Consider the following 57,671-nt stretch of genomic DNA (forward strand, 5'->3'; position numbering starts at 1 on the left):
TGATTTTTGAAAAAGGCTTCGGCAATAGACCATCTCGACTGATCGCATAAAATAAACGAGTTTGTCCATACATCATAACGAGTAATACCGTTGTAATACCAACAATTGCACCTAATGAAATAAATCCTGCTACCCAGTCTTGGTTAATGTAGCTTAAAGCAAATGCTACAGGGTTTTTAACATTTAATTCTGTATAAGGTACGATTCCTGTTAAGATAAGCGATACGACGATATAAAGAACTGTACAAATCGCAAGAGATGCAATGATTCCGATTGGCATATCTCGCTGAGGCTTGCGTACTTCCTCGGCCGCTGTTGCTACAGCATCAAACCCAATGTAGGCGAAGAATACAGTTGCTGCTCCTGTTGCTACTCCCGAGAAACCAAACGGCATAAACGGCGTCCAGTTTTCTGGCTTAACATAGCTCACTCCTACTACAATAAATAGAAGCACGACAGCAAGTTTGATAATAACCATAATAGCATTAAAACGTGAAGATTTTTTTACTCCTTGTGTTAAAAGCAAGGTAATTAAGAAAACGATCATAATTGCTGGAACATCAATATACGTGCCGTTTGCAGGATTGTATGCACTTGTTAAAGCTTTTGGAAAATGTATGCCAAACCCGGCTAACAACCCTTGAAAATACCCCGACCATCCACTGGCTACAGCAGATGAAGCAAGACCGTATTCCAAGATAAGGTCCCACCCTAAAATCCAAGCGATTAATTCACCGAATGTTGCATAACTGTAAGTGTATGCGCTTCCTGAAACAGGAACTGTCGAAGCAAACTCTGCATAACAAAGAGCTGCAAACACACACGCAAGTCCTGACATAATGAAGGAAATAACTAAAGCTGGACCGGCATGTTCGGCTGCTGCTACCCCTGTTAACACAAAAATTCCGGTTCCTATAATTGCCCCAATTCCTAACATTGTTAAATCAAAAGCGCCTAAATCCTTTTTTAATTTAACACCTTTAGAATTGGTTTCACCAATTAGTGTTTCAATCGATTTTTTACGAAATACGCTCATAGTAAACCCCCAAAATACTTATCTGATATAACTAAATTTTCTGAAAATTAATGCATTAATTTCTTTAAACTTACTATACACTGCGCATTCGACAAAAAGCAATATATTTTTTTGTTTTTATAAGAATTTTCTTAAAATAGCAAAAATAAAAAAACTAGGAAGAACTTCTTCCTAGTTACTCATCGTCTCCTAATATAAAATCAGGATCTAAATCTTCAAATTCATCATCATCTACGTCTAAATCAAACTCGTCTTCATCATCGCAGCCTTTCGGGTTCACTGCAACACAAACCTTCGTTTCACCAATCACTTCTGCTAATAATTCTCTCTCTACTTGAACAATCGTTTTATTGCCATTTGGTGAAATTGTGCACTCTAGGCAATTTGGCTGCTGCAGTACCCGAACAATTACTTCGTAATCGTCTCCAATCGAATCTTCGTCTTTATAGCGCAGCTTAATATTATCTTTGTATGATACGGTTTCCGTCCAAACTTCGGTTTTTGTATTATTATTGTACGAATACCAAATATTAATATCATATCTGCCGTCAACTTCTACATTGCTGCCGCTTTTCTTTGCTTTGTACTCATGGTTAATCACCCAGCACCCTAAGATGCTTGTTGGTCGATTTTTCGGTGCAAGCGTATGAGACGATTGTGTAAACTTGCGACCTTTACCTACGACTGCTTTTGTAATAATTTCTCTATAGTGTTGTGACATGTGAGCATACCCTCCTCAAACTATCTTCATTTCATCCTATGCAGGCTCATTCACTTGTTTGCACATTATTTTTAAGAAACTAGGTTTAAGGCATAAAAAACCTATGTTCCATTGTATGCAAGGGTATAGAAAAACGTGACAATTATTAGAGAGAAAATCTGCCCAATTTTCATGCCACATGATGCACAAAAAAATGCCTCAGCAAATTGCTGAGGCATTTTTTCTTTATGAGCAGCTAGATCCAGGGCTGTTTCGCACCTGTGAACCTGTTTCACCGCGCAGTAAATCACCATCTGTTGACACAATAATTTCATCCGTTACTGTGTTTGAAATAGTGTTAGCCACAAGTTGAAGCAAATCATTCACGTTTATTTGAGACTCTTGAAACTGCTGAATAATCGGCAGTTCATCCAGCTCTTCCTGTAAACGATCAATTTTTGCCTCCACTTGTTTTAACGCTTCTGTTTTACCATAGTGTTGGAAATTAACAGCTTGTTTTTGCAAGCTTTTAATGCTTGCAATGCTTTCACGCACTTTTTGGTTTTCGTTAAGCTGAGCTTCGGCACGCTTGAAGAAATCTACTTCTTCCGTTTCAGCAATCATTTTTGCCAGCTCTTGAGCACGTTTAATTACGTCACTCTTGTTATACTGCGCCATATTACTTCACCTCTGCTGTTTCTTCTACCATTTCCCCGTTTAATGTCCATGTTTTGGCTTTTGTAATTTTTACTTTTACAAGTTGCCCAATCACTGACTTAGGTGCTTTGAAGTTTACAAGCTTACTTTTTTCCGTGTAGCCTGCTAATACTTCCGGATTATTTTTACTTTCACCTTCTACTAATACTTCGACAACTTTACCTTCATATTCCTTCAATTTCTTTGCAGAAATTTCATTTACAAGAGCATTTAAGCGCTGAAGACGCTCTTTTTTCACTTCCATTGGTACGTTGTCTTGCATCTTAGCAGCTGGCGTACCTTCACGAGGTGAATAAATAAACGTATAAGCACTATCGAATTCAACCTCACGATATAGCGACATTGTTTCTTCAAACTGCTCATCCGTTTCATTTGGGAAACCAACAATAATATCAGTTGTTAATGATGCTGTTGGAATGGCTTCTTTAATTTTACGAACAAGCTCTAAATAATGTTCACGAGAATATTTTCGTGCCATAATTTTTAAGATATCGCTGCTTCCTGATTGAACAGGCAAGTGAATGTGGTCGACAAGATTTCCGCCTTTAGCAAGAACTTCAATTAAACGGTCATCAAAGTCTCGAGGATGACTTGTTGTAAAACGGATACGAGCAACGTCAATTTTACGGATTTCATCCATTAAGTCGCCTAAGCCGTACGTTATGTCTTCAAAATCTTTTCCGTATGCATTAACATTTTGGCCTAGAAGCGTAATTTCTTTGTAGCCTTGAGCAGCTAAATGACGTACTTCTTGGATAATATCTTCTGGACGGCGGCTTCGTTCTTTTCCTCGCGTATACGGAACGATACAGTACGTACAGAACTTGTCACAGCCGTACATGATGTTAACCCATGCTTTGACGCTGCCTTTACGTGCTCTTGGAAGATTTTCAATAACATCCCCTTCCTTAGACCATACTTCAATCACCATTTCTTTTGCTAAGTATGCTTCGTTTAAAATGTGAGGCAAACGGTGAATGTTATGTGTACCAAAAATCATATCCACGTGCTGATGTTTTTGTAAAATTTTATTTACAACTGACTCTTCTTGAGACATACATCCGCAGACGCCGATTAATAGCTCAGGGCGCTCGCGCTTTAAGGCCTTCAAGTGTCCTAATTCACCAAACACTTTATTTTCTGCATTTTCACGGATCGCACACGTATTCAATAAAATAACATGAGCATCTTCAACAGAGTCAGTTGGCTCGTAGCCAAGGCCTAGAAAAATACCAGCCATTACTTCTGTATCGTGCTCATTCATTTGACAGCCGTACGTACGGATATAAAACTTACGTCCCTGTCCCATTCCATGAAACTGTTCATCGATTGCAAAATCATTGTGATAGGAAACTTCTTCTTTTCCTCGTTTTTTCGCATCTTTTAAAGAAGGTGGCATGTATACTGTTTGAAAATATTTGCTGTAATCCTTTTCGGATTTTTTGTCCGCTGGATTAACTTGGTTGCTTTCTAAACGTTGTTTTTCGTTCATAAAAAAATCTCCTTTCGCCATGACAATTGTCACGTTGCACCTGTAAATCGCAAAAAAATGTGACAGCCTTATGCTTATGCATAAAACTCATCACATTAACATAGTATATAACTTTCAAGTAACGAACACAATCATATACCTATTTTCTATACCTGTTTCGTTAAAAATCCATTCGATTTTCGAAACATTTATTAAATTACAAAAAGAGATTGATACATAACTAAATTAATCTATTTTAGAGACGAACAAATGGGATAAAAGAGCTCATGTAAATCGCTTATTCGAACGCTGTTGATTTCCGTGCAAGACTTCGCTTTTCGCGGGCGGCCGATGAGCCTCCTCGTCGCTTACGCTTCTGCGGGGTCTCACCTATTCCGCTTTTCCCGCAGGAGTCTTCACCTTACTCTCACTCAACAGCCAGAAGCCACTACCTACATGAAACCTACGTTCGCTATCACTATGAAAAAATCCGAACGAGTTGGATTCTCCATTAAGAATCTCAATTCATCGTTCGGATCTTCCCTCTACTAAACTACTTTTATTGCAGCCTCTTTTACATAAATTCAGCTACTAGCTCATCAAATTTTTCCTCAGTCATACCTAAGTCTGCTTTTGACAGCGGCTCTTCACTATAACCGTGAACAAGCTGCTGATACGACGGCTGATGCGCATTTTGATAAATAAGCCCTGTTACCAAGCCGTTATGCTCCATTAACGTCTGCATAGCTTGCATGCGATTGTTCGCATCATAACCTTCAATTGTGCTAAGACTAGTTAGGTTTTCTTTAAACCAATCATACGTGTTCACTTTGTTATACGTTACGCACGGGCTAAATACGTTAATTAAAGAAAAACCTTTATGCTGAATGCCTTGTTCAATTAAGCTTGTTAACTCTTTTAAATTCGTTGAAAAGCTTTGAGCCACAAACGTTGCCCCAGAAGTTAACGCAAGCTCCATGACAGATAAAGACGACTCGATTGATCCTTCAGGCGTACTTTTTGTCTTGAATCCTACTTCACTACGAGGAGATGTTTGTCCTTTTGTTAAACCATAGATTTGGTTATCCATTACGATATACGTCACATCGATGTTTCGGCGAATCGCATGTACCGTATGTCCCATACCGATAGCAAACCCATCTCCATCACCGCCAGATGCGATAACGGTTAAGTCACGATTAGCCATTTTTACACCTTGAGCGATTGGAAGCGCACGTCCGTGAATACCGTGAAAACCATATGAATTAATATAACCAGAGATACGTCCAGAACATCCAATACCTGAAATAACAGCAAGCTCATGAGGTTCTAAACCTACGTTAGCAGATGCGCGTTGAATGGCTGCTTGTACGGAGAAATCTCCACACCCCGGACACCAGTTAGGTTTTACACTGTTACGAAAATCTTTAAACGTTGCCATTTAACACAAACATCTCCTTACTTTTTGCGTATACTTCTTGCGGAAGAAATGGATTTCCATCATACTTCAATACGCTTTGAATTTTATCATGACTTGCAATATTCATTTTTAAAATATTAGCAAGCTGTCCAGTAGCATTGTTTTCAACGACGACTACTTTTTTAGCTCCTTGCACGTAAGGAAGCAGTTCGTCGGCTGGGAAAGGATGAATCAAACGAATGTGAGCATGATTGACTTTTATACCGTCCTGTTCCAAACGTTCCATTGCCTCTTCAATGACTCCACGCGTCGAATTAAATCCAACAAATAAAATATCAGACTCTTTTTCATGGGAGTGGACATGAATTGGCGTATTAAAACGAATTCCTTTTGTTTTACGAAGACGCTTATTCATTTGATCATCGCGGTTCACCGGAGATTCAGATGGCTTTCCTGTCTCATCATGTTCTACTCCCGTCACGTGATGAATGCCATGCTTCATTCCTGGAATGACGCGTGGTGATACGCCGTCTTCTGTTACGCGGTAGCGCTTGTAATATTGTTTTTCTTCTAGCTCTTCTAGCTCTCCTTGCTGAAGCTTACCGCGGCGGATTTCAACGCGGTTATAGTCAAGCGGTTCTACTGATTGCTTCCCAAGTGAAAGCTGTAAATCCGTTAGCATAATAACTGGGCACTGATATTCTTCTGCTAAGTTAAACGCTTCAATTGTATCGTAGAATGCTTCTTCAACCGTACTTGGCGCCATGACGATCTTCGGAATTTCACCGTGCGTACCGTAAATCATTGCCATTAAATCAGACTGTTCTTGCTTAGTTGGAAGTCCTGTACTTGGACCGCCGCGCTGCGTATCTATAATAACAACAGGCTGCTCAGTGATGCCCGCTAATCCAATCGACTCCATCATTAATGATAGACCAGGTCCAGCTGATGCTGTCAGCGCACGTACGCCTGCATAGTTAGCTCCGATAGCCATCGTACATGCTGCGATTTCATCTTCTGTTTGAATAACTGTTCCACCAAATTGAGGAAGCTTTTTAATTAAGTATTCCATGATTTCTGAAGCAGGGGTAATTGGATATGCTGGCATAAAACGAGCGCCACCGGCTAAAGCACCTAACGCAATCGCATCGTTTCCAATCATAAACATACGCTTTTTGCCATCCGCTGGATCTAGTTTCATTGTTTCTAATTGTTCGCCTAGCTGTTCACGAATGTAATCTGCACCTTTTTTAATAGCTTCCATGTTTTTTTGTACAACTTTTTGGCCCTTTTTACCGAAGATTTCAAGCACTACTTCTTCAAATACTTCTGTGTCAATATGAAGCACAGCACTTGAAGCGCCTACAGCAACCATGTTCTTCATTAGCGACGTTCCTAATTCCGTTGCAATTTCCGTAAACGGAACAGCATATAGCGTAGCAGTTGTACATGTTTCGGGCAGACTTGGGTTGAATTTCGCATCTGCAATTACAACGCCCCCTACGCGCAGCTCATGGACGTTTACATCGATTGTTTCCTGATCGAACGCAACTAAAATATCTAAATCATCTGACACAGATCGAACCTGAGTTGTACTCACTCGAATCTTATTATTTGTATGTCCACCTTTGATACGAGAAGAAAAATGACGATAGCCGTATAAGTAATAACCTAATCGATTTAAAGCGGTTGAAAAGATTTCTCCCGTACTTTCGATTCCCTCACCCTGCTGTCCGCCAACTTTCCACGAAAGTTGCTGTACCATAAATCAACGCCACTCCTTTAATTGCTCTTAATATAGAAATCTATTTTATTGATAAAAACTGAAAAAAGTAAATTAGCAAACGATTTCATTTGCTTCTGCATTTCACGAACCGAAATCATCCGCAAAACTCCCACAGCACCTTGCCGCTGTGCAGGATACGTTTCTGCTTGAGCAGCTCCATAATCCGTTTTCAATTTTATTCCGATTGCCAGAAAAATGCAACCCTTTCCATTGAATTCTCAATCGTTTTAATTATATTTATATTTAATGAATAAGATGAAGTTTTTTAATGATATTTTCTGCCTTCACATGAGGCATTAGTATATAAATAACTTCTATAAAAAAGAGCTTTTCCAAGAAGAAAAAGCTCTTTTTTTATTAGCTGCATACACGATCAGCAAAGTTTTGAAACAGAAAACGTTTTACCTGCTCCTCAGTGTAATGCTTAAGGAGTTCTTCGATTAAATTTGTATACTGTTCATATCTTCCGAGACGATGAACCGTTTTGTCAATGCCGTCAAAGTCAGAGCCAAAACCAACGGCGTATTCGCCTCCTCTTTCACACATGTAATCAAGATGACGGATCACATCCGCTATTTGCGCTTTGGCAGAACTCGTTAAAAATTCAGGGACAAACGTAATGCCAATCACGCCGTTTCGCTTTATTAAAGCATGAATTTGATCGTCTCTCAAATTCCGGGGATGAGAACACAATACGTGTGAATTGGAATGAGTAGCCACTACATATTGTGCTAGCTCAATCACATCCCAAAAACCTCTTACCGATAAATGAGATACATCCGTCCACACTTTATGTTCATTATTCAATTCAACAACTTCTCTTCCAAAAGAAGATAACCCCGCGCCTCGAGGTTCTAAAATACCGTCACACACGGCATTGCAGTAATTCCATGTCAAACCTACTGAACGTACACCCAGTGAAAAAAGTGTCTTTAAGCGAACTAAACTTGTATCAATGGCATCGCACCCTTCAAGCGTCAGCATTGCTCCTATTTCACCTTTTTTCAAGCTATCTATATCGCGTTTTGAACGAACCCATTTCACACCGGGAAGCGATAAAATATGACTCTGAAACAGCTGGATCATTTCTAACGCAACATCAAAACGCTGAGCTGCCGGAACCGCTTCTGGAATATAAATAGCGAATAGCTGAACTTTCCCTTTTGCTTTTTTTATTCCTTCTAACGTCACATGCAGCGCTGAATCATATGTAAAAGATAAACGTTTATTTAACCAGAGCTTCATCAATACATCACAATGAGCATCAAATATCACAACCCACACCCCTTTAACTCTATACAAAAAGGACCTGTTTGGCTTCTATGCTTTACAGGTCCGTGGTTTTTATAATTATCGCGGCTCTACAATTAATTTAATGGCTGTTCGCTCTTCTCCATCAATTTGAATATCTGTAAAAGCTGGGATGCAGATTAAATCAACCCCACTTGGTGCAACGAACCCTCTTGCGATTGCTACAGCTTTTACTGCTTGATTAAGCGCCCCGGCCCCAATGGCTTGAATTTCTGCTGCGCCGCGTTCGCGCAGCACGCCTGCTAAGGCACCAGCAACTGAATTTGGATTAGACTTTGCTGAAACTTTTAATATTTCCATATCTAGCTCCTCCTTATTCTTTACAATGTATGATGAGAGATCATTAGACCAATGACTTAATTGATTTCAATGTTACTATATTCACGATATGTCAAACGTATTCCTGCTTGTTTTTCCTAAATATTCAAAAACTTATATTTCTACACCTTTCTTTTTTCTTTTTACGTTTTTGACAAAATAAAAAAGCCAACGTATCGTCTTTCGACACATTGACTTTTTCCCTTTATTCAAAAAACGGATGGTCTTCGTTAATTAAAATTCGCTCTGTTTTTGTTGCTTTCCCCGTCTTTTGATCAATATCAATAACGATTCCACTAAGCTGCGTTCTTCCTTCTTTTGGCACTTCAAATCGAACAGGAAGAGACGTTAAAAAACGCTTAATAACAGCTTCTCGCTCCATCCCTAAAATGCCGTCATAAGGTCCCGTCATTCCTACGTCAGAGATGTAAGCTGTTCCTTTTGGCAATATACGATTGTCAGCTGTTTGAACGTGCGTATGAGTGCCGACAACAGCGCTGACACGACCGTCCACATACCAGCTCATCGCTTGCTTTTCACTTGTTGTTTCAGCATGAAAATCAATAAAAATAAGCGGAGTGCGCTGACGTGCTTCTTCAATCAGTTCATCTGCTTTTTGAAATGGACAATCAAGCGGAGCCATAAACGTGCGCCCTTGTAAATTAATCACGGCTACCTCAAGCTGATTGTACGTAAAATACGTCATTCCCTTGCCCGGTGTACCTTCAGGAAAATTAGCTGGACGAACAAGATTTTTTGCATCGTCAATAAAATCAAAAATTTCACGTTTGTCCCACGCATGGTTACCAAGGGTAATAATGTTAGCCCCTGCTTGTAAGAACTGACGATAAATCTTTTCGGTAATGCCTTTTCCCGAAGCTGCATTTTCTCCATTCACAATTGTAAGTCCCGGAGAGTATTTTCTTTTTAATCTTGGTAAATATTCTTCAACCATTTCACGGCCTGGAGAACCAACTACGTCTCCAATAAATAAAATTCTCATGTAAAAGCTCCTATACTTCATTCTTAATCTGCATCTTCATCTCTACGAAAAAAAATAAAGTGGCGAAACGCCACTTCATTTTTATTTTGCATACTCTACTGCTCTTGTTTCACGAATAACGGTTACTTTGATGTGGCCAGGATAATCCAGCTCATCTTCAATTCGTTTTCGGATATCTCGAGCAAGTCGATGCGCTTCTAGATCACCAATCGTATCTGGTTTCACCATAATACGAACTTCACGCCCTGCTTGAATCGCAAATGATTTTTCAACGCCTTCATAAGACTCTGAAATTTCTTCTAACTTTTCAAGACGACGAATGTAGTTTTCTAACGTCTCACTACGAGCACCTGGTCTTGCAGCAGATAATGCATCCGCTGCTGCAACTAGTACAGCAATGATTGATGTTGGTTCTGTATCTCCATGGTGAGAAGCAATCGCGTTAATAACAACCGGATGTTCTTTATACTTTGTAGCCAATTCAACACCGATTTCTACGTGACTTCCTTCTACCTCATGATCAATTGCTTTACCAATATCATGTAACAATCCTGCTCGTTTGGCTAACGTTTCATCTTCACCTAATTCAGCAGCCATAAGTCCTGATAAATGCGCTACTTCCATTGAATGTTTCAGCACATTTTGACCATAGCTTGTTCTGAATTTTAAGCGACCAAGAATTTTCATCAAGTCTGGGTGCAACCCGTGAACACCGACTTCAAACGTCGTTTGTTCACCAACTTCACGAATATATTCGTCCACTTCACGGCGAGATTTTTCAACCATTTCTTCAATACGTGCGGGATGGATACGACCATCTTGAACGAGTTTATCAAGTGCAATTCTTGCTGTCTCACGACGAATTGGGTCAAATCCTGATAAAATAACTGCTTCTGGCGTATCATCAATAATAAGATCAATTCCTGTCAAAGTTTCAAGCGTACGGATGTTTCGACCTTCTCGACCGATAATTCGGCCTTTCATTTCGTCATTTGGCAAGTTAACAACTGAGACAGTCGTTTCAGCAACATGATCTGCTGCGCAACGCTGAATAGCAAGTGAAAGAATTTCTTTCGCCTTTTTATCGGCGTCTTCTTTTGCACGGTTTTCTGTTTCTTTTACCATTATTGCAATGTCGTGGGAAAGTTCATTTTCAACACGATCTAAAATAATCGCTCTTGCATCTTCTCTGGTTAAGCTTGAAATGCGCTCTAGCTCTGTTTGCTGTGCACGTACTACTTCTTCAACTTTGCTTTCCATCTCTTCAATATGCTGTTGTTTAACAGTAAGAGAATCATCTTTCTTTTCAAGTAACGCTTCACGTTTATCAAGTGATTCGTCTTTACGATCAAGATTTTCCTCTTTTTGCATTAATCGATTTTCTTGTTTTTGAAGTTCTGCTCGACGATCACGAATATCTTGTTCTGCCTCTGTACGAAGCTGATGGATTTCATCCTTCGCTTCTAGTAAAGCTTCTTTTTTCAAAGCTTCCGCCTCGCGGGTTCCTTCATCAATAATTTGTTCTGCACTAGACTTTGCTCCCGCAATTTTAGCTTCAGCAATCGATTTACAAACAAAAAAGCCAACAACTGCACCGACGATTAGGCCAAGCAAAGCGAAGATGATTGTATTAGTATCCATCATTTCACCTCCCCTTGCTATAAACTTGTAAGTTTTAAATTTCATGTCGGCATGTACATCGTATTCACCTTTCAATATACACACAAAGGCTTTTAAACGCTAAAATGTTTTAAAAAGGGAAAATATACATCTTAATTGTAAATCTGTGCATTTTTATTGTCAAGCCTGCCTCTACAGTATATATTGAAATTTCGTATGTTACTTTTCTAGCATTAACAATTTTTACAAAAAAAAGACCCCTTCTTTGAAATAGAGGAGTCTTTTTTTATCTCGCAGCAAATTAAATATTTAAATCGCCTTGATCGTTATCCTCAGGAGCTGGCTCTCCATCTTGGTCTAAACCATGATGTTCACGCACTTGTCCCGCAATTTCCTGACGAATATCAGTATTTTCTTTTAAGAATTGTTTTGCATTTTCACGACCTTGACCTAGACGCTCATCATTATATGAATACCAAGATCCACTTTTTTGAACAATATCTAGTTCAGAAGCGATATCCAAAATTTCACCCTCTTTGGAAATACCTTCTCCGTACATAATATCTACTTCAGCAGCACGGAAAGGCGGAGCTACTTTGTTTTTCACAACTTTAATTCTTGTTTTGTTACCTACAATATCGTTTCCTTGCTTTAACTGCTCTGCACGACGCACTTCTAGACGCACTGAAGAATAGAATTTAAGCGCACGTCCACCAGGAGTTGTTTCAGGGTTACCAAACATAACGCCGACTTTTTCACGAATTTGGTTAATAAAGATAGCGATTGTTTTAGACTTGTTGATAGCTCCAGATAGTTTACGCAATGCTTGAGACATTAAACGAGCTTGTAGACCCACGTGAGAGTCTCCCATTTCTCCTTCAATTTCCGCTTTTGGCACTAACGCTGCTACTGAGTCGACAACGATAATATCTACTGCGCCGCTTCGAACTAAGGCTTCAGCAATTTCTAAAGCTTGTTCTCCCGTATCAGGCTGAGATAATAATAGCTCATCAATATTCACACCTAATTTTTGAGCATATACAGGATCTAACGCGTGCTCCGCATCGATAAATGCAGCTTGTCCGCCCTGCTGTTGAACTTCTGCAATCGCATGAAGAGCAACTGTTGTTTTACCTGAGCTTTCTGGGCCATATACTTCCACTACACGTCCACGTGGATATCCGCCTACACCTAAAGCTACATCTAATGCTAATGAACCACTTGGAATTGTAGAAATTCTTTTTTCCGTTTGTTCACCTAATTTCATAATTGAACCTTTACCAAATTGCTTTTCAATTTGTTTTAAAGCCATATCAAGGGCTGCTTGACGATCGTTCACTCAATTTCCTCCTCTATCTCTTTGAAATCATCTATAAACTGCAAACTTACTACGATGTAGTAGCAATGTCGAATTAACAACTTTCTATAACTTACTATACTAGTTTTTGAGTCATTTGACAAGCAAAAAGCGAATAAATGTTCGTTTTTTGCAAAATAAAAAAAAGGCTGCTTTGGTAAAACCAAGCAGCCTTTTTTCTTTATTTCTTTATCGTCTTTAATACGTAATGACAGCCGTAATTAACCGTTCGTGAACGAATCCCCTGGCGGCTTCCAGATAGCTGTAAGCTGTAAACTTGAGGAGTTTGATCCTTATAAGCGACCCCTATATGCACTGTTCCTACAGGATGTCCTTCTTGCTTTGAGGGTCCAGCTACACCTGTAAAACCGATGCCAATATCCGTTTTGTATAACTGTTGAATACGCTGAGCCATTTCAGCCGCGCATTGCTCGCTAACGGCTCCGTACTGATTCAGCGTGTGTTCGCTCACTCCGAGAATATTTTGCTTGATTTCATAATGATAGGCGACCAGGCTGCCTTTTACAGCTTCTCCAGCACCTGAAACAGTTGTTAGACGTTCGCTGAATAAACCGCCGGTTAAACTTTCAGCCGAAGCAATCGTTAATCCTTGTGCCTTCAATTCTTTCACCAATTCATTATGTAAAGAAGTTGTTTCATAGCCATACAAATACTCGCCTACGCGCTCTGAAATGGTTTTTTCCACTTCGTCTAACATGCGCTGTGCTTCAGCGGCATCAGCATGCTTGGCAGTTAAGCGGAGCGTTACTTCTCCATCCCCTGCAAGCGGCGCAATCGTCGGGTTTGTTTGCGCATCAAGCAAATCTTCAATCTCAGTTTCAAGCTGTGATTCCCCTATTCCGAAAAAGCGAAGAACGCGTGATTCAATACTTTCTTTTAATTCAAGCTTTTGAGCTAAAAATTCTTGACCATATGATTCATACATTGGATAGAGCTCTTTTGGCGGCCCCGGAAATAGCATATAGTGTTTTCCCTCTACCGTAAGCCCCATACCTGGAGCCATTCCGTAATCGTTAGGGAGCACTGCCGAACCTTCCAGCACAATTGCCTGTTTTTTATTGTTAGGTGTCATGATACGATTTGACTGTTTGAAATAGGCTTCAATGCTTTCAAGTGCTTCTGCATTTGTTGTCAGCTCTACTCCTAGCACACTCGCAATTGTTTCTTTTGTTAAATCATCTTTTGTAGGACCAAGCCCGCCTGTGAAAATAATTAACTCTGCACGCGTTTGAGCTGTAGCAATCACTTCTTTTAAGCGCTGTGCATTATCTCCTACTACCGTATGATAGTAAACATTAATTCCAAGTTCGGCTAATTTTTTCGATAAATACTGAGCGTTTGTATTGGCAATTTGTCCAAGCAGCAGCTCAGAACCGACTCCAATAATTTCAGCGTTCATCCTATCATCTCCATCTTACTTATTTTGAATTAACAAAAGCCTGTTTGTTTTTAGCAAAGTAGTCCCAGCCTGAAATAACCGTAAAAATCACTGAGATCCAAAGCATTACGCTAGCAAATGGAATGGAAATCCATTCAAAAGGCAAGTTGTACAACAGAATAGCTGAAATAGCTAAAATTTGAGTCCATGTTTTAATTTTACCTAACATATTTGCTGCTACAACTTCCCCTTCCCCTGCTAGTACAAGTCTTAAACCTGTGATAGCAAATTCACGGCTAATAATGATGATAGCAGCCCATCCTGCACCTGCAATTAAATCTAAGTCAACAATAGCTACAAGCGCAGCTGAAACCAATAGCTTGTCTGCTAGTGGATCTAAAAATTTGCCCAAGTTCGTGACTAAATCGTACTTTCGGGCATAGTATCCGTCTATCCAGTCTGTTGTAGATGCAATAATAAATAATGCTGCCCCTAATAGGTGAGCGATCGGAATCTCTTTTCCTACTGCCTCCACTGTGCCAAATGGTAGCGGCACCATCATAAAAATGAGGAATACGGGAATTAGAAAAATTCGCGAAATGGTAATCTTGTTTGGTAAGTTCACTTCTTCTGCCTCCAATTACTGTTACAAACTGAAAGCGTGCAAACGAAGTTGTTTGCACGGCTTTGGTTTTATTATAGCGTGAATGAGTAATTAATTCACATATTATCTTTATTTACACCCTGACCACTTTTTAAAACAGTCTGTTTACTGTGCTTCTGCCGGCTGATATTGAATCGTTACAACTTGTCGAACTTGCTTGGATGAATCAAACGGCAAGTCAACCGCTTTTCCATTTACTTTTAACTCTACTCCAGGTGAATAACCGATGTTGACACGAGCTTCAGTTTCTTTCGTCAAATCAAATTTTTTTGTGTCACCTTTTTTTAGAATGGAGCTAAAGAAAGCATTTCCTTTTCCGTTTTTCACATCTAACCAAGTATCTGCTTGAGTGGATGTTACTTCTAGATTAAATGCATCTGTACCGGAAAGAGCATACGTAGCACTTCTACCTGTTTTTTGAACTTCCTTGTATTCTTGTTTACCGCTGTCTTTCTTTTCTTTTTCAGCTTTTTCTTTCTCAGCTTTTTCTTTTGCGGCTTTTTCTTTTTCTTGTTCTTTCTTATCAGCAGCACTTTGGTCATCTTCTGACGTGCTATTGTCATTTTTTGCAGTAGTTTCATTCGTTTCTTCCTGCGTGTTAGACTGCTGAACTTCACTGTTTGGAGCTTCTTGGTTAGCCTGCTCCTTGTTTTTATCCGAGACGATATTTTGAGCGATTACCCAAATAATAATCCCAACAACTACAACTCCCGCCACCACTAGAACGGTTGGAAGGTAGTCATATGCTTTTGAAACTCCTTTTGCATGCTGAGGAATTTCTTTGCGGCTGCGGACGCGCGAAAGCTGCTGCGGCATGTCTTCTGTTTGAGTTGAAGGAATGTCTGATTTGTATTCTTCAAAAATAGCATCTGTGTCCAACCCAATTGCTTCGCAGTATTGCTTAATAAACGCCCGTACGTAAAATTTCCCTGGCATAACCTCATAATTGCCTTCTTCAATGCCCAGTAAATAGCGTTTTTGAATTTTCGTTAGTTTTTGTAAATCCTCTAACGACAATCCTTTGCTTTCTCGTTCTTGTCTTAACCTTTGTCCTAACTCTGTCAATGCTAACACCTACCAATTATGCTAAAAATCAAACATCGATAATCCACCGTCTTGAAACATTTGAGGACCTTCCATTATTTCATATGTAATTTTCTCATTGGGGTCGTTTCTTATTTCAATAATGTAGGCAAAATCATCTAACGAATACTCGGTATTTTGTACAAATACATCCGGATGCTCCACAATTTTTGTCGCGGGTACATTCATTACTTCTCGAACAAGCTGCCAGTGCTTTTCATTCGCTCGTTTTGTCGATACAATCCCGTCAATAATAAAAATATTATCAGCGTTGTATTCGTCAGCAATAAGCTGACTGCGAATCGTTTGTTTTAAGAGTGTAGAAGACACAAAAAGCCACCTTTTGTTCGCACATACGCTAGCTGCTACAATGGATTCGGTTTTGCCTACTCGCGGCATACCTCGAATGCCGATAAGCTTATGACCGTCTTGTTTAAACAGTTCCGCCATAAAATCTACGAGCAAACCTAATTCATCTCTTACGAAACGGAACGTCTTTTTATCATCTGCGTCCCGCTGAATATAGCGACCGTGACGCACTGCTAACTTATCACGCAATTTAGGCGGTCTCATTTTTGTCACAATGATATTATCCATTGTTTTCAAAATAGATTCAAGCCTGTCTATTTGCTCATGTGAATCACAGCGCAGCAATAATCCACGGCGAATATCATCCACTCCATTAATTGTGACAATATTAATTGACAACATTCCAAGAAGCGATGAAATATCACCTAAAAGACCCGGACGATTTTTTTGTATTTGATATTCTAAATACCACTCAATTTTCTCCATCAAACCCCTCCCATTTCTTGGCTGGCCTTCGAGAGGTGCCCCCTTTTTTTCACCTAGTTTAACTATAAATGATTTCCATTATATTATAAACCCTAAAGACAAGTAGTTCTACAATTGTTATGTATGTAAGCGCTTATTTATTTGTACTATTTATTTCTAAGAAAAAAGGAGCTTCCACACGCGGTGAATTAGCTCCTTTTTAGAAACGATAACTTATTTTACTGATCCGTTATTTTGAACTAATTTCACCATGCTGCTCGCAATCGCATGCTGCTCTTCTTTAGAAGCAACGCTCCAAAGGTCTGCTAAAATTCGCTCTTGATCATTTTTTGCATCAACTTGGTTTGCTAAATATCCACCAATTTGATAAGCAAGATCATGAATAACTTCTTCTTGCATTCCTTCGTTTTGCGCATGATGTAAACGGTCGCCTAAAAAATCTTTCCAGCTATCCCAGTTTTCTAATACTGACATGAGTAGCCCTCCTTAAGGTTTATTCATATCATAGTTTGTACCGTGTTTTTGATTTTATGCACATTTTATATGTGCCAACCTCCATTAACCGATAATATTTGTCCCGTTATGTATGAAGCTCGTGAAGATATTAAGTATGAAACCGCATCTGCCACCTCTTTTGGATATCCTATTCTTCCTAAAGGGATCTCTTCAGCCAGCTCTTTGACCTCTTCTTTTGAATAGCTTGCCATCATATCCGTTTCAATCGCTCCGGGCGCAACTCCATTTACTCGAATCCCACTTAGTGCAACCTCTTTCGCCAAAGCTTTTACAAACGTATTTTGTGCACCTTTTACCATGGAATAAAGGACTTCAAACGAAGCTCCTGTAAGTCCCCAAATGGAAGAAATCATGATGATTTGTCCGCTTTTAGCACTAATCATTTTAGGTAATAAAGCTTTGGTAATAAGAAAGGGGGCTGTGACATGAAGATAGATTATTTCTTCCGTTTCCTTTTCCCCAGTATCGGTCATTAACCCACTCACACTTCGCCCGCTGTTATGAATAATAACTTCTACCGGAACAATGATTTCCTTTAAAAACTTCTCCACTCCCTCTTTACATGATAAATCCGCTTGTACTGTAAACACGGTTTTTACCTTTTCAGCCAGCTCAGGTGCAAGAGTCTCTATTTTGTCTCTTCGTTGATGATAGTGCAAAATAAGTGAATATCCATCCTCAGCCAATTTTTTAGCAATCGCTGTGCCAATTCCTCCGCTTGCACCTGTCACAAGGGCAAATTTCTCCATAACCTTCTCTCCTTTACATGCAAAAAAGCTGATGAACATCAGCTTTTTTGGCAATAATCATCTTTATTTAGGTACTACTTCACAAACCGTAAAGTTCTTTTCATCAATAATTTCGTTTAGCACATCTTTTATTTCGTTCACCTTCAGTTTTTCTAGCGTTTCAACAATATCAAATAAATTCATATCATTAAATGCATAGCGTGTAAACTGATTAGCGATAAACTCAGGTGAGTTTAATGAACGTAAAAATCCGCCGATTTTCTTTTTACGGATACGCTCAAGTTCCTCTTCTGTTAGTGATTTTGTTTTCATTTCAAGTAAAATTTGTTTAACTCGATCATACAGCTGCTCCGGTTGGTCCGTATCTCCTCCGATAAGAGCAAAACCAAATCCTCTTTCCTCCGTATAATCATAAGCAAACGTTTCATCAATGAGCCCGTCTGCATATAACTCCTCATAGTACGAAGAGCTTTTTCCAAATGCGTAATCTAAAATAATATTCATTGCTAACTCATATTTAAGCATTTCTCCGCCTGAACGCTGCGGATTTTTCGCTTTTAGACCCACCATACATTTAGAAGACTGCACCGGCATTTTTAATACTTGTTTTTCTTGATCCACCGTTTCAGGCTCTTCGTCAAAATGACGCTGTATGTCAGAGATTTCTTTATAATCTTTTTTCTGCTGATTGTCTCGAACTTGCTTCATTACTTTTTCCGCATCAACAGGACCTACAATGAACAACAGCATATTGCTTGGATGGTAGAACGTTTCATAGCATGTATACAGCAAATCTTTATTAATATGTGAAATCGATTCAATCGTGCCGGCAATATCAATTTTAACAGGGTGGTTTTTGTACATATTTTGAATGGTGCCAAAATACAAGCGCCAGTCCGGATTGTCATCATACATTGTAATTTCTTGACCGATAATGCCTTTTTCTTTTTCGACCGTTTTTTCTGAGAAGTACGGCTCTTGTACAAAGTCCACTAATGTTTCAAGGTTTTCTTCAAAATTTGACGTACAGCTGAATAAGTAAGCTGTGCGGGTAAAAGAAGTAAATGCATTGGCGGAAGCACCTTGTTTACTAAACTGCTGAAAGACATCCCCGTCTTCTTTTTCAAATAATTTATGTTCTAAAAAGTGTGCGATTCCGTCCGGAACTTTTGTCATTTCATTTTCATTTAGTGGTACGAATTGATTGTCAATCGATCCGTAGTTCGTTGTAAAGGTAGCAAACGTTTTGTTAAATTCCGGCTTTGGCAAAATATATACCTGCAGCCCATTGTCCATTTTTTCATGATACAGCTGTTCCTGAAGCTGCGAAAATTCAATTTTCTCCATTTTCTTCACCGCCCGTTCCTGTTAAGAAATAAATTGTATCCATTTCAATTTTCTCAGCCACTTTAATAATTTCCTGCTTAGATACCGCATCAATATGCTTTAAGTATTCGTCAATCGAAATGTCTTTGCCTGTTAATTCATTATGATACATAACCTCTACTAGTCCTCGTGGAGTATCCACCGTTTCAAGTAGCTGATTGTGAATGACGGCTTTCGTTTGAGCGATTTCGCCGTCTGTAAACGACCCTTGCTTCATCTCCTGCATTTGTTCTTTAATAATGGTAACGGCTTGGTCGTAATTTTTAGCATCAATACCCGACATGACCATCAGTAATCCCTTATGACTTTCTACCCTCGAAGCGGCATAATAGGCTAAGCTTGCTTTTTCACGCACATTGATAAATAGCTTAGAATGTGAGAAACCTCCGAATATACCGTTAAATACTTGCAGAGCAAAATACTGTCTATCTCCGTATACAACATTTGTGCGGTAGCCAATATTTAATTTCCCTTGTTTTACTTCTTGTTTTTCCACCACTTCATTTACTTTTGAGATATCTTTAGACGTAATAGAATCTTCAATGTCTTTTTGCTCGCGCTTTGGTAAAGTAAATGTTTCTTTTACTGTTTGTAAAACCTCTTCGACTTGCAAATCTCCAATAGCATAAAGGTGAATAGCATCTTCTTTTAACACCTGCTGATAGTAGGCGTACAAGCTTTCACCCGTAATTTCTTCCACGTCGTCAATTTGACCGTTTACATGTAAAGAGTAAGGTTCTTCCTTACACATTTCTTCGACTAGTCTTAAATTAGCATAGCGCATTTTATCATCAAATACGGCTTGAATTCTCTGACGAAGAGAACGCTTTTCTTTTGTCATAATATCCTTTAAAAAAGAGTCCCCTTCAACTGCTGGCTTTAATAAAATATCGCCAAGAAGCGCTAACGCTTTTTGCAAAAGCGGAGTTGAATCTTTCAAATATTTTTCATTCGCTATATCAATGCGAATCGTAATATCGTGGTTATCACCTTTTTTTGTTAAGTCCACTTGTAAAGTAGCACCATAAAGCTCATCTAAATATGTACGAAGCTTTGTCGTAGACGGCAGCGACTCGGTAGCGCTTTGAAGCACATAAGGTAAAAGGGCACGCATTGTCACCGTTTTCTTATCTAAAGGGGCATTTAGTTTTAAAATGAACGTGTTTGTTTTGTACTTAGCTGTTTGAATGGTGTGAACAGTCAATCCTTCTAGTTCATGTTTTTGTTCAGTCAATAATTTCATATATAAACCTCCTTTTAAATTTTGATGTATTAACTAGACAATACTTCTATTTTGAATCTTTAACGCTAATTTTAGTCTTATAACCACTATATCGAATTCAAGGAAACATTTTCAAGTAACTTGCCGCGCGCTTCCTCATTTCTTTTCATATTCTTTCTCTCAATGAAAAAAGGCGGAGAAAAGAATATGATTTCTTTGTCTCCACCTTCTATATTTATCCAACTTTAGTCATTGTTAGACCTCGTATAGAGGATTTATTAGCGGCGGCCTTTTTCATAAGGAACGCCTAGCGCTTTAGGAGCCTCAGCACGTCCTACAAAACCAGTAAGTGCTAAGATTGTTAATACGTATGGTGCAATGGTTAAAAGGACGGATGGGATATCTTGAATAACTGGAATTTGAGCTCCCGTGATACTCAAAGACTGTGCTAATCCGAAAAACATGGCTGCACCTAAAGCACCAATAGGATGCCATTTCCCAAAAATCATAGCTGCGATAGCAAGGAACCCTTGTCCAGCAATCGTTCCCGCTGCAAAGTTTGTAGCGATAGACGTGGCATACACCGCTCCGCCGATTCCAGCGAACATGCCGGAAATCATAACGCCAACGTAACGCATTCTCACAACTTTAATCCCCATCGTGTCTGCTGCCATTGGGTGTTCACCAACTGAACGAAGACGGAGACCAAACGGCGTTTTATAAATGATGTACCATACAGCAAAAGCTAGCGCAATTGCAATATAAGACGTAATAGGAACATTCGAAAACAGAATTTTACCGATTACTGGAATGTCTGATAGACCTGGAATACTTACTTTATCGATACGGAATTGGATAAAATCTGTTTGTCCTTTTCCAAAAATCTTTTTGATTAAAAAGATTGAAAGACCCGCAGCTAGAAAATTCAGCGCTACACCACTTACAGTTTGATCTGCTTTTAATGTAATGCTTGCAACAGCATGAATCAGCGAGAACACAGCGCAAACAACCGCCGCAATTACTATCGCTACCCAAGGGGCCCAAGCACCCAATGAATCCTGAAGTAAAAGGGTTGAAACAATACCTGTGAATGCGCCAAACATCATCAGCCCTTCTAATCCGATGTTTACAACTCCGGAACGTTCACTAAATATCCCTCCGAGCGCGGTAAAGATAAGCGGTGCAGCTGAATAAAGCGCCGCTGGAATAATAATGGCTAACACCTCTAAGAAGTTCATTTTGCTCCCCCCTTGCCTGCACGGCCAAGCACCCAGCGAATTAAATAACTAGATGCAACAAAAAAGATAATAAGCGCAATGACAATTTGAATTAATTCAGACGGTACGCCTGTCATAAAGTTCATTTGAGGAGCCGCAGTTTGCAATCCTCCGAAAAAGAATGAAGCTAATAAAATCCCAATTGCGCTGTTAGCTCCTAAAAGGGCTACGGCGATACCGTCAAACCCCGTACCTGTAAAGGCAGTGAATGTGCCCATATACTGAAATGTTCCAAGCCCTTCCATTGCCCCGGCAAGTCCGGCAAAAGCGCCTGAAATGGCCATGGACAATACAATATTTCGGCCTACATTCATTCCTGCATACTGTGAAGCATGTTGATTAAAACCAACAGCTCTTAGCTCGAAGCCCTTAGCTGTTTTATTCAAAATAAACCACATTACGACGGCTGCAGCGATGGTAATAAGAATACCGTAATGAAGGCGGGAGTTATTGGTTAACTGTGCTAAAAAGCTTGATGCTAAAGATGCCGATTCTTTAATATCATACGATTTTTCATTACCCGCATATAAATACGTACGGATTAAGCTGCTCGTTGTATAAAGAGCAATATAGTTCATCATAATGGAAACAATTACTTCATGAACATGAAATTTTGCTTTTAAAAATCCTGGAATAAACGCCCAAACTGCTCCAGCTACAGCTGCTGCTAATACAGCTAAAGGAATATGAATGACTGCTGGTAAATCAAACGCATACCCAACCCATACTGAAGCCAACCAGCCTACTAAAAGCTGTCCTTCTACTCCAATGTTAAAGAGACCGGTTTTATAAGCAAACGCAACCGCGATACCAGCCAGAGCAAGAGGAGTCATGGCACGAATCGTTTCTCCAATGGCTTTTGGCGTTCCAAACATCCCGTCAAAAAGAGATTGATAGCCAAGCATTGGATCATAGCCGCCTAGTAACATAATAACCGCTCCCGCAATGAGTCCTAATATGGCCGATATAACGGGAATCAAAATCATCATTACACGTTCATTTTTCACAAGTTTATTCATGCTGTTCCACCCGCTTTCTCACGCGTACCGCCTGCCATTAATAAGCCTAACTCTTGTTCATTCGTTTCTTTTGGATCTACAATGTCGACTATTTTCCCTTCATAAATAACCGCAATGCAATCGCTTAGATTTATCACTTCATCTAGTTCTAGCGAAACGAGCAGCACTGCTCGTCCTTTATCTCGTTCTTCAATCAGCTTTTTATGAATAAATTCAATGGCCCCTACATCCAGCCCCCTCGTTGGCTGAGCTGCAATTAATAGTTCCGGACTGCGGTCTACTTCACGGGCAATAATGGCTTTTTGCTGATTTCCGCCCGATAGCGATCGCGCTTGTGTATATTCACTAGGCGTTCGCACATCATATTCTGCAATTAACTCTTTTGCCTTTTTATACATCTCTTTATAATTCAAAATACCTGATTTAGACATCGGCTTTTGATAATACGTTTGAAGGCCAATATTTTCACCTATTGTATAATCTAATACCAGTCCGTGCTTATGACGATCCTGCGGAATATGTCCTATTCCTGACTCCATAATTTTACGAGTGGATAACGTAGACAATTCTTGATTTTTTAATGTGACCGAGCCTGACTTTATTTTTCTTAGACCCGTAATTGCCTCAATCAGCTCTGTTTGCCCATTCCCATCTACACCCGCGATGCCTACAATTTCGCCTGCCCGAACGCTTAGATCAAGTGAACTTACAGCCTCTACTCCTCGGCTGTCTTCTACTACTAATTCTTTTATTGTTAACACAGCTTCTTTTGGAGTCGCTGTTTTCTTTTCAGTTTTAAAATGTACTTCTCTTCCTACCATTAAAGCAGCAAGTTCATCAGGGGTGGTCTCTTGCACATTTACCGTGCCAACCCCGACGCCTTTTCGGATAATTGTACAGCGATCACACACTGACATAATTTCTTTTAATTTATGTGTAATTAAAATAATTGACTTTCCTTCTTTAATTAACTTTTTCATAATTTGAATTAATTCCGTAATTTCCTGAGGTGTTAAGGCGGCAGTAGGTTCATCAAAAATAAGAATGTCCGCTCCTCTGTAAAGCGTCTTTAAAATTTCCACTCGCTGCTGCATGCCGACTGAAATATCTTGAATCTTTGCATATGGATCTACCGATAATCCATATTGATTTGAAAGCTCTTGAATATCTTGAGCTGCTTTTTTAATATTAATTTTTCCCGTTCGTGTCGGTTCGTTTCCAAGAATAATATTTTCTGTTACTGTAAAGTTTTGAACGAGCATAAAATGCTGATGAACCATACCAATTCCTAAGTCATTCGCCACGTTAGGATCCGTGATTTTCACTTCTTGGCCGTTTACACGAATCTGCCCTTTTTCAGGCTGATAAAGTCCAAATAAAACGTTCATCAGCGTTGATTTACCCGCACCATTTTCTCCTAACAAAGCATGTATTTCTCCCTTTTTCACTTGGAGTGTAATATTGTCATTAGCAACAATACCGGGAAACTCTTTGCGAATATCTAGCATTTCAATAACATATTCCACTGCTTTCACTCCCTATTTCTGCGTGCTACAGAATTCTGTCTTCCGTTTTTTGGCTATGAAAAAGGCTAGTTTTCACTAGCCTTTTATACTCATATAATCATTGCTTAACAGACGTCAGCTTATTTTTTAAGCGTTTTTTCAAACTCTTTAAATTCTTTATCCGTTTGAGGCACTGTAATGTCACCGTTTAGAATTTTTTGCTTATACTCATCAACTGCTTTTAACGCATCTTTGCTTACATTATCTTGTGATGGAGCAATTCCTACTCCGTCTTCTTTTAAGCCAAACACAACTTCTTTACCACCTGGGAATTTGTCGTTCATTGCTTTTTTGGCAACATCTTCTACAGCCAAGTCAACGCGTTTAACCATCGAAGTTAACGTTACGTTTTCAGGCATACCTTCTTCATGCTGATCGCGGTCGACTCCAATTACCCAAACCTTTTTGTCCTTACCGCCTTTTGAACGGTTTTTAGCTTCTGTAAATACGCCGTTTCCAGTGCCGCCAGCCGCTTGATAAATAATATCAGCGCCTTTGCTGTAAATGGTAGAAGCAATAGCTGAACCTTTTTCTGGAGAGTTAAAACTTTCTGCATATTGAGAGATAACTTCAGCATCTGGGTTTACAGATTTAACACCTGCTTTAAATCCATTTTCAAACTTCTTGATTAATGGAGATTCAACACCTCCGATAAAGCCGATTTTGTTCGTTTTCGTTTGTTTAGCTGCCACTACACCTACTAAGAAAGAGCCTTGCTCTTCTTTAAATAGAATGCTTGCCACGTTATCTAAGTTCTCTGACTTTAGCGTATCGTCTACTAATGCAAAGTTAGCATCTGGATACTGCTTTGCTGCTTTTTTAATATCTTCTTTTAACAAAAAGCCGATTCCATACGTCAAGTTATAGCCACTCTCAGCAAATTTAGAAAGGTTGCTCTCGTATTCAGATGCTTTTGTAGACTGCAAATATTTATATCCAGTCCCTTCATCAAGTCCGTTGCCTTTCCCAAACTTTGTAAGACCTTCCCAAGCAGATTGGTTAAACGATTTGTCATCTACCCCGCCCGTATCTGTTACCATTCCCACTTTAAAATCCGCCGCTTTTTTATCTCCGCCGCTCTTACCTGCGTCGTCTGAGCCACACGCGCTTAAAAGTGTTCCTGCCGCTAATACTAGTGATAATGCAAGTCCCGTTTTACGTTTTAACATGTTTTAACCCCCTGAATAGTTTTAAAAGTATAAAGCCAATTTTCTATTTCGTCCTTGTGACCTACAGTTGACACCTCCTTAAAAGGACAATGTTGAATAGTTGTAAATTTTCTGACATTTAACCATAAAAAAACTAGACGCGTTTACGCAGTACTTGGAAACTAAATTGATCTGCTTTAAAATAATTGATGGAATATAAAATGGGTTCATCATACTGGTCATAATGCATTTGTTTCAGCACAAGCAAAGCGGTTTCTGGCTCGCATTGTAAAATAGGAGAAACTTTTTCATGATAGCCTAGAGGCTCAATGTTTGCCACGGCGTATGAAATGTGCTTTCCTGCTTGTTTTTCAAGAATTTCTAGCAAAGACTCTTGTTTATATTCGAAATTTTCAGGCAATATTTTTTGAGGAACCTTGTCCATGCAATATACAACCGGCTCTCCGTTTGCCGTTCTCACCCGTTCAACAAATAAAATCTGTTCGTCTTCGCCGCAAGCAAAACGTGTTAAATCATTTTCAGACAACTCTTGTATTTGAGAAGATAAGAAGATTGTTCCGGCCTTCATACCGGCTTGTTCAATCATATGTGTTATACTATTTAATTGCTCAATCCCTGACAAAAAAGCAGGCTTCGTGTTGACAAATGTTCCCACGCCGTGTCTGCGAACAATAATATTCTCTTCTTCTAATATGCGAAGTGCCTCACGTAGCGTTGCGCGGCTAACCCCTAGCTGCTTTGATAAATCAAACTCTGAAGGGAGTCTTTCCTTTTCTTTAAAAATTCCTTTTTCTATATTTTGTTTAATTTTATCAATCACTTGTAAATACAAGTGCCGATTATCCGCACGTATAGACATCACTCTTCCTCCATATTAAAAAGTCATCAGACCTCTGATGTTCGACTACTTAATCGAAAATAATATATCATTTTTCGACAGATAAATAAATAGGCTATATTAATTTTTTATTAAAATTTTTAATATTTTTTTAAAAAAATGAATTTTTGTTATTTTTTAATGTCAGCATACCTAACAACCTGCTTTTCTTCTAATATTAGATAAAAACCAAACATTTTAGTCATTAAATTTTTTAATATTCGTTTTTATTTCATTTATTTAGCATGACATATTTTTGTATGATACTATTCTTCCTCTCTTTCGTTTCATAAAAAAGATGACTTGCACATATGCAAGTCATCTTTTTTATGAAAATTATTAAGATCCAACATCCTCATTTTGCTGAGAAATCAGCACGGAACGCGGCTTACTTCCTTCATAAGGTCCCACCACTCCACGCTCTTCCATGGCATCAATTAAGCGTGCAGCCCGGTTATAGCCAATTCGAAAGCGTCGCTGGAGCATGGAAACAGAAGCTGTTTGCATTTCTGCTACAAGCTGAACCGCTTCGTCATATAGCTCATCTGTAAAATCATCGACTTGTTCAGGAGCATCGGTTGGAATCATTTCTTCTTGATACTGTGCTTTTTGCTGTGCAATTACAAAATCAACAATCTCTTCTACTTCTTCATCTGATAAAAAGGCACCTTGCACACGCACAGGTTTTGAAGCTCCAACAGGCATGAACAGCATATCTCCTCTTCCTAGAAGCTTCTCAGCTCCTCCCATATCTAAGATCGTACGAGAGTCAGTTTGTGAAGATACACTAAAAGCGATTCGGGAAGGAATGTTTGCTTTAATAACCCCAGTAATAACATCTACTGATGGTCGCTGTGTAGCAATAATCAAATGAATGCCGGCAGCACGAGCCATTTGAGCAAGACGTGTGATCGAATCTTCGACGTCAGATGAAGCAACCATCATCAAGTCAGCCAACTCATCGACAATTACCACAATATAAGGAAGAGTCGGCTGTTTTGCATCGGCGTCTCCATCATCATTCATACGTTTTACTAAATCGTTATATCCTTCAATGTTTCTCGTTCCGCTGTGTGAAAATAGCTCATAACGTCGCTCCATTTCACTTACAACTTTCTTTAAGGCTTGAGAAGCTTTTTTCGGATCTGTTACGACAGGAGCCAATAAATGCGGAATACCATTGTACATATTCAGCTCAACCATTTTAGGGTCAATCATCATTAATTTTACTTCATGAGGCTTTGTTCTCATTAAAATACTAATAATAATACCGTTGATACACACACTTTTTCCGCTTCCTGTTGCCCCTGCTACAAGCATATGAGGCATTTTATTAAGCTCTGCTAGCACAGCTTCGCCTGAAATATCTCTTCCTAAACCAACTAATAGCTTTTTATCCGGTCGGTTATTTTCAGTTGCTTCAAGTACTTCTCTAAGTGAAACCATCGCTACTTCTTCGTTCGGCACTTCAATTCCTACCGCTGATTTCCCGGGAATTGGAGCTTCAATCCGAATATCTTTGGCAGCTAATGCAAGTGCTAGGTCATCACTTAAATTGACAATCTTACTTACTTTTACTCCTACATCAGGATATACTTCATATTTTGTAACAGCTGGTCCAAGGTGAACTTTTGCCACTTTTGCTTTTACGCCGAAACTTTGAAACGTTTTTTCAAGTTTTTCGGCATTTTTATAAATGTTTTTATGCTCTTTTGCCTGGTTGCTTTTCTTTGGCATCGTTAATAGCTTGATAGGAGGAAGCTCATACTCTTTATTTTCCGTTTCAGTAAATGTAATCATAGGAGCTTTTTCTTCTTCCTGTTCCTTTTGCGGCCTTGGCTGTTGCGGTGCAGCAGCTACAGGCTTCGATTCCATAACCGGCGGCACCGGAGATTCAGGAGCAGCAGGAGATTGACTAGACTCTTCCTCTCCGTAGTCAAAGTGTTCAATAATTGGCGGCGAAGGTGCTTCTACTTCTATTTTCATGCTTTCTTCGGGTTCTTGAACAGCTTTTTCTTGGCGTCTCTTTTTTGTTGTTTTAGGAGCTTTTTTCTTCTTATGTTTCCACGTCTGAATATCTTGCCAGCCTTCTTTTAACTCCGTTGTTAAAAAATTCACTAGAGGCGACAGAAGTTTTAATACCGTTTCGTGAAGCGAACGTCCGGTGATAAGCAGTACCCCAATCACAATAAGCAAGGCAGCGATAAGTTCTGTTCCTAAGCTATCAAACAGATAGTAGAACATGGCAAACATAATAGCACCAATCATCCCTCCGCCTAAATCACTGTGATTCGATTGGCCCGTCGCTTCGAGCATATACAAATCCCACGTGTTCATAATGACAGACGGATCTGTAAACGTTCCGTTTTTTGATAAATTTTCAAATAACGTCACATGACTAAAAAGTAAAATAGATAAAATAATGAGATATGTACCGATAAGCTGCCGCGTCACTAAAGGAGGCATTTCTCTTTTCCAAATAATATAAACAGATAAAACAACCATCCCGATTAAACACAGCATATACCATTCACCAATAAATAAGCGGACCACTAGTACAAGAGCCTGTCCTACAGCACCAAGTCCTGCCATGGCAATTAACGTTAACGCTAATAAAAATAAGCCAATAAGCTCAAAGCGTAATATGCGTTTCCATTCATCCTTTTTTATTTGACCTCTTCGTTTTTTCTTTGCCATTTTTCCACTCCAATCAACGTCCAACACCCTATGTTGATTTTGTTTCTTTTATCAGTTGAATAAAAAAGCAGCCAATACAGCGGCTGCCTTCTTCATCATATTCATTATACCATATTCACCATAATTATACTGAAATCCTTACGACAAAATTTGACCAGGATAATAATTTTCATTCAAATAATCTTGAGGATTCGTGCTTAAAATCCTCACAATTTGCTGTTGCTTTTGTTCATTTTCTTCAACAATAACCGGGATTCCATTATGGTTAATAAGCTTTGGCTGAGATTGTTCTTGATGATAAGACTGCTGAAAGATCAGTTCTTGCGGCATCATTGTATACAAAATCATTGCAGCAGCTGCTCTTCATTCTGACGTCCTTGCTCAATCAGTTCATTCAATTTTTTGATCGCTTGAGCAACTCCGCCTACTTCGTTAATTAACCCGTATGAAACAGCATCTCCGCCAACTACATTTGTCCCGATATCACGCGTTAAGTTCCCTTTTGAAAACATAAGTTCTTTAAACTTTTCTTCTGAAATATGAGAATGTTCTCTCACAAAGTTAATCACGCGCTCTTGCATTTTATCTAAGTATTCAAATGTTTGCGGTACACCAATAACAAGACCCGTTAAGCGAATAGGATGAATGGTCATGGTCGCTGTACCGGCAATATACGAATAATCAGTTGAAACCGCAATTGGAACACCGATTGAATGTCCGCCTCCTAACACAATGGACACAGAAGGCTTGGATAACGAAGCAATCATTTCAGCAATTGCAAGACCCGCTTCTACATCTCCACCTACTGTATTCAAGATAATAAGCAATCCTTCAATTTTTGGATTTTGTTCGATCGCCACAATTTGCGGGATGACATGCTCATATTTTGTCGTTTTGTTTTGAGGAGGCAGCTGCATGTGCCCTTCGATTTGTCCTACAATCGTTAAACAGTGAATATTAGAATCCTGAGGAAGCTGAGCCACGTTGGTCTGTCCTAATTGTTGAATTTTATCTAATATTCCGCCCTTGCTTTCTTCATTTTTATTAGGCTGCTGAGGCGCTTCATCAGAATGTAATCTTTCGTTATTTTCAAACATATTCTAACTCCTTTCACTTATTGATAGTAGTAGTATGAACTTCTCATGGTTATTACATCCGCATCAGCTGCAAATAAAAAGCCTTCCCAGCGGGAAGGCTTCACATTAGATTTCCATGATAATCGGTAAAATCATCGGTTTACGACGGGTTTTTTCATATAAAAATTGATTTAAACTTTCTCTCATTTTTAATTTTAATGAAGACCACTCGATTACTTTGTCTTCCATACACTTTTCTAAAATTTGCTGAACAATCTTCGTTGCTTCTTCTAAAAGCTTTTCTGATTCTCTTACATAGACGAATCCGCGGGAGATGATTTCTGGCCCCGCTACTACTGTTTTTTGGCGTTTATTAATCGTCACTACTACCGTTAAGATTCCGTCCTGTGACAGCAGCCTGCGATCTCTCAGAACGATATTTCCAATATCACCGACGCCTAGTCCATCAATGAGCGTATTTCCCGCTTGAATAGAACCGCTAGGGTACATGCGAGCATCTTTAAATTCAACTCGCTCACCTTTTTCAAGCAAACAAATATGATCTTCTGATAATCCTAATTGACCGGCCAGCTTTGCATAAGCTTTTTGTTTTCGATACTCTCCATTCACAGGCATGACATATTTCGGCTTTGTTAAGTTAATCATAAATTTTAATTCTTCTTGACTGCCGTGTCCGGAAGCCTGCACTTTTTTCTGAGCAAACACTACGCTTGCTCCTAAACGAAAGATGACGTCAATTGTTTTTGAAAAGGTCGTTTCGTGCCCCGCCACAGGTGTAGCAGCCAGCAAGACCGTATCATCTTGTTTGATTTGAATAAATTTATGGGACTGTTTAGCCATTCGAGTAAGACCTAAAATCGGCTCTCCGTGATGACCTGTTGTTAAAATAACCGTTTCATGTTCTGGAAGATCTTTTAGCTTTTGTACAGGAACAATTAAATCCTCAGGCAGCTGCAAATGTCCAAGTTTTGCTGCAATATCAATGATTTTCAGCATACTTTTTTCCATAACGATCAGGTTACGGCCGTGCTGATATGCGGCATGAATGATTTGCTGAATACGGTGCAGATTGGAACTGTATGCAGCAACAATGATTCGACCTTTGCTTTTATAAAAAGCGTCGGTAATATTTTGTCCGATGACGGCTTCGGAAACTGTGTAGCCTGGCTTATCCGCATTTGTACTGTCTGAAAGCAAACACAGTACGCCTTTTTCCCCAATGGCAGCCATTTTTCCGATATCAGCGCTTTGAATGCTGACTGAATTTTGATCAAATTTAAAATCACCTGTATATACAATCGCACCTTGATTTGTTTGTAAACAAATGCCGACTGAATCTTGTATACTGTGCTGCGTTCTGAAAAATGAAATATCCACTCCATCAAACGATAAAACCGTTGACGAAGTGATAGGATGTAAAGCTTCATATTTTTTAATTCCATACTCTTTTAACTTTTCTTTGATAAGTGCTAGCGTTAATTCTGTACCATATACAGGCACATCCAATTTTTGAAGTATAAAGGGAATAGCGCCAATTTGCTCTTCGTGTCCATGAGTAACAAATATGCCTTTTACGTTCTGCTGATTTTCTACTAAATATGTAATGTCCGGAATGACAATATCAATTCCCAACATTTCTCCTCCCGGAAACTTTGATCCTGCATCTAACACATATATGTTTTCATTGATTTCCACCACATACATGTTTTTTCCAAGCTCTCCGACTCCACCCAAGGCTGAAATTTTAATATTTTCTGTCTTTTCTAGTACCATAAGCTCCTCCTACTTACTTTCACCCGTACAATTTCATTTGCTTACATTATAACTGAAGTAAGAATTGGAATACAAGAAATTTCATTCGTCTATTTCCGTCATCTGCTCTTCTATTATCTTATAAAAAAAAAAACGTCCCTTCATCGACTCGTATATACGGTCAATGAAGAGACGTTTAAAAAACATACTTGTAGCTTATAGCGTATTTAATGTGCTGACTAACGTTTGGCGTTCTTCTTCCGTTAACGGAACTAAAGGTAATCGTACCGATCCTACGTCTAATCCTTTTAGCTGTAAAGCTGTTTTAACAGGCGTTGGACTTGGAGCCGCAAAAAGAGATTTCATAACAGGTACAATACGCTGATGAATTTTTGCTGCTTCTTTCGGATTTCCTGACTCATACAACTTAACCATCTCTTGCATTTCATTTCCAATAACGTGAGCGGCAACAGAAATAATGCCAGTTCCTCCAATTGCTAATACCGGTAGTGTTAAGCCATCATCACCGCTGTATAAAGCAAAATCATCGCTTGTTTGTGCGATAATAGCTGTCATTGCGTCAAGGTCTCCGCTTGCATCTTTTAACGCTACAACATTCGGCAGTTCAGCTAGGCGTACAATTGTATCAACAGACATATTGATCACGGATCGCCCTGGAATATTGTATAACATGACAGGCAGCTCTGTACTTTCAGCAATTGTTTTAAAGTGCTGATATAAGCCTTCCTGATTTGGCTTATTATAATAAGGTGCTACAATCATAATCGCATCTACGCCGATTTCTTCTGCCTTTTTCGTTAATTCAATTGATGCATACGTATTGTTGCTTCCTGTACCTGCAACAACAGGTACACGGCCATCTACTACCTTTACTGAGTGGCGGAACAGCGCCAGCTTTTCTTCTGTTGAAAGCGTAGGAGATTCACCCGTTGTTCCTGCAATAACCAACGCATCCGAACCGTTGCTGATTAAATAGTTAATAAGCTGCGTTGTTTTTTCAAAATCAATATTTCCTTTATGATCAAAAGGCGTTACCATCGCTGTTGCGACTTTCCCAAAATCAATCATGTTTTCACTCCTTGAAATTGCGTTATCCCTATTCATGTAATGAACCGTTAGCTTATAGCTAACGGAACATGTAGTTTATCTCTTTTGCGGTGCTTTTGACAAGTCAAAGGCACCATGAAGAGCATTAACGGCTTTCTTTAAATCCTCTTCTTTTACAAGCACCCAAATCGTCGTATGGCTGTCAGCAGATTGTAAAATCTGAATACCTTCGCCAGAAAGGGCTATAACAATTTTAGATGTAACACCAGGCACCCCTGCAATTCCTGCTCCAACCGTTGACACTTTGGCACAGTTGCGAATAACAGCCGGCTCATACCCTAGCGCATGAAGCACATCAATCGCTTTGTCAGTTGCTTCATCTGTTACCGTATATACAACACCCTTCGGTGAAATATTGATAAAATCTACGCTGATTTTTTCTTGTGCCATTGCTTTGAATACTTCTGCTTGCGTATCATAATGGCCTTCTTTACTAAAAACTTTAATTTGAGTGACGTTGGATACGTGCGCGATGCCTGTTACAAGGCGTTCTTGCACATCACTTCCACGCTGCTGTGCTTCACCTTGAGATGTAACGAGCGTACCTGCTGAATCAGCATACGTGGAACGGACGCGCATCGGTACTTTTGCCTGCATGGCAATCTCTACGGCACGTGGGTGAACTACTTTTGCACCTTGATAAGCCATGTTGCATATTTCGTTATATGTGACAACGGATAGCGGTCTTGCATCTTCTACAATACGCGGGTCCGCTGTCATCACACCTTCTACATCCGTGAAAATGTCAATGTAATCAGCCATAAGAGCTGCACCTAAAGCTGAAGCAGATGTATCGCTACCTCCGCGTCCAAGTGTTGTTGTATCACCTTCAGTAGTTGCCCCTTGAAAGCCTGTTACAACAACGACATCATATTCTTCTAATTCTTTTAACAAACGGTCGCATTTCATTTCTAGTATCTTGGCATTGGTAAAATCATCATTCGTCACAAACCCAGCCTGTGCACCGTTTAATGCTGTAGCTTTAATACCATTTTCGTTTAATAAATTCGTAAACACAACCGATGAAATTAATTCTCCGCATGCCATAAGCATATCAAGCTCACGTTTATTAAGAGACGCTTTATTTCCATCAACAAGTGAAAGCAATGTATCCGTTGCATACGGCTCACCTTTTCGTCCCATTGCCGATACAACAACGACTACTTTGTAACCCTCACTTAAAGCATTATTTAAATGATAAATTGCTCTCGCTCTTCCTTCTTCGTTACGAACGGAAGTTCCTCCAAATTTTTGGACGATTATTTTCATACTTACACCTCATCATGTTCCGAGACACTCTGGTTGCGCTTATTTTACTAAGCTAAGCTTAATAAGTGATTCTGCAATTTGTACAGAATTCCAAGCTGCACCTTTTAACAAGTTATCAGAAACGATCCACATATGGAAACCGTTATCGCGATCTAAATCTTTACGAATACGGCCGACAAACACATCTCGTTTACCTACACAATCTGCTGGCATTGGATATACTTGATTTTCTGGATCATCTTGCAATACGATACCAGGTGCATCAGCCAATAAATTTTTCACATCAGCTACCGTTACACCGTCTTTTTCAATTTCAATGTACACTGACTCTGAATGACCTGTTACAACCGGTAGACGAACACAAGTAGCAGCTACTGGCAATTCAGGCATGCTCATAATTTTCTTCGTTTCATTAATCATTTTCATTTCTTCAAATGTAAAACCGTTATCTTGAAATTTATCAATTTGCGGAATGGCATTAAAAGCAATTTGATAATGTTTTTTATCTCCACCAACCGGTAAAATTTCCGGTGTAAACTCTTTTTCTTCTAAAATAGCTTTAGCTTGTTCTTTTAATTCATTAATTGCAGCAGCGCCTGCTCCAGAAACGGCTTGATACGTTGATACTAGCACTTTAGATAAGCCGTATGTTTCGCGTAATGGCTGTAATGCTGCAACCATTTGAATTGTAGAGCAGTTTGGATTAGCAATGATTCCGTTATGTGCGTGTAATGCTTCTTCATTCACTTCCGGCACAACTAACGGGACATTTTCATCCATTCGATAAGCGCTTGTGTTGTCTACAACGATTGCTCCGCGTTTTACTGCCTCTGGTGCAAGTGCTTTTGAAATGCTCCCGCCTGCACTGAATAAAGCAATGTCTACGCCTTCAAAGCTATCAGGAGTTGCTTCTTGCACAACAACTTCTTCTCCGTTAAACAACACTTTTTTACCAGCTGAACGAGCTGAAGATAATAACGTTAATTTACCAACTGGAAAATTACGCTCCTGTAGGGTTTTAATCATTTGTTGTCCTACTGCACCTGTTGCTCCTACTACTGCTACATGTAATTCTCTTGTCATTTTAATACCGCCTCCAACAATTTTCAACTACTCAACATTTATCTGCATATACTGACTATTTTAACATATTATTATGCTTCATTGCGTCAAAGAAGAGAAGATTTTTAAAATCTTCTCTTCTTTGAGATTGAGAGTTCTCTTACAGCCGCAGTATTGAATAGATTCATGCAACAGCAAGAGGCATATATGTCCTATGACTCTTGACCGTCGCGGAACCTTTCGACAATAACAGGCTGAATCTGTTTATCTTCAAGCGCTGCGTACACCGTGTCTGATAACATCGTCATACGCGCTACCATTGAATTCGGCTTAAGCACCGGGTCATCTTGACCAAATGGAATAAAATAAATATTTTTAGTCGCCATTAGCCTCATTAAGTTTACACCATTTAGCCCTAGTGCGTCATTAGTCGAAATTCCCAGTACCACCGGCTTATTATTACGAAGCGTTGCTTTAGCTGCCATGAGTACCGGAGATTCAGTCATTGCATTCGCAAACTTACTCATCGTATTCCCAGTGATTGGGGCAACCACCATACAATCAAGCGGAATTTTTGGTCCTAAAGGCTCTGCTTTTACAATTGTATTGATGACGGCGTGACCCGTTAATTCCTCAATTTTCTTCACCCAGTCTTCACCATCTCCAAAACGAGTATTTGTGGATTGTACAGTGTAAGAAACAACCGGTAACACTTCTGCTCCCAAATTAACAAGCTTTTCAATTTCCGGCATAACCGCATCATACGTACAGTGAGATCCCGTCAAGCCGAATCCTATTCTTTTACCTTTTAATGACATTATTTTTTCTCCTCTCTTGCATCCGCAGCGTCTTTTAATAAATTCACTAATACATTAGCGACAATCTGACCTGCTGTTTTTGGAGCCACAATTCCTGGAAGACCAGGTGCTAAAATAGCTTTAATTCCTCGTTTTTCTGCATAGCGGAAATCGGTTCCTCCAGGCTTTGAAGCTAAATCAATAATGAGCGCATGGGTCGGGACATTAGATAATGTCTTAGCCGTTAAGATGGGGTATGGAATGGTGTTAATACATATATCACTATCAGCAATTTCTTTATCGAGTTCAGAAAGATAGAAAGGTTGCAAACCCATTTCAGCAATACGTGCTAAATGTTCAGATTTTCTAGCTCCTACTTTTACATTGGCACCAAGTGCAGCAAAGGACCTCGCCACGCTCATTCCTACTCTTCCTAAACCTAGGACAGAAATATTTGAACCGTGAATGGTAAAATCCGTATGTTGAATAACAAGCATGATGGTACCTTCAACAGTAGGAATAGAGTTATAAATTGCTACATCATCACGCTCAAATAGCTGAACGAGTTTACGGTTTGTCGTTTTGACTAATTCATTTAAATACCCATTGCTAATACCAGAATAAATAATGCAGTGCTCAGGCGTTTTTTTAAGTATTTCTTCAGTCAACACTACTTTTTCATTTGAAAAAATAGTATCTACTTGCCCTTCGTGATTTGTTCCAGGCACGGGAAGGATGATGGCGTCAACATCTGAAAAATCCAGCTCCTCTATCTGATATTTCGTCGCACCTGTAAAACCATGATCTAGCTGATCAAAACCAATAAGAGAGGTTTTTGCATCTAATTGAATTAATTTTCGAATGACTTCAAGCTGCCTAGCATCACCGCCAATTACAGCTATGTGCAAATCCGTTAACATGTTTCATTTTCACCTTCTTTAACATTAAATAGATGTATCCTTCGCTTAAACCATCGAGATGTAAAGTGCTATCATTACGCCCTAGAATGCCTATTGCTTTTCTTCAACATACTATGTAAACACACAGGAATCGGTGAATCTTTATCCCTGAAAATAAAAGAAACGAGATGCAGGAAGCATCTCGTTTCTTATTTTGTTGACTCATTATTTATATCTTCTAGCCGCTGGACATTTACAATCACCATATCTGTACCAATTTTTTCAATATTCCCCCACGGCACTCGCACTTCATCTCCTTGTTTTCGAAACCCAAACCACTTCACAGATGGAATAATAAGCGCATTAATTTGTCCCGTATGTTCATTAATTTCAAGATCTGTTTGCCCTAAAATACCCAAACGCTCTGCTCGCTTAACATCTACAATTTCTTTTCCACTCAGTTCGCTTAATCTCATAGAATCCCTCCTTTCATCTAATTTATTGAACAACCATACAAAAAATGACAAAAAAATAAGGCTGGCTCAATTATTTTAGCCAACCTTACTTTTACTGTTTAATTTCCTTTGAAGCCTTTAGGTAAATCTCCACTCGGGCTTATTAGCGAAAGAGCAAATTCATCTTTGAAAATATCTCGCGCAAGACCATTTACACTATCTTTAGTCACGGCATTAACAAGGTCTAAAATCTCATCTAATGAACGGTGATAGCCTAGCATTAACTCATTTTTTCCGTTTCTGCTCATACGGCTATTTGTACTTTCAAGGCTCAGCATTAAGTTTCCTTTCAGCTGCTCTTTGCTGTTAGCAAGTTCTTTATCCGTAATACCTTTGTCTTTCAGATCATAAAGCGTTTCTTGAACCGTATCATATAATACGTCGAGCTGATGGCTTCCCGTCCCCCCATAAATCGTTACAAGACCGCTGTCTCGATAAGAAGAATGATAAGAAAAAACAGAGTAAGCCAAGCCGCGCTGTTCGCGGACTTCTTGGAACAAACGACTGCTCATACTTCCACCAAGCACGTTATTTAGTACAATTAAGCTATATACATCTTCTCCGCCGATTGGCAAACCTTTAAAGCCAAGGCAAAGATGAGCTTGTTCTGTCTCCTTTTTGCGGGCAATATGATTTGTATGGAACTCTGGCTGAACATATTGATGAGCGGAATGACTTGACGTATATGTACCAAAATAGTTTTCCACCTGTTGAATAAAACTCTCATCAATGTTTCCAGCTACTGAAATAACGATGTTTTCGGGAATATACATTTGCTCCATATACTGACGAAGCGAATCACCGTTAAATGTTTTTAACGTATCTTCCGTTCCTAAAATCGGATAGCCTAATGGATGATTGCCGTATACGGCTTTTCCTAATAGATCGTGTACAATATCATCAGGTGTATCTTCATACATTTTAATTTCTTCATATACAACATTTTTTTCACGAGCTAATTCCTCTTCATCAAATGAAGAATTAAAGAACATATCCGCCAGCACATCTAGCGCTTGATCTGCGTGTTCGTCTAATACTTTTGCATAGTAGCACGTGTATTCTTTAGAAGTGAATGCATTTACTTGTCCCCCAATGCGGTCGAAGCTTTCTGCAATTTCACGAGCAGATCTTGTTTTTGTTCCTTTAAAAAACATATGTTCAAGAAAATGTGATACACCATTAATTTCAGGGTGTTCACTTCGAGAACCCGTTCCGATCCACACCCCAATGGCCACAGATCGAACAGTTGGGATATTTTCCAATACAATTCTTACACCATTTTTGCACGTATATCGTTTTATCAAGCTAGTGCCTCCCTTTTGCTTATCTCACTTACTTCTTAGTAGAAGAAGGTATTTTCATCATTCTTTCTTCATCTAGCATTGTTGACACATCGCTAACTTTCAGGCCCTTGCGTTCAATATCGGTTAACAATTGGTCAAGCGATTCAGCCGTTGATTCAGTCGGGTGCATCAGTACAATAGCCCCTGGGTGAATCTTTTTCATTACTCGATTAATTAACACTTCTGAACTTGGCTTTTGCCAATCGATTGTATCAACTGTCCACATGATTGTACTCATTTTTAACTGAGAAGCAAGCGTTACTACTTCGGGGCGAAAACTGCCGCTCGGCGGAGCAAACCATTTTACTTTTTGTCCCGTAGTAGATGTAATAATATCATTCGTTTTTTTAAGCTGCTGATTGATTTGACTAGCCGATAAAGTGGCCATATCAGGATGAGAATAAGAGTGGTTTCCTACTTCATGCCCTGCGTCTACAATCATTTTTGCCATATCTGGATTATTTTTAACCCATTTTCCTTCTAAAAAGAAGGTTGCTTTAGCATGGTGCTTTTTTAGCACTTCTAACATTTTAGGCAAATACTCGTTCCCCCATGCTACGTTCACTGTAAACGATACCATAGGCTTTTCATCGTGTCCACGGTAGATAGGTTCCTGTGGTAAATCCCTCAAGTGAACCTTTGGTCTAACCTGTTTGTACACTAGTTTTTTTTCATCAAATTTACCCGCAGGTTTCATATTTTTATAAGAAGCAGCAAGATCAACTTTTATGCCGTTATAGCCAGGAACCCGTTTCCAAACGGGATCGATTCGTGCATTCGCTGCTGGCTTTTCATAATCTTTTGCTTTTTCTTCAATCTTTTGATATAACGCATCATGCTGAGCTGATACAAGTTGTACATCGGATTTAAGTGCTTCTATATATGCTTCAGCAAAAGGATTATAAATAGATTTATATGTAATTGCCAGTAAAAATAGAAATGCTGTAAATTGCACAATGGTTCTCTTCACTTATCCTTCCCCCTTTACCATTTAAAATATGTATAAAGAGGACAAGGTAGAACAAACATCTACAAACGATAAAATCGCCCTACACATGGATTTTCTTCATGTATGGACGATTTCACAATATCTATATAGTAGTAAAAGAAGATTATTTTGTTTCTTTTGCTTTTTCTTCTTTTTCTTTTTGTTCTTTTAAAATTGCTTTACGAGATAAGTTAACGCGGCCTTGTTTATCAATTTCCATAACCTTAACTAAAATCTCGTCGCCAATCGATACAACGTCTTCTACTTTTCCAATACGCTCTTCTGCAAGCTCTGAAATATGAACAAGCCCATCTTTTCCGCTGAAGATTTCTACAAATGCACCGAATTTTTCAATTCGTTTTACTTTTCCTAAGTACATTTGGCCGACTTCAACTTCGCGTACAAGATCTTCAATAATTTTCTTCGCTTTTTCATTCATCGGCTGATCAATAGAAGAAATGAAGATTGTACCATCTTGTTCGATATCAATTTTAACGCCTGTTTCTTCGATAATTTTATTGATTTGCTTGCCGCTTGGTCCAATAACATCACGAATTTTATCAGGGTTAATAGCCATTGTAAGGATCTTAGGCGCATATTGAGAAAGCTCTTGGCGAGGCGTAGCAATCGTTGACATCATATGATTTAAGATCTGCATACGGCCTTTTTTTGCTTGTTGAAGGGCTTCATCTAAAATTTCACGAGATAACCCGTCAATTTTAATATCCATTTGAAGCGCAGTTACGCCATTTTCCGTACCTGCTACTTTAAAGTCCATATCTCCTAGGTGATCTTCCATTCCTTGAATGTCCGTTAGAATCGAGTAGTGTTCACCTGATTTGATCAGACCCATGGCAATCCCTGCTACAGGTGCTTTAATTGGAACCCCAGCATCCATCATTGCAAGCGTACTTGCACAAATACTTGCTTGTGAAGTAGAACCGTTTGACTCTAATACTTCAGATACAAGACGAATTGTATAAGGGAAATCTTTTTCATTTGGAATAACCGGCTCAAGTGCACGTTCACCTAGCGCACCATGTCCAATTTCACGACGACCCGGTCCGCGCATCGGTCTAGTTTCACCAACACTAAATGAAGGGAAGTTATAGTGATGCATGAAACGTTTAGATTCTTCTACACTTAAACCATCTAAAATTTGCACATCGCCAAGTGCACCTAATGTACAGATGCTAAGCGCTTGAGTTTGTCCACGCGTAAATAATCCAGATCCGTGTGTACGAGGAAGCAAGTTTGTTTCAGAAGAAAGTGGACGAATTTCGTCAATACTACGGCCATCAGGACGCACTTTTTCTTCTGTGATCAAGCGACGCACTTCACTTTTAACAAGCTTCGATAAAATTTCATTCACTTGATTTAGTACTTCTTCTTCTACATCTTGCTCTTCAAATTTTGCAGCTACTGCGCTTTTCACTTCTTTAATCGCATTTTCGCGCGCATGCTTTTCTTGAACTTGAACGGCACGGTTCATGTCACCTTCTGCAATTTCACGAACTTGACGCTCAAGGTCAGCATCAACAGTATAAAGCTCAACTTCTACTTTTTCTTTGCCTACTGCTGCTACAATTTCTTCTTGGAACGCAATTAATTTTTTAATTTGCTCGTGTCCAAACATAATTGCTTCTAACATTACTTCTTCCGGTACTTCATCCGCGCCTGCTTCAACCATGTTGATCGCGTCTTTTGTACCAGCAACCGTCAGATGAATATCGCTTTTTTCAAGCTCATCTACCGTTGGGTTTACAACAAATTCATTGTCTACACGGCCTACGATTACGCCTGCAATAGGACCTTCAAATGGAATATCAGATACTGATAATGCTAATGAAGAACCGAACATTGCCGCGATTTCTGAAGAACAGTTTTGATCTACGCTCATTACAACGCTGACAACTTGAACTTCGTTTCGGAAACCATCTGCGAATAAAGGACGAATCGGACGGTCGATTAAACGGCTAGCCAAGATTGCTTTTTCACTTGGTCTGCCTTCACGCTTAATGAATCCACCTGGGATTTTACCGACTGCATATAAACGCTCTTCATAGTTTACTGTTAACGGGAAGAAATCTACATTTTTAGGCTCTTTTGAAGCCGTTGCTGTACTTAATACAACTGTGTCTCCATAGCGGATTAATGCTGCGCCATTTGCTTGTTTTGCCAACTGGCCAACTTCAACTTCTAGCTTTCGTCCAGCTAGATCTACGGAGAACACTCGTTTTTCTTGTTCCATATCGACGAGTACCCCTCTCTACATATAAAATATGTATGTAATCAAATGTGATAGTTTTATTATAAACGAAATATCCAAAAACAATAGCTTTTTTCACATTATGTAGCATCTTTAATGTTTCTTAAATGTACATACTAAAAAAGCGGGAATGCTCCCGCTTTCTTCTTATTATCGACGTAAACCAAGTTTGTTGATTAACTCACGATAACGAGTAACGTCTTTGTTACGTAGGTAGTTAAGTAAGTTACGACGTCGACCTACCATTTTTAAAAGACCACGACGTGAATGGTGATCCTTTTTATGAGTACGTAAGTGACCGTTTAGATTGTTAATTTGCTCTGTTAGGACAGCGATTTGAACTTCTGGAGAACCAGTGTCGTTCGCATGAGTTTTGTACTCACTAATGATTTCATTTTTACGCTCTTGTGTGATAGCCATCCTATTCACCTCCTTATTATTAAACCCCAGTTACCGAGCAAAACGTTGGTGAATCGTAATGCCAAGCAATGGTTGTTTTACATACAAGTGTTATGTTACTACTTATTAGAACAAAAAGCAAGTCGTAGCAACTATTTATATATATTTTTTTATTTTTTATGTTTTTGAATTCCTTCAAAATAAGCAAGGGCTTCTTCCTTGTCCTTTGAGATCTGACCGACAAGCTCTTCGATGCCGCTGAACTTTTTTTCTGAACGAATCATTCGGTGCCATTTCACCGTTACGTGCTGATCGTAGATTTGCTCGTCAAATGATAATAAGTGGACTTCGATTGTTGGCTTTTCTAAATTATCGTGAAAAGTCGGCTTGTAGCCCACGTTGCATACTCCTGCATACCACTTGCCGTGGAGCTGAAGCTCAACAGCATACACGCCGATGCGCGGAAGTAAATACTCATCGTCTAAAGCGATGTTAGCAGTCGGAAAACCTATTTGCCTGCCTCGCTTTTCTCCATGAGTTACTGTACCTGACACTTCATAATAGCGCCCAAGCAGCTCTTTTACTCGATGCATGTCTCCATTTGCTAAATTTTCGCGAATAAGCGTTGAACTAATTTTTTCTTCGCCATTTGTTAACTTATCAATTGTTGTTTGAGTGAATTTTGATCGAGAATGAAATGGTAGTATTTCCATTGTTCCTTTACCTAACTTTCCATACGTATAGTCAAATCCAGCTACCACATGCTGCACATTCAGGCCAATAATATACTGATCAACAAACTCTTGAGGCAATAGTGCTGCAAACTGTTTATCAAAATGAACGATATATAAAAAGTCAATTCCCATTTCCTCAATGAGTTTCTTTTTTTCTTGAAGTGGTGTGATCATATCAATGTGCTGTACATTGCGCCCGAGCACCACAGAAGGGTGAGGAGTAAACGTCATAACAGCACTAGCTATGCCTTTTTCATCCGCTAACTGTTTTGCTGAATTTATCACTTGCTGATGCCCTAAATGCACACCATCAAAATAACCAAGCGCTAACACTGATTGTTGAACAGCTTCTCGTTGAAAGTGGTGTGGATGTCGAATTTCAATCGTTTCCAAAACACAGTTCACCTTTTCCCTAACCGGTCTAGTCGATTGCCAACACTTTAACCGGCTTCATTAAATGTTTTTTTGTTGGGTGCTGAGCATAAATTGCTAAGCACTTGCCTGCAGAATTTATCATTAAAAAGAATGGTTCTTTTTTTAACTCTTCATCTTCCGTACACGGCAATACCGCGCCGTTTTTCACTTTCTCTGCTAATGTATCACTAATTTGAAGTTTCGGCAAATGATTAAGAGCTTCTTCGATCGAATGTAGTTTCTCATTGATCGTTTCTTCTTCTACCGCCCGCTCAATATCTTCAAATGTCACACAATCTTCCAGTGAAAACTGCCCCGAACCCGTTCGCTGCAAATACGACATATGAGATGGATAGCCAAGAGCTTCTCCAATCATCACAGCAAGCGTTCGCACATATGTACCTTTGCTGCACGTTACGCGGAATTTGAAGGAAATTTGTTCTCCCTCAAATGTAGCGCGATCATCCAGCAGTTCAAAGTTATAGATATGAATGGTTCTAACAGGGCGCTCTACCTCGATTCCTTGCCTTGCATATTCATATAGTTTTTTACCTTTGACCTTTACCGCTGAATACATTGGAGGGACTTGCTGAAGTTCTCCTGTCATCGAAGACAGCACTTCTTCGATTTGAGCACGTGAAAAAGAATCCACTACTTTCTTTTCTTCTACAACCTCTCCGGAAGAATCTTCTGTTGTTGTAGAAAATCCGAGTGTAACTTCTCCTTCATAGGTTTTAGTAGCTCCTGTTAGATATTCTACAATTTTGGTAGCTCTACCGATGCAAATAGGCAATACCCCTGTAACGTCTGGGTCTAATGTGCCTGTATGCCCTACTTTTTTAGTACGAAGCAGCTTTCGGACTTTAAACACACAGTCGTGCGAAGTCAGGCCAGCTGGTTTATGTAAAACTAAAACACCGTCCACTCATTCTTCATCTCCTTTTCATTTAAAAAAGGGTGTCTCAGAAGCAAAAACCACTTTTGAGACACCCTTTTTTGTTTCTACATTCACTGATCTTATTCGTTCTCTTGATGGTCATCGCTTTCTTTTTTAATTTCATGAAGCAATGATTCAATTCGATTACCATAATCAATTGATTCATCAAACTCAAACGTAATTTCAGGTGTTTTACGTAAGCGAATGCGCTGACCGATTTCTGAGCGAATAAATCCTTTTGCTTTCGCAAGTCCTTTTAACGTATTCTCACGCTGTTCAGCATCTCCTAAAACAGAGATATAAACTTTCGCTTGCTGTAAATCGCCTGATACTTGAACATCTGTTACAGTCACAAAACCGATGCGCGGATCCTTGATTTTACGATTTAAAATCTCGCCCATCTCTTTTTTCATTTGTTCTCCGACTCTAGTTGCTCTTATGTTCATCTGTGTCACCCCTTTTATAACCAATCAAAAGTTGTAATGGTACGTTCAATCTCTGGAAAAGAATCAATCAAGCTTAGCGCTTTTTGCAGTTCTTGTTCCGTTGTGACACGGCTAGATGAGACTGCGACAATGCTAATTTTTGTTCGTTGCCACACATCTTGAAAATCAGTTTCTGAAACTGATACGTTAAACCGCTGCTTCAAGCGCATCAAGATGCGCTGAAGCACGGCACGTTTTTCTTTAAGAGAAGCAGCATCGTAAATTAAGCATTCACACTCCACTAGTCCAATCATTTAGGATCAATTTGCTCCATTACATATGCTTCAATAATATCTCCTTCTTTAATATCATTGAAGTTTTTAATTGTAATACCACACTCATATCCTTGAGCGACTTCTTTTGCATCGTCTTTAAAGCGTTTTAGCACATCTACTTCACCTTCAAAGATAACAATTCCGTCACGGATTAAACGAATTCCACTGTTACGCGTAATTTTACCGTCTGTTACGTAACTTCCTGCGATTGTACCAACTTTTGATACTTTGAATGTTTGACGTACTTCCACTTGACCGATGATTTTTTCAGCAAACTCAGGATCAAGCATTCCTTTCATCGCAGATTCAATTTCTTCAATTACTTTATAAATAATGCGGTGAAGACGAATATCTACGTTTTCTACGTCAGCTGTACGTTTTGCTCCAGCATCCGGACGCACGTTAAAGCCGATAACGATTGCGTTAGAAGCAGTTGCAAGAATGATATCAGATTCTGTAATCGCACCTACACCCGTATGGATAATACGAACATTTACACCCTCTACATCAATCTTTTGAAGAGCAGCAGCCAATGCTTCTACAGAACCTTGTACGTCTGCTTTTACGATAAGGTTTAAGTCTTTCATTTCACCTTGTTTAATTTTTTCAAATAAATCATCTAAGCTTACGCGAGACTTTTCACCGCGCTGTTGTTCAAGCTGCTTTTGAGCACGAGCTTCTCCGATTTGACGAGCTGTTTTCTCATCTTCAAACACTAAGAAACGATCTCCAGCTAACGGAACTTCGTTTAAGCCAGTAATCTCAACCGGAGTAGATGGTCCTACTTCCTTCACACGGCGGCCGATATCATTTACCATTGCGCGAACGCGGCCAAACGTATTTCCGACTACGATTGGATCACCTACGCGTAGTGTACCAGTTTGAACAAGAAGCGTTGCTACAGACCCACGGCCTTTATCTAGCTGTGCTTCTACAACTGTACCTGCTGCACGACGGTTAGGATTTGCTTTTAACTCTTCTACTTCACTTACAAGTAAAATCATTTCAAGCAATTGATCGATACCTTCACCTGAAATGGCTGAAAGCTTACAGAAGATTGTTTCTCCGCCCCACTCTTCAGCTACAAGGCCGTGCTCCATTAGTTCTTGCATAACGCGATCTGGATTTGCTGCTTCTTTATCCATTTTGTTAACCGCAACAATAATTGGCACTTCTGCCGCTTTTGCATGGTTAATCGCTTCAATTGTTTGAGGCATTACACCATCGTCTGCTGCAACAACAAGGATTGTAATATCCGTTACTTGCGCACCGCGCGCACGCATCGTTGTAAATGCAGCATGCCCTGGTGTATCAAGGAATGTAATTTTCTTTTCGTCAACCACAACTTGATAAGCACCGATATGCTGCGTGATACCGCCTGCTTCTGCAGCCGTTACTTTTGTGTTACGGATAGAGTCAAGAAGCGTCGTTTTACCGTGGTCAACGTGACCCATGATTGTAACAACTGGAGGACGCACTTGAAGGTCTTTTTCGTCATCAATGATTTCTAATGATTCAAAAGCAGTGTCATCTACCACTACTTCTTCTTCAACTTCTACACCGTATTCTCCGGCAATTAGTTCGATAGAATCTTTATCTAACTCTTGGTTAATTGTTGCCATTACACCAAGCATAAATAGTTTTTTTATAATTTCAGAAGGCTCTTTGCCTAATTCTTTTGCTAACTCAGAAACCGTTAAGCTTCCGACAAACGTTACTTTTTCCGGTAACTCTTTTGCAGCTGCTGGAGCTGGTCTACCTTTTGGTGCCTGTGACTTTTGTGCCTGTGGCTTTTTGTTACCTTTATTGTTTCCTTTGTTAGCTGTTGATTTTGTATTTTTATTCAATACTTTCACCCCCATAAAATTAACCGAGCATCGTTGCTAGCTTTTTAGCAAATCCCTCGTCCATAACGGCTACCACAACTCGAGCATCTTTACCAATCGCTTGACCTAGCGTGTAGCGATCGGGAACGATTTTAACCGAAACGTTGTAGTAAGAACATTTATCCGTTACTTTTTTCTTTGTGTTTTCAGACGCATCGCTTGCTAAAAGTACTAACTTTGCTTTTTGTTTCCGAACTTCTCTAACCACAAGTTCTTCTCCAGAAATCAATTTGCGTGCACGGTTTGCAAGCCCTAAAAAGGAGATCCATTGTTCATTCATTAGCGTGACTGTTTCTCCTTTTCTACAAGCGCTAGCAACTCTTCATAAACCGCTTCATCTATTGACGCGCCTAAATGTGTCGAAAGCACATTTTTCTTTTTTGCCAATAAAATTGCTTCTTTATCCTTGCTTACATAAGCTCCGCGCCCGGACTTTTTACCCGTTACATCAACTGAAACGTCGCCTTCTTTTGAGCGTACAACGCGTACTAGCTCTTTTTTAGGCTTCATTTCTCCAGTGGCCACACATTTTCGCATCGGGACTTTTTTACGATTGTTCACCTTGGCTCACCTCTTATTCCATATCTTCATCTGAATCAAATGCATGTTGACTTACTAGCATATCATCGCTGTTTTTTACAACCATACCTTCTTGCTCAGCTTCTGATTGACTTTTAATATCAATTTTCCAACCTGTCAGCTTAGCGGCTAGACGTGCATTTTGTCCACGTTTACCAATTGCAAGTGACAGCTGATAGTCAGGAACGATAACAGTTGTTGCTTTTTCATTTTCATCTACAATCACATCTACTACCTTAGATGGACTTAAAGCATTGGCAACAAATTCAACTGGATCATTTGACCAGCGAACGATGTCAATTTTTTCACCTTTTAGTTCATTCACAACAGCCTGTACGCGCTGACCTTTTGGCCCAACACAAGAACCGACCGGATCTACTTCAGCATACTCAGAATGAACAGAGATTTTTGAACGGTCTCCAGCTTCGCGAGCTACTGATTTTAATTCAACTGTACCGTCATAGATTTCCGGTACTTCTTTTTCGAAAAGACGTTTTAAAAGACCTGGGTGTGTACGTGAAACATAGATTTGTGGGCCTTTTGTTGTTTTTTCTACTTTCGTAATATACACTTTAATACGATCATGAGGTTTATACTGTTCATTTGGCATTTGCTCGCTTTGAGGAAGCAATGCTTCAATTTTGCCAAGGCTCACATAAATGAAGCGCGAATCTTGACGCTGAACAATACCTGTCATAATATCTTCTTCGCGATCACTGAACTCTGAATAGATAACGCCTCGTTCCGCCTCACGAACACGCTGTGTAACAACTTGTTTTGCTGTTTGAGCCGCGATGCGTCCAAAGTCTTTTGGCGTTACTTCGATTTCAACCACATCGTCTAGCTGGAAGTTAGGGTTGATTGTTTGTGCTTCTTCAACCGAAATTTCCAGACGTGGATCATATACTTCATCAACCACATCTTTGCGAGCAAACACGCGCATTGAACCTCTTTCTAAATTTAAATCAACGCGTACGTTTTGCGCTTGGTTAAAGTTGCGTTTGTAAGCAGAAATTAGCGCTGCTTCAATTGCTTCAATAATTACATCTTTGCTAATGCCTTTCTCTTTTTCAAGAATGACTAAGGCATCAAATAACTCACTGCTCATCGTTGGATAATCCCCCTTTAATATTGGCCCCTACACATTAAAATACAATCGCTAATCGAGCAAAAGCGACTTTGTCATATGGTAAAACCACCGTTTTTGTGCGTGTTTTGATACGAATAGATAATGTGACAGTTTCTCCGTCAAATGATTGTAATTCGCCTTCAAATTCTTTTGCACCTTCAATTGGTTCATATGTTTTTATGTATACATGCTTACCAATTGCACGTTCAAAATCTTTATCTTTTTTTAATGGGCGTTCCGCACCAGGTGATGATACTTCTAAAAAATAGTTATGAGGGATTGGATCTACTGCATCCATTTTCTCACTCAATTTTTCACTTACTGCTCCGCAGTCTTCGATATCCACGCCGGTATCAGAGTCGATAAACACACGTAAAAACCAATCTTTTCCTTCTTTTACGTATTCAATTTCAACAAGCTCTAAATTCATTTCCTCTAAGATAGGGGAAACCATTTCTTCCACTGTTTGTTTTACATTTTTACTCATTCTAATCCTCCCTTCGAGACATTGCATGGTATGTTTAGGTTACGCGTTTTTTATGTCTCTTATATCAAAAAAGAGTGGTTTATTTGCTATTTTTATTTTGCACTCTATAAGAGGTCTAACCTACTAGAGTGGAAATGTTGTCATTTGTGTTGCAGGATTTTAAACGTCACATAATAAATCAATCATGGTGATTGAAAATCTACAGAAAAAACGAATCATGCTAGAAGCCGATTCGTTCTCCATACTACTTACTATGTCAGTAAGTTCATATCAATAAGAAAGAGCGGGTTTCCCCACTCTTTCTCGTCCGTATCCTTAGCATTTCCACAATTACTATATCATAACCGCTTATTTTATGCAAATGTTAGAAAAGAGAAAGCTGGTTCTGATCAGGTAATGATTCAAGACATCCATGGTTGTCTAGATACTCTAAAATCGTCTTCGATACTTTGCCTCGCTGCTGCAAGTCTTCTTTCGATAAAAACTCTCCCGTTTCACGAGCTTTTACAATGTTCAGCGCTGCATTTGTGCCAAGACCGGGAATGGCATTAAACGGTGGAACTAAAGACGTGCCGTCAATTAAAAATTCGTCTGCGCTCGATTCATATAAATCTACTTTTTTAAATGAATAGCCTCGTTCGCACATTTCTAAAGAAAGCTCAAGCACCGTTAATAAGTTTTTCTCTTTAGGAGATGCATCTAAACCTTTGGCATTGATTTCTTCCATCTTCGCTCGAATGGCAGTTGAGCCTTTGATCATCGTATCAATATCAAAGTCATCTGCACGAACCGTAAAGTATGCTGCGTAATAAAGAAGCGCGTGGTGCACTTTAAAATAAGCTATACGCACGGCCATCAATACATAAGCAGCCGCATGGGCTTTAGGGAACATATACTTAATCTTTTTACAAGAATCAATATACCAGTCCGGAACACCATTTTTGATCATTTCCTCTTCAAATTCAGGTGTTAGCCCTTTCCCTTTACGTACAGACTCCATAATTTTAAAGGCAAGTGAAGGTTCAAGGCCTTGATAAATCAGATAAACCATAATGTCATCACGACAGCCGATTACTTCACTTAAGTTGCAAATATCATTGCGAATTAGCTCCTGCGCATTACCAAGCCACACGTCCGTCCCGTGCGACAGTCCCGAGATTTGAACAAGCTCTGAAAACGTCGTTGGCTTCGTATCTTCTAACATTTGACGCACAAAGCGCGTTCCAAATTCAGGTATGCCAAGCGTTCCTGTTTTACACATAATTTGCTCTTCTGTTACGCCAAGTGATTCCGTTCCGCTAAAAATTTTCATAACTTCAGGATCATCCGTCGGAATCGTTTTTGGATCAATTCCACTTAAATCTTGAAGCATGCGAATCACGGTCGGATCATCGTGTCCGAGTATATCAAGTTTTAATAAATTATCATGAATCGAATGGAAGTCAAAATGAGTTGTTCTCCATTCGGAATTACGGTCGTCAGCTGGAAACTGGATCGGTGAAAAATCGAAAATATCCATATAGTCCGGTACAACGATAATCCCCCCTGGATGCTGACCCGTTGTACGTTTTACACCCGTACATCCTGCTACTAAACGATCCACTTCTGCGTTTCGTAAATGTAAATCACGATCACCGGCATAGCCTTTTACATAGCCATAAGCTGTTTTTTCGGCCACTGTACCGATTGTTCCCGCGCGGTATACATTATCTTCTCCAAACAGTACTTTTGTATAGTTATGAGCTCGCGGCTGATACTCTCCAGAAAAATTCAAATCGATGTCGGGAACTTTATCTCCTTTGAATCCTAAGAACGTTTCAAACGGAATATCGTGTCCATCTTTAATAAATGGTACGCCACAATCGTCGCAGCTTTTGTCCGGCAAGTCGAATCCAGAACCAACGGAACCGTCATTAAAAAACTCAGATTTCTTACATTTTGGACAAACATAATGCGGCGGCAGTGGGTTTACTTCTGTAATTTCCGTCATCGTCGCAACGAATGAAGACCCTACGGAACCACGTGAACCAACTAAGTAACCATCATTCAAGGATTTTTTAACGAGTTTATGCGAGATCAAGTAAATAACAGCAAACCCGTGGCCGATAATACTTTTCAACTCTTTCTCTAGACGAGCTTCTACCACTTCAGGCAGCTCTTCACCGTAGATGCTGCGTGCCATCGCATAGCTCATTTCACGCATTTCTTCGTCTGCACCTTCAATTTTTGGCGTATATAAATCATCTTTAATTGGTTTAATATCGTCAATCATATCCGCTATTTTTTGCGTATTATGAACAACAATTTCTTTCGCTTTGTCCCCGTCTAAAAATGAAAAACAATTCAGCATCTCATCCGTTGATCTAAAATGAACATCCGGCAGCTGGTGACGGTTTAACGGGTTAGCCCCGCCTTGTGAACCAATTAAAATTTTTCGGTAAATTTTGTCTTCCGGATTGAGATAGTGAACATTTCCTGTTGCTACAACCGGCTTTCCAATCTTTTCACCGAGCTTTACAATATTGCTAATAATATCTTTTAAGGCTTTCTCATCTCGCACTAAATCTAGTTCAATTAAGTGCTTGTAGTTGTCAGGAGGCTGTACTTCGATGTAATCATAAAATTCAGCTGCTCCTTCTACTTCATCAATTCCTTTTTGCATCATGCCTTCGAATACTTCGCCTCGGTCACATGCGGTTCCAATCAAGATGCCTTCTCGATATTTGTCGAGCTGAGATCTTGGAATTCGCGGAACTCGATAAAAGTAATTTAAATGAGAAATCGAAACGAGTTTAAATAGATTTTTTAAACCTGCGTCGTTTTGTGCTAAAAGCGTCGCATGATAAGGACGGGCCCGCTGATATGCATTCCCTTCTCCCATATAATCATTTAAGCGATCGTGCATCGTAATTTCACGTTCAAATGCATCTTTCAGCATTTTATTTAACAAATAACCGGTTGTTTCCGCATCATAAATCGCGCGGTGATGCTGTACAAGTTCAATATCAAACTTTTTAGCAAGAGTATTTAAACGATGGTTTTTCATATGCGGATACAAAAATCTTCCGAGTTCAAGCGTATCAATAACGCCGTTAGCTGCTTTTTCTAATCCGATTTTTTGCAGCCCCATATTTAAAAATCCCATATCAAAGCTTGCATTATGAGCGACTAAAATACTGTCGCCCATCCACTCGTGAAAATCCCGAAGTACTTCTGAGATTTCAGGTGCATTTTGGACCATATCATCTGTAATACCCGTCAGCTCAATTGTTGTTGCAGACAGAGGATGATGAGGATTTGCAAAACGTTCAAATCGATCGATGATTTCGCCTTCTTTCATCTTCACGGCAGCAAGTTCAATAATGGTATCGTATACGGCTGACAAACCGGTTGTTTCAACGTCAAATACTACGTAAGTTGCTTCTGTCAAATCCACATGCTGCGGATTATAGGCAATCGGCACACCGTCGTCTACTAAATTGACTTCCACTCCGTACAGTATTTTAATGCCGTTCTTTTTCCCGGCTCCATACGCTTCAGGAAACGACTGTGCAACCGCGTGATCAGTTATCGCTACAGCCGGATGTCCCCATTTTTTGGCTTGTCCGACTAAAGCTCCAACAGATGAAACGGCATCCATTTGACTCATTGGCGTATGCAAGTGAAGTTCCACACGCTTTTCATCTTCAGGCGCTGTATCCTGTCTAGCGGGACCGGTAATCTCGTTAACATCATTTCCAATCATAACTAGATCACGGACAAATGTATCGTTTTGTACACTTCCGCGAACCTTTACCCACATTCCTTTTTTAATCGCTTGAAGTAAAGGAATATCTTCTTTGTCACGCGAAAACATTTTAACCATAATAGAGTTTGTATAATCTGTCACTTTAAAAATAAGAAGCGTACGTCCGCTTCGTAATTCTCTAGTTTCTGCATCAAATACGTATCCTTCAACGGCAATTCGCTTTTCTTCATCCACAATGGAGTCCAGGCGAACCGTCTCGTCTTTAATCGTATATCCAATTGTAAGCGGACCTTTTGGTAGGTCTGGTCCATCACTTTTTTCATTTTCTTTATTTTGCATTTCTGTGATGGCTTGTAATACTTTTTCTGTATCTTCTTGTTTTCGTTGCTCTACAAACTGCTGAAATGCTTCTTCTGAATGTACAACTTCCGTCATTAGCTGAAGGTTCGGGAACCCATAGGACGCATACTGATCAGCAATTAACTGACTATACTTTTTACGTAAAGCCGTTCCTTCTGCATCATGTCGTGCGTTCACGATCAATTTAGCACCGTTTAATCTCGGCATTTGATCTTGTAAAAGCGACTGTAAAAGCGGAGATATGCCCTGCATTTCCCCAATACAATGCTTCCAATATGACTGTACATGCTCTTCCGTACATTCTTTATTAACGGTTTGAATAGAAAAAGAAACACTCGCAATATGAGAAAAAGCTGAAGACATGCGAGCATGGAATAACTCATAAATCTCAAAAGGTAATAACCCTTCTAAAGAAAAATGGAAATGCCATTTTTTTTGTTCTTTCTGAATGACGAGCTTTTCAATCGCTGCGTTTTCAAAATAAGGAACAATTTGATCACTCGTCAGCTCTAACTGCTGCAGCAGCAACTTAAAACGCTCCTTTTTTCCTAGCGTTTGTGCTTCCAAGTTTTCTGCCTCCTTTTATAAATGAGTGCAATCTATTTTAACATAAATGACTTCTATTCTGTCATATGTTCTGTTTATAAACATAAAAACAGCAGGGATACAAATCCCCGCTGCTTCATTACTTCGCTAGCAGTTCTTTCACTGTGGAAACAAGATTGTCAACTGACACTTCTAACGACTCTCCTGTTTTACGCACTTTTACTTCTACAATTCCTTCAGATGCACGTTTTCCAACTGTTACTCGAACAGGAAGGCCAATTAAGTCTGAGTCTGCAAATTTCACTCCTGCACGCTCTTGGCGGTCATCTAACAGCACTTCAAAGCGATTATCTAATAACTCATTATATAATTTCTCACCTAGTTCACGCTGTTCATCATTTTTCACGTTAACTGGAATAACGTGCACTTGATAAGGCGTAACAGCTTCTGGCCATAGAAGACCATTTTCATCGTTAAACTGTTCTGCAATCGCAGCAACTGTACGAGAAACACCGATACCGTAGCAGCCCATAATCATTGGCTGGCTGCGTCCATTCTCATCTAAATATGTTGCTCCCATTGCTTCACTGTAGCGAGTTCCTAGCTTAAAGACGTGTCCGACTTCAATACCTTTAGCAAACTTAATAACACCTTGTCCGTCTGGTGACTGATCTCCTTCTTGAATAAAGCGGAAATCCTCGTAAGTTGCATTAAAGTCACGTTCATTCACATTTGTATAGTGATAACCTTCTTCATTTGCTCCGCATACACCGTTAACAATTGCTTTTACAGCATTGTCAGCTACTACTTCTACTGAATCGCTTACGCCAATCGGTCCTACTGAACCAACTGCACATTTTAATACTTCTTTTGTTTCTTCTGGAGTTGCCAATTCAACAACGGAAGCTTCAAAATAGTTTTTCACTTTAATATCGTTTACTTCGTGATCTCCGCGAACAAGTACAAGCACAAAACGATCGTCTACTTTAAATAAGAGTGACTTGATACAAGAAGTCGCTTCAACGTTTAAGAAAGCAGCTACGTCTTCAATGCTATGCTGATTTGGTGTTTCCACTTTTGTTAATTCTTTTTCGGCTTCAGTTGATTTTTCATACGTATTTACAACCGGTGCCATTTCAACATTGGCTGCATAAGAAGATGTATCTGAATAAGCAATTGTATCTTCCCCAATTTCAGAAAGAACCATAAATTCATGCGTATCTTTTCCGCCCATTGCACCTGAATCAGCGATAACCGCACGGAAATTTAATCCGCAGCGCTCAAAGATGCGGCTGTAGGCAGCAAACATTTTGTCATATACTTCATCTAAACTTTCTTGAGAAGCATGAAACGAATATGCATCTTTCATAATAAATTCACGACCGCGTAATAATCCAAAGCGTGGACGTTTTTCATCGCGGAACTTCGTTTGAATTTGATATAAATTTAGCGGTAAACGTTTATATGACTTCACTTCGTCACGAAGCAAGCTTGTGATAACTTCTTCGTGTGTTGCTCCCAAAGCAAATTCACGGCCGTGACGATCTTTCATACGCATTAACTCAGGCCCATATGAATACCAGCGCCCAGACTCTTGCCACAATTCAGCTTGTTGTAAAGCAGGCATCAATAATTCGACAGAACCAGCACGGTCCATTTCTTCACGAACAATTTGTTCAACTTTTTGCAATACTCGCTTACCAAGCGGTAAGAAGCTGTACACCCCGCTTGCATTCTGGCGCATATAACCTGCGCGCAATAGGAGCTGATGGCTTTTTATGTCCGCATCAGCTGGCACTTCTCTTAATGTAGGAATCAATGTAGAACTTTGTCTCATAACCTCGCACCTCTTTGCTTACTTCTCTATCTTATTTTTTTAAGGCGGACCATGCCGCAATTTTCATATAATCAGCGAGGGAATATCCCTCGCTGAGCGTATGTCTTATAAAAAGAACTTTTGAATATCGTTCCACGTTACAACGAGCATCAGCAGCATTAATAAAGCAAAACCGATAAAATGAACAATGCCTTCTTTTTGACGATCAATTGGCTTACCGCGAATTCCTTCTACAGCGAAGAACAATAGTCGTCCTCCATCTAAAGCAGGAAGTGGGAGCAAATTGACAATCCCTAAGTTAATACTTAAAACGGCTGCCCATTTCATTAGATAATAAATGCCTGACTGTGCTACTTGATCAGTTGCTGCGTAAATACCTACAGGACCAGAAAGCATATCCAGTTTGAACTGTCCTGTCACAAGCTTCCCTAGACCCGTTAAGATTTCTTTCATCCACGTATATGTTTCAGTAGCTCCGTGCGTGATCGAACCAATGAATGACTTTTCAACCGGTGCATATACGCCAATTAATCCAATTGTCTGTTCCCCAACTTTGCGACTTTCAGGTGTAATTGGAATATCTAGCGTTTTGCCGCCGCGCTGAACCGTGAATGTAATTTGCTGTTCAGGATGTTTTTGAATTACTTTTACGACATCATCCCACGTTGAAACACTTTGTCCATCAATTGCTTGAACTTTATCTCCTTGTTTGAGTCCCGCATCAACGGCTACTCCATCTGATGTTAATTTGCCCATCACGGGTTTGTCAACAACATATCCTTGAGAAATCCCAAGAACGATAAAAATAACAAAGGCTAATATAAAGTTCATTAGCGGACCAGCGAAAATGGCTAGCGCACGCTGACCAAGAGTTTTGGAAGCAAACTGACGGCTGTAAGGCGCAATTTGAATTTCTTCTCCGTCCATAACGAAGTAAGATTCTTCTGCTACCTCGAATTTTTGCAGACGTTCATCTTCACCTTCTTCATAACCTGAAATAAATAGATTATGCTCTAAGTCTGCTTGCTCTACCTCAATAACTTTTGCATTTGGATGCTGTTCCTTGTTATTAATAATGACTTTATTTACTTTGCCTTCCTTATCAAACATGAGGCCCACCATTTGACCAGGCTTTACTTCGATCATTTCTGGGTCTTCTCCAGCCATTCGAACAAATCCACCTAGAGGCAGCAAGCGAATGGTATAAACTGTTTCATCTCGTTTAAATGAAAAGATTTTGGGACCAAACCCAATGGCAAACTCACGGCATAAGATGCCTGCACGCTTTGCAAAAACTAAATGACCAAGCTCATGAAAGAATACAAGAGCTCCAAAAATGACGACAAACGCAATGACTGTGTTCAATGGGTATTACCCCCTTCATGTAATAGAGTCAAACCTCCACCCACCAAAAATAAGTGAGTGGCTTCTCTCGCACGCACATTATCGAGAGATGGCGGATCTAACAAACTCTCTTGCTTCTAAATCTACTTCTTTAATAGTAGATAAACAAGGTTTCTGTATTACAGTATGTTCATTCATTGCTTTTTCAATCACATCTTCAATTTGTAAAAATGTA

51 protein-coding genes and 1 pseudogene (2 of these 52 only partly in view) are annotated in these 57,671 nt (G+C 39.5%); all 52 read right to left on the reverse strand.

Features of this window, described 5'->3' with window-relative positions; translation table 11 throughout:
* A protein-coding gene (bcaP, locus tag LIS78_RS20945; protein ID WP_195782035.1) for a branched-chain amino acid transporter BcaP crosses the window boundary here: on the reverse strand, window positions 1–1,036 show its 5' portion. Its footprint begins 362 nt before the window's first position; the window shows 1,036 of its 1,398 coding nt (coding positions 1–1,036); the start codon lies at window positions 1,034–1,036; its stop codon lies off the left edge, out of view.
* A gap of 175 nt (window positions 1,037–1,211) precedes the next feature.
* On the reverse strand, window positions 1,212–1,757 hold the full coding sequence (locus tag LIS78_RS20950) for an outer spore coat protein CotE (RefSeq protein WP_013058796.1): 546 nt from the start codon (window positions 1,755–1,757) through the stop codon (window positions 1,212–1,214).
* Window positions 1,758–1,982: 225 nt separating this feature from the next.
* A complete protein-coding gene (locus tag LIS78_RS20955; protein WP_252284304.1) occupies window positions 1,983–2,414 on the reverse strand; it encodes a YlbF/YmcA family competence regulator in 432 nt (143 codons plus the stop codon).
* A gap of 1 nt (window position 2,415) precedes the next feature.
* Window positions 2,416–3,945, reverse strand: a complete 1,530-nt coding sequence (gene miaB / locus LIS78_RS20960; RefSeq protein ID WP_195782034.1) for a tRNA (N6-isopentenyl adenosine(37)-C2)-methylthiotransferase MiaB — start codon at window positions 3,943–3,945, stop codon at window positions 2,416–2,418.
* Window positions 3,946–4,498: 553 nt separating this feature from the next.
* Window positions 4,499–5,365 carry a 2-oxoacid:ferredoxin oxidoreductase subunit beta gene (locus tag LIS78_RS20965; RefSeq protein ID WP_013058799.1) on the reverse strand — a complete coding sequence of 289 codons (867 nt, stop codon included), beginning with the start codon at window positions 5,363–5,365 and terminating at the stop codon, window positions 4,499–4,501.
* The gene (locus tag LIS78_RS20970) at window positions 5,352–7,109 is read right to left on the reverse strand and encodes a 2-oxoacid:acceptor oxidoreductase subunit alpha (protein ID WP_013058800.1); all 1,758 of its coding nucleotides are present in this window, start codon (window positions 7,107–7,109) and stop codon (window positions 5,352–5,354) included. Before LIS78_RS20970 ends, LIS78_RS20965 begins: the two co-directional genes overlap by 14 nt.
* Before the next feature lie 17 nt (window positions 7,110–7,126).
* Complete coding sequence (locus LIS78_RS20975; RefSeq protein ID WP_195782032.1) at window positions 7,127–7,303, reverse strand: hypothetical protein; 177 nt, start codon at window positions 7,301–7,303, stop codon at window positions 7,127–7,129.
* Between the two features lie 184 nt (window positions 7,304–7,487).
* Window positions 7,488–8,405, reverse strand: a complete 918-nt coding sequence (locus tag LIS78_RS20980; RefSeq protein ID WP_252284305.1) for a dipeptidase — start codon at window positions 8,403–8,405, stop codon at window positions 7,488–7,490.
* A 75-nt stretch (window positions 8,406–8,480) separates the two neighbouring features.
* Complete coding sequence (gene spoVS / locus LIS78_RS20985; protein ID WP_003181955.1) at window positions 8,481–8,741, reverse strand: stage V sporulation protein SpoVS; 261 nt, start codon at window positions 8,739–8,741, stop codon at window positions 8,481–8,483.
* Between the two features lie 223 nt (window positions 8,742–8,964).
* Window positions 8,965–9,762, reverse strand: coding sequence for a TIGR00282 family metallophosphoesterase (locus LIS78_RS20990; protein ID WP_252284306.1), 798 nt, complete (start codon window positions 9,760–9,762; stop codon window positions 8,965–8,967).
* Between the two features lie 81 nt (window positions 9,763–9,843).
* Window positions 9,844–11,403, reverse strand: coding sequence for a ribonuclease Y (rny, locus tag LIS78_RS20995; RefSeq protein WP_013058803.1), 1,560 nt, complete (start codon window positions 11,401–11,403; stop codon window positions 9,844–9,846).
* A 280-nt stretch (window positions 11,404–11,683) separates the two neighbouring features.
* Window positions 11,684–12,721, reverse strand: a complete 1,038-nt coding sequence (gene recA, locus LIS78_RS21000; RefSeq protein WP_195782030.1) for a recombinase RecA — start codon at window positions 12,719–12,721, stop codon at window positions 11,684–11,686.
* A gap of 199 nt (window positions 12,722–12,920) precedes the next feature.
* Window positions 12,921–14,159: a competence/damage-inducible protein A gene (locus tag LIS78_RS21005; protein ID WP_209150618.1), complete on the reverse strand. Its 1,239-nt coding sequence runs from the start codon at window positions 14,157–14,159 to the stop codon at window positions 12,921–12,923.
* Between the two features lie 19 nt (window positions 14,160–14,178).
* A complete protein-coding gene (gene pgsA / locus LIS78_RS21010; protein WP_195782028.1) occupies window positions 14,179–14,763 on the reverse strand; it encodes a CDP-diacylglycerol--glycerol-3-phosphate 3-phosphatidyltransferase in 585 nt (194 codons plus the stop codon).
* A gap of 144 nt (window positions 14,764–14,907) precedes the next feature.
* A complete protein-coding gene (locus LIS78_RS21015) occupies window positions 14,908–15,876 on the reverse strand; it encodes a helix-turn-helix domain-containing protein (protein ID WP_252284307.1) in 969 nt (322 codons plus the stop codon).
* Window positions 15,877–15,888: 12 nt separating this feature from the next.
* Entirely contained in the window at window positions 15,889–16,680 is a 792-nt protein-coding gene (locus LIS78_RS21020; RefSeq protein WP_013058808.1) for a DUF3388 domain-containing protein, read from the reverse strand.
* 213 nt (window positions 16,681–16,893) lie between these two features.
* A complete protein-coding gene (locus LIS78_RS21025) occupies window positions 16,894–17,154 on the reverse strand; it encodes a DUF3243 domain-containing protein (RefSeq protein ID WP_013058809.1) in 261 nt (86 codons plus the stop codon).
* Between the two features lie 65 nt (window positions 17,155–17,219).
* On the reverse strand, window positions 17,220–17,945 hold the full coding sequence (gene ymfI, locus LIS78_RS21030; protein WP_252284308.1) for an elongation factor P 5-aminopentanone reductase: 726 nt from the start codon (window positions 17,943–17,945) through the stop codon (window positions 17,220–17,222).
* A 63-nt stretch (window positions 17,946–18,008) separates the two neighbouring features.
* Window positions 18,009–19,292: an EF-P 5-aminopentanol modification-associated protein YfmH gene (yfmH, locus tag LIS78_RS21035; protein ID WP_025750276.1), complete on the reverse strand. Its 1,284-nt coding sequence runs from the start codon at window positions 19,290–19,292 to the stop codon at window positions 18,009–18,011.
* Window positions 19,279–20,574, reverse strand: coding sequence for an EF-P 5-aminopentanol modification-associated protein YfmF (gene yfmF / locus LIS78_RS21040; protein ID WP_013058812.1), 1,296 nt, complete (start codon window positions 20,572–20,574; stop codon window positions 19,279–19,281). Before yfmF ends, yfmH begins: the two co-directional genes overlap by 14 nt.
* 257 nt (window positions 20,575–20,831) lie before the next feature.
* The gene (locus LIS78_RS21045) at window positions 20,832–21,791 is read right to left on the reverse strand and encodes an ABC transporter permease (RefSeq protein WP_013084750.1); all 960 of its coding nucleotides are present in this window, start codon (window positions 21,789–21,791) and stop codon (window positions 20,832–20,834) included.
* Window positions 21,788–22,849, reverse strand: a complete 1,062-nt coding sequence (locus LIS78_RS21050) for an ABC transporter permease (protein WP_209150621.1) — start codon at window positions 22,847–22,849, stop codon at window positions 21,788–21,790. Before LIS78_RS21050 ends, LIS78_RS21045 begins: the two co-directional genes overlap by 4 nt.
* Window positions 22,846–24,375 (reverse strand): ABC transporter ATP-binding protein, encoded by a 1,530-nt coding sequence (locus tag LIS78_RS21055; RefSeq protein ID WP_252284309.1) that lies wholly within the window; start codon window positions 24,373–24,375, stop codon window positions 22,846–22,848. The genes LIS78_RS21050 and LIS78_RS21055 overlap by 4 nt, the downstream gene beginning before the upstream one ends.
* Window positions 24,376–24,494: 119 nt before the next feature.
* Complete coding sequence (locus tag LIS78_RS21060) at window positions 24,495–25,583, reverse strand: BMP family lipoprotein (RefSeq protein WP_252284310.1); 1,089 nt, start codon at window positions 25,581–25,583, stop codon at window positions 24,495–24,497.
* A gap of 133 nt (window positions 25,584–25,716) precedes the next feature.
* A complete protein-coding gene (locus tag LIS78_RS21065; RefSeq protein WP_252284311.1) occupies window positions 25,717–26,442 on the reverse strand; it encodes a GntR family transcriptional regulator in 726 nt (241 codons plus the stop codon).
* Window positions 26,443–26,799: 357 nt separating this feature from the next.
* The gene (locus tag LIS78_RS21070) at window positions 26,800–29,157 is read right to left on the reverse strand and encodes an FtsK/SpoIIIE family DNA translocase (protein WP_252284312.1); all 2,358 of its coding nucleotides are present in this window, start codon (window positions 29,155–29,157) and stop codon (window positions 26,800–26,802) included.
* Between the two features lie 138 nt (window positions 29,158–29,295).
* A complete protein-coding gene (locus LIS78_RS21075) occupies window positions 29,296–29,505 on the reverse strand; it encodes a YlzJ-like family protein (protein WP_013058819.1) in 210 nt (69 codons plus the stop codon).
* On the reverse strand, window positions 29,502–30,254 hold the full coding sequence (locus LIS78_RS21080; RefSeq protein WP_013058820.1) for a ClpP family protease: 753 nt from the start codon (window positions 30,252–30,254) through the stop codon (window positions 29,502–29,504). The genes LIS78_RS21075 and LIS78_RS21080 overlap by 4 nt, the downstream gene beginning before the upstream one ends.
* 105 nt (window positions 30,255–30,359) lie before the next feature.
* Window positions 30,360–32,027, reverse strand: coding sequence for a ribonuclease J (locus LIS78_RS21085; protein WP_252284313.1), 1,668 nt, complete (start codon window positions 32,025–32,027; stop codon window positions 30,360–30,362).
* A gap of 195 nt (window positions 32,028–32,222) precedes the next feature.
* Window positions 32,223–33,095 carry a 4-hydroxy-tetrahydrodipicolinate synthase gene (dapA, locus tag LIS78_RS21090; RefSeq protein ID WP_252284314.1) on the reverse strand — a complete coding sequence of 291 codons (873 nt, stop codon included), beginning with the start codon at window positions 33,093–33,095 and terminating at the stop codon, window positions 32,223–32,225.
* Between the two features lie 75 nt (window positions 33,096–33,170).
* Window positions 33,171–34,403: an aspartate kinase gene (gene dapG / locus LIS78_RS21095; RefSeq protein ID WP_252284315.1), complete on the reverse strand. Its 1,233-nt coding sequence runs from the start codon at window positions 34,401–34,403 to the stop codon at window positions 33,171–33,173.
* 39 nt (window positions 34,404–34,442) lie between these two features.
* On the reverse strand, window positions 34,443–35,486 hold the full coding sequence (asd, locus tag LIS78_RS21100; protein ID WP_252284316.1) for an aspartate-semialdehyde dehydrogenase: 1,044 nt from the start codon (window positions 35,484–35,486) through the stop codon (window positions 34,443–34,445).
* Window positions 35,487–35,677: 191 nt separating this feature from the next.
* Window positions 35,678–36,283 carry a dipicolinate synthase subunit B gene (locus LIS78_RS21105; RefSeq protein ID WP_013058825.1) on the reverse strand — a complete coding sequence of 202 codons (606 nt, stop codon included), beginning with the start codon at window positions 36,281–36,283 and terminating at the stop codon, window positions 35,678–35,680.
* Complete coding sequence (dpaA, locus tag LIS78_RS21110) at window positions 36,283–37,182, reverse strand: dipicolinic acid synthetase subunit A (RefSeq protein WP_013058826.1); 900 nt, start codon at window positions 37,180–37,182, stop codon at window positions 36,283–36,285. The genes LIS78_RS21105 and dpaA overlap by 1 nt, the downstream gene beginning before the upstream one ends.
* A 188-nt stretch (window positions 37,183–37,370) precedes the next feature.
* Entirely contained in the window at window positions 37,371–37,637 is a 267-nt protein-coding gene (locus LIS78_RS21115) for a YlmC/YmxH family sporulation protein (protein WP_195782017.1), read from the reverse strand.
* A 98-nt stretch (window positions 37,638–37,735) separates the two neighbouring features.
* Complete coding sequence (locus tag LIS78_RS21120; RefSeq protein WP_028411394.1) at window positions 37,736–38,980, reverse strand: M16 family metallopeptidase; 1,245 nt, start codon at window positions 38,978–38,980, stop codon at window positions 37,736–37,738.
* Window positions 38,981–39,008: 28 nt separating this feature from the next.
* Window positions 39,009–39,989 carry a polysaccharide deacetylase family protein gene (locus LIS78_RS21125; RefSeq protein WP_098622953.1) on the reverse strand — a complete coding sequence of 327 codons (981 nt, stop codon included), beginning with the start codon at window positions 39,987–39,989 and terminating at the stop codon, window positions 39,009–39,011.
* 142 nt (window positions 39,990–40,131) lie between these two features.
* On the reverse strand, window positions 40,132–42,258 hold the full coding sequence (gene pnp / locus LIS78_RS21130) for a polyribonucleotide nucleotidyltransferase (RefSeq protein WP_013058830.1): 2,127 nt from the start codon (window positions 42,256–42,258) through the stop codon (window positions 40,132–40,134).
* Window positions 42,259–42,426: 168 nt separating this feature from the next.
* Window positions 42,427–42,696 carry a 30S ribosomal protein S15 gene (gene rpsO, locus LIS78_RS21135; RefSeq protein ID WP_013058831.1) on the reverse strand — a complete coding sequence of 90 codons (270 nt, stop codon included), beginning with the start codon at window positions 42,694–42,696 and terminating at the stop codon, window positions 42,427–42,429.
* Window positions 42,697–42,845: 149 nt separating this feature from the next.
* Window positions 42,846–43,802, reverse strand: a complete 957-nt coding sequence (gene ribF, locus LIS78_RS21140) for a bifunctional riboflavin kinase/FAD synthetase (RefSeq protein ID WP_013058832.1) — start codon at window positions 43,800–43,802, stop codon at window positions 42,846–42,848.
* Window positions 43,803–43,830: 28 nt separating this feature from the next.
* Window positions 43,831–44,748 (reverse strand): tRNA pseudouridine(55) synthase TruB, encoded by a 918-nt coding sequence (gene truB, locus LIS78_RS21145; protein WP_252284317.1) that lies wholly within the window; start codon window positions 44,746–44,748, stop codon window positions 43,831–43,833.
* Window positions 44,749–44,840: 92 nt separating this feature from the next.
* Window positions 44,841–45,206 (reverse strand): 30S ribosome-binding factor RbfA, encoded by a 366-nt coding sequence (gene rbfA, locus LIS78_RS21150; protein WP_013058834.1) that lies wholly within the window; start codon window positions 45,204–45,206, stop codon window positions 44,841–44,843.
* A 14-nt stretch (window positions 45,207–45,220) separates the two neighbouring features.
* Window positions 45,221–45,499 (reverse strand): DUF503 domain-containing protein, encoded by a 279-nt coding sequence (locus LIS78_RS21155; protein WP_013058835.1) that lies wholly within the window; start codon window positions 45,497–45,499, stop codon window positions 45,221–45,223.
* Window positions 45,496–47,364 (reverse strand): annotated as a pseudogene (infB, locus tag LIS78_RS21160) (translation initiation factor IF-2); the annotation flags it as partial. The pseudogene infB and the gene LIS78_RS21155, both read right to left, overlap by 4 nt.
* Window positions 47,365–47,386: 22 nt before the next feature.
* Complete coding sequence (locus LIS78_RS21165) at window positions 47,387–47,686, reverse strand: YlxQ family RNA-binding protein (protein WP_013058837.1); 300 nt, start codon at window positions 47,684–47,686, stop codon at window positions 47,387–47,389.
* Complete coding sequence (gene rnpM, locus LIS78_RS21170) at window positions 47,686–47,967, reverse strand: RNase P modulator RnpM (RefSeq protein ID WP_013058838.1); 282 nt, start codon at window positions 47,965–47,967, stop codon at window positions 47,686–47,688. The genes LIS78_RS21165 and rnpM overlap by 1 nt, the downstream gene beginning before the upstream one ends.
* Before the next feature lie 13 nt (window positions 47,968–47,980).
* Complete coding sequence (nusA, locus tag LIS78_RS21175) at window positions 47,981–49,093, reverse strand: transcription termination factor NusA (protein WP_013058839.1); 1,113 nt, start codon at window positions 49,091–49,093, stop codon at window positions 47,981–47,983.
* Window positions 49,094–49,130: 37 nt separating this feature from the next.
* A complete protein-coding gene (gene rimP / locus LIS78_RS21180; protein WP_013084764.1) occupies window positions 49,131–49,601 on the reverse strand; it encodes a ribosome maturation factor RimP in 471 nt (156 codons plus the stop codon).
* A 364-nt stretch (window positions 49,602–49,965) separates the two neighbouring features.
* The gene (locus LIS78_RS21185; protein WP_252284318.1) at window positions 49,966–54,276 is read right to left on the reverse strand and encodes a PolC-type DNA polymerase III; all 4,311 of its coding nucleotides are present in this window, start codon (window positions 54,274–54,276) and stop codon (window positions 49,966–49,968) included.
* Between the two features lie 118 nt (window positions 54,277–54,394).
* Window positions 54,395–56,092, reverse strand: a complete 1,698-nt coding sequence (locus LIS78_RS21190; protein WP_195782011.1) for a proline--tRNA ligase — start codon at window positions 56,090–56,092, stop codon at window positions 54,395–54,397.
* A 105-nt stretch (window positions 56,093–56,197) separates the two neighbouring features.
* Window positions 56,198–57,457 carry an RIP metalloprotease RseP gene (gene rseP, locus LIS78_RS21195; RefSeq protein ID WP_025750292.1) on the reverse strand — a complete coding sequence of 420 codons (1,260 nt, stop codon included), beginning with the start codon at window positions 57,455–57,457 and terminating at the stop codon, window positions 56,198–56,200.
* A gap of 78 nt (window positions 57,458–57,535) precedes the next feature.
* Window positions 57,536–57,671, reverse strand: the final stretch of a protein-coding gene (gene dxr, locus LIS78_RS21200) for a 1-deoxy-D-xylulose-5-phosphate reductoisomerase (protein WP_252284319.1). The gene runs 1,013 nt beyond the window's last position; the window shows 136 of its 1,149 coding nt (coding positions 1,014–1,149); the start codon falls outside the window, past its right edge; its stop codon occupies window positions 57,536–57,538.

It is taken from the genome of Priestia megaterium, assembly GCF_023824195.1.
GTDB lineage: Bacteria > Bacillota > Bacilli > Bacillales > Bacillaceae_H > Priestia > Priestia megaterium_D.

What these genes read in the sequence shown, in the direction of transcription:
- LIS78_RS20950 (WP_013058796.1), bottom strand. Translation starts at nt 1,757, where the DNA reads ATGTCACAACACTATAGAGAAATTATTACAAAAGCAGTCGTAGGTAAA.
- LIS78_RS20955 (WP_252284304.1), bottom strand. Translation starts at nt 2,414, where the DNA reads ATGGCGCAGTATAACAAGAGTGACGTAATTAAACGTGCTCAAGAGCTG.
- miaB (WP_195782034.1), bottom strand. Translation starts at nt 3,945, where the DNA reads ATGAACGAAAAACAACGTTTAGAAAGCAACCAAGTTAATCCAGCGGAC.
- LIS78_RS20965 (WP_013058799.1), bottom strand. Translation starts at nt 5,365, where the DNA reads ATGGCAACGTTTAAAGATTTTCGTAACAGTGTAAAACCTAACTGGTGT.
- LIS78_RS20970 (WP_013058800.1), bottom strand. Translation starts at nt 7,109, where the DNA reads ATGGTACAGCAACTTTCGTGGAAAGTTGGCGGACAGCAGGGTGAGGGA.
- spoVS (WP_003181955.1), bottom strand. Translation starts at nt 8,741, where the DNA reads ATGGAAATATTAAAAGTTTCAGCAAAGTCTAATCCAAATTCAGTTGCT.
- LIS78_RS20990 (WP_252284306.1), bottom strand. Translation starts at nt 9,762, where the DNA reads ATGAGAATTTTATTTATTGGAGACGTAGTTGGTTCTCCAGGCCGTGAA.
- rny (WP_013058803.1), bottom strand. Translation starts at nt 11,403, where the DNA reads ATGGATACTAATACAATCATCTTCGCTTTGCTTGGCCTAATCGTCGGT.
- LIS78_RS21005 (WP_209150618.1), bottom strand. Translation starts at nt 14,159, where the DNA reads ATGAACGCTGAAATTATTGGAGTCGGTTCTGAGCTGCTGCTTGGACAA.
- LIS78_RS21020 (WP_013058808.1), bottom strand. Translation starts at nt 16,680, where the DNA reads ATGGAGAAAATTGAGTGGTATTTAGAATATCAAATACAAAAAAATCGT.
- LIS78_RS21025 (WP_013058809.1), bottom strand. Translation starts at nt 17,154, where the DNA reads ATGTCAGTATTAGAAAACTGGGATAGCTGGAAAGATTTTTTAGGCGAC.
- ymfI (WP_252284308.1), bottom strand. Translation starts at nt 17,945, where the DNA reads ATGGAGAAATTTGCCCTTGTGACAGGTGCAAGCGGAGGAATTGGCACA.
- yfmH (WP_025750276.1), bottom strand. Translation starts at nt 19,292, where the DNA reads ATGGAGAAAATTGAATTTTCGCAGCTTCAGGAACAGCTGTATCATGAA.
- yfmF (WP_013058812.1), bottom strand. Translation starts at nt 20,574, where the DNA reads ATGAAATTATTGACTGAACAAAAACATGAACTAGAAGGATTGACTGTT.
- LIS78_RS21045 (WP_013084750.1), bottom strand. Translation starts at nt 21,791, where the DNA reads ATGAACTTCTTAGAGGTGTTAGCCATTATTATTCCAGCGGCGCTTTAT.
- LIS78_RS21050 (WP_209150621.1), bottom strand. Translation starts at nt 22,849, where the DNA reads ATGAATAAACTTGTGAAAAATGAACGTGTAATGATGATTTTGATTCCC.
- LIS78_RS21060 (WP_252284310.1), bottom strand. Translation starts at nt 25,583, where the DNA reads ATGTTAAAACGTAAAACGGGACTTGCATTATCACTAGTATTAGCGGCA.
- LIS78_RS21065 (WP_252284311.1), bottom strand. Translation starts at nt 26,442, where the DNA reads ATGTCTATACGTGCGGATAATCGGCACTTGTATTTACAAGTGATTGAT.
- LIS78_RS21070 (WP_252284312.1), bottom strand. Translation starts at nt 29,157, where the DNA reads ATGGCAAAGAAAAAACGAAGAGGTCAAATAAAAAAGGATGAATGGAAA.
- LIS78_RS21075 (WP_013058819.1), bottom strand. Translation starts at nt 29,505, where the DNA reads ATGATTTTGTATACAATGATGCCGCAAGAACTGATCTTTCAGCAGTCT.
- LIS78_RS21080 (WP_013058820.1), bottom strand. Translation starts at nt 30,254, where the DNA reads ATGTTTGAAAATAACGAAAGATTACATTCTGATGAAGCGCCTCAGCAG.
- LIS78_RS21085 (WP_252284313.1), bottom strand. Translation starts at nt 32,027, where the DNA reads ATGGTACTAGAAAAGACAGAAAATATTAAAATTTCAGCCTTGGGTGGA.
- dapA (WP_252284314.1), bottom strand. Translation starts at nt 33,095, where the DNA reads ATGATTGATTTTGGGAAAGTCGCAACAGCGATGGTAACGCCTTTTGAT.
- dapG (WP_252284315.1), bottom strand. Translation starts at nt 34,403, where the DNA reads ATGAAAATAATCGTCCAAAAATTTGGAGGAACTTCCGTTCGTAACGAA.
- asd (WP_252284316.1), bottom strand. Translation starts at nt 35,486, where the DNA reads ATGACAAGAGAATTACATGTAGCAGTAGTAGGAGCAACAGGTGCAGTA.
- LIS78_RS21105 (WP_013058825.1), bottom strand. Translation starts at nt 36,283, where the DNA reads ATGTCATTAAAAGGTAAAAGAATAGGATTCGGCTTGACGGGATCTCAC.
- dpaA (WP_013058826.1), bottom strand. Translation starts at nt 37,182, where the DNA reads ATGTTAACGGATTTGCACATAGCTGTAATTGGCGGTGATGCTAGGCAG.
- LIS78_RS21115 (WP_195782017.1), bottom strand. Translation starts at nt 37,637, where the DNA reads ATGAGATTAAGCGAACTGAGTGGAAAAGAAATTGTAGATGTTAAGCGA.
- pnp (WP_013058830.1), bottom strand. Translation starts at nt 42,258, where the DNA reads ATGGAACAAGAAAAACGAGTGTTCTCCGTAGATCTAGCTGGACGAAAG.
- rpsO (WP_013058831.1), bottom strand. Translation starts at nt 42,696, where the DNA reads ATGGCTATCACACAAGAGCGTAAAAATGAAATCATTAGTGAGTACAAA.
- rbfA (WP_013058834.1), bottom strand. Translation starts at nt 45,206, where the DNA reads ATGAACATAAGAGCAACTAGAGTCGGAGAACAAATGAAAAAAGAGATG.
- LIS78_RS21155 (WP_013058835.1), bottom strand. Translation starts at nt 45,499, where the DNA reads ATGATTGGACTAGTGGAGTGTGAATGCTTAATTTACGATGCTGCTTCT.
- LIS78_RS21165 (WP_013058837.1), bottom strand. Translation starts at nt 47,686, where the DNA reads ATGAATGAACAATGGATCTCCTTTTTAGGGCTTGCAAACCGTGCACGC.
- nusA (WP_013058839.1), bottom strand. Translation starts at nt 49,093, where the DNA reads ATGAGCAGTGAGTTATTTGATGCCTTAGTCATTCTTGAAAAAGAGAAA.
- rimP (WP_013084764.1), bottom strand. Translation starts at nt 49,601, where the DNA reads ATGAGTAAAAATGTAAAACAAACAGTGGAAGAAATGGTTTCCCCTATC.
- LIS78_RS21190 (WP_195782011.1), bottom strand. Translation starts at nt 56,092, where the DNA reads ATGAGACAAAGTTCTACATTGATTCCTACATTAAGAGAAGTGCCAGCT.